The sequence below is a fragment of the Neisseria bergeri genome (assembly GCA_003044455.1).
Lineage (GTDB): Bacteria > Pseudomonadota > Gammaproteobacteria > Burkholderiales > Neisseriaceae > Neisseria > Neisseria bergeri.
Map to the genome: position 1 here is coordinate 394624 of POWY01000001.1, position 53508 is coordinate 448131.

The window sequence follows — 53508 nt, forward strand, 5'->3', positions numbered from 1 at the left end:
GGATGCGGCCGGTGTCGCCTTCCCAGCGATTTTCGGGGGTAATCAGTTCGGCGGCGGATTTATAGCCTTTTTCCGCTTGTGCGCTGACATAGCCGACGGGTTTGTTCAACAGGATGGTAATGCGTGCCGCCTGCTGTTCGTGGGCTTTCTTGTTCAGTTCGATACGGTCTGCCGGTGAAACTTTCTGACCGAGTACGGCGGTTTTGCCGTTGACCGTTACCCAGCCCTGTCCGATGTAGCCGTCGGCTTCGCGGCGCGAACAAAGCCCGAGTTGCGCCATACGTTTGGACAGGCGCACGGCATCTTCTGTATGGTCGGGGGGAGTTTTTGGATTCATAGGTGTTTTCCGGTAAGGGGCGGTTCAGACCAATTGTTCGCCCCAGTGCAGTTTTTGGCGCAGGGTTTTGAAATATTGGTAGTCGGTCGGATGTAGGATGCGTAAGGGGTTGCGGTAGCGGCGGATGGTGATGCGGTCGAGGCTTTGCACGTCGATATGGGTTTGACCGTCGAAATGGACGCGCGCGTCGCCGCCTTGGGTAACGAGGATTTCGATTTCGGACGTGTCTGGAATGGCGATGGGGCGGTTGGTCATAGATTGCGGGCAGATGGGGACGAGCGTGAAGGCGTGCAAACCTGCCTGCATGATGGGGCCGCCGGCGGCAAGCGAATAGGCGGTCGATCCGGTGGGGGTGGAGACAATCAGCCCGTCCGAACGTTGTGTATAGACGAATTCCCGATTGACGAAGACTTCAAACTCAATCATCTGTCCGGCACCGCCCCGTGAGAGGACGGCATCGTTGAGGGCGATGGCGCGTTCGGCGGTTTTGCCTTCGCGGATGAGTGCGGCTTCAATCAGGATGCGCTCTTCGGCAAGGTATTTCCCTTCTAAAACGGGCAATAGCTTGTCCGTCATATATTCGCGGGGAACTTGGGTCAGGAAGCCCAAATGACCTTGGTTGATGCCGATAATCGGAACGGCGCGCGGGGCGATTTCGCGGGCGGCGGAGAGAAAAGTGCCGTCTCCGCCCAAAACGGCGACCAGGTCGCAGTATTGTCCCAGTTCGGTTTTGTTGACGATATGGCAGCCGATGGTGTCTTGGGTATAGATGCAGCATTCCCTTACGCCGACTTCGTCGAGATAGACGGTAAAGCCGTGCTGCTTCAAAAATGTAATCAGTGTGTGTGCAGTATCTTGGATGTCGGGCGTGTTGGGGCGGGTTACGATGCCGATGTTGTGAAAAGGGCTGTTCATGTCGGATGCCGTCTGAAGGTTAGTCTATCCAAATGTCGCGTTCGAGCCGGTCAAGGCGTTCGTTGAGGCGGGCAACGTCGTCGCGCAGTTTGTCCACTTCTTCCATCCAGGCGGACAGGGTGGAGGCGTCGATATCGGGTTTGCGTGAAAATTCGCCGATTTGTTCGGCTATGCTTCTGCCGATTTGTTTGATGCCGTGTCCGATATCGGCGGCGCGGCTGCCGATGCTGTTGCCGAGCTGCGTGCCGAAAATCCGTGCCAATTCGTCCGATGCGCGGGAACGCAGGCTGCCGAGCAGGGACAGTACCGCGATGCCGAGGATGAGGTCGCCTTCGAGCCCGATGTCGCCCGCCCCGGGTTCGCCGCCTTGGAGGATTTTCTGTATCGCGCTGTTGCGGAAGATGATTTCGGTGTCTGCAAAGCCGTTTCCCGCCGAGAGCAAACCGTCTTTTGTGATGCGTCCCGCCAGTTTCAGCCCGGCAATGTTCAGGGTCAGTGTTTTGCCTGCAAAGGCGGCAAGTTCCGAGCGGCTGTCCGAGCTTTGCAGAATCAGGCGGTTGATGATGGGGAGGAGGGCGGACATATTTTCTGATTGGGGCGGAGAATGCCTGTTTGTTGCTGTTGCCGCTTATTTTACAGGCTTAAGCCGTTATCGCAAACGGTACGGATGATTTTGCCCACGCTGTCGTCGGGTGCGAAATCCGGCGCGGGCAGGCCGAGTTTGGCGGCTTCTTCCGTATAAAATTCGCGGCGTGTCGGGTGGCGCGGTTCGATAATGTTTTTCAGCCGCCTGCCGCCGGGTTTGAATGCCGTCTGAAACAGGCTTTCGACGGCGATGTCGCGGTGGACGATATTGACAGGCCAGTTGCCGCCTTGGATGTTTTGCTTTTGAACAAGGCGGCTGACGGGATGGCGTTCGGCGCAATAAAGCCCGCCCGGCCGCAGGATGTCGATGTTCGGAACGCCGCTGTCGAGCAGGTGTTGTTCGGCGGCGAGGATTTGTCGGGCGGACTCGGTTTGCGGATTGGGTGTGGCGGTTTCGTCGCATTCGCGCACTTTATCGCCGTAAACGCTTGTGCTGCTGGTGAAAATCAGGTGTTGCACGTTGCACGCCCGGGCAAGCTCTGCCCATTGTTTGACGGTGTCGGCGTAATGCGTCAGGGAAGAGGGCGGCAGCAGGAAATACCAAACGGGTTTGTCGGCGTGGTTTTGCCACAATGCCGTCTGAAAGGCATCGGTGCAGCCGAGGTCGAAGATGTCGAGGTGTATGGGCAGGTTGATGTCGTCCGAAGTCAGGTTGCGTTTTATGGCGGCGACGCGGCTGCCGTGTCGGTAAAACTTTTGTGCCAGCGGCAGGCCGAGGTAACCTAGGCCTGTGATGGAGATATGGGGCGGGGGGACTGCGCGCATTCGCTGATACCGTCGGGTAAGTGCCGTCTGAAGGCTGATTCGGACGTTATGGGTTTACGGGTTGCCGTTGCCGTTGCCGATTTTGCGGTCGTATTCCGCACGGTGTTCGGGCAAAAGATAAGGACGCAGGAGGCTTAAGGTGCGGCGGATGCCGCGTGCTTTGGAGTCTTCGGTCAGCTTGGTGCGCCCGCGCAAGGAGCTGTCGAAGTCGAACCAGTATTTCGTGACCATCCACATATTGACGGCGAGGTCGTTCATAGCGGTCTGATCGGCGTTGATGACGTTCAGACCGTTGAGCTGGGTGAGCAGGTTGACCAAGAGCGGGGAGACTTTGGCTTGGGTAAAGGTATTGTGTTCGCCCAAAAGTTCGGCACTGCGTGCAAGCAGGGTATTCACGTCGCTGAAGAGGAAACGGTATTCCCACATCACATCGTAAATCCCTGCCATATAGTTGATGGAATCTTCGACATTGGACGGCAGCACGGCTTTGTTGAGGTATTCCAGCAGGGCTTCGCTATAACGTTTGAACAGTTGGACGATGATTTCGTCTTTATTGCGGAAGTGGTAATAGAGATTGCCCGGACTGATGCCCAAATGCGCCGCAATATGGTTGGTGCTGATGTTGCGCTCGCCTTCCTCGTTGAAGAGCGCAAGGCTGGCGTCGATGATGCGGGTGTAAGTATTGGTTTTTGCAATGCGGGTCACGGGCATACTCCTTGGATTTATAGGCTGAACGAAGCAGGCAGCCAATTGGGTTCGGCGTGTAATTCTACCTGAAATCGAGTAAATACTGTATTGCAGACGTGTTGCGCCAGCTTCCAGATATCGTCTGAAGAAGCATTGTTTTTGTTCACTAAAACCAAAGCCTGCCTGTCGTGTACCGCCGCGCCGCCGATTTGGAAGCCTTTCAGACGACATTGGTCGATCAGCCAGCCTGCCGCAAGCTTGACCGAACCATCGGGCTGCGGATAGCGTGGCATATCGGGATGCTGCTGCAACAGGGAAGCAGCTTTTTCTGCACTGACGACGGGATTTTTAAAGAAACTGCCGACATTGCCCAAAACTTTCGGGTCGGGTAATTTGCTGTTGCGGATGGCGGATACCGCATCGGAAACGCCTTTTGCCGTCGCCTCCCTGCCTGCACTCAGTTCGGCAACCTTCGCCGCCAAATCGCCGTAGCCCAAGTTCGGCACAAAATGCGTTTTTAATGCAAATATGACCGAAACAATCACATAACGCCCTTTGCCTTCCTGCTTGAACAGGCTTTCGCGGTAGGCGAAGCGGCAGTCGGCATTGGAAAGGGTTACAAAGGTTTCCGTATCCAAATCAAAGCAGCGCACGCTGTGAATCACATCTTTTGCCTCCACTCCGTATGCGCCGATGTTCTGCACGGGCGACGCGCCGACCATACCCGGAATCAGGCTCAGATTTTCCAAACCGCTCAAACCCAGCGCGACGGTGTGCAACACGAAATCGTGCCAAATTTCGCCCGCCTGCGCTTCAATCAGAACCATGCCGTCTGAATGCGCAATCTCGCGTATGCCCTTGTTTTCCATATGGACGACCAGTCCGTCGTAATCCTGCATCAAAAGGATATTGCTGCCGCCGCCGAGCCATAAAACGGTATCGCGGTCGAACTCGGGCAGTCGGACGATGTCGCGCAACTCGTCGGCGTGTTCGAGTGCGATAAAGGCTTGGGCTTGGGCGCGCAGGCCGAAGGTGTTGTAGGGGGTGAGGTCGGTTTGGTATTGGATGGGTTGCATGGGTTTAAACTTTAAAATGAGTATTGTCAGTGGCGGGCTTCAGCCCATTGTTTTGATATTTTAATCGTCGGAGTTTTCAGACGGCCTTATGCGATCTGACCATCTCCCTGCTGCACAATTCCAAGCACCACACCAAGGCGACGGCTGCGATGGTGAGCGAGGCGATCAATGCCGTCCAGAAGCCGTAAATGCCCATATCGAAACGGTAGGCGAGCAGGTAGCCCGGCAACAGGCCGCAGCCCCAGAAAGCGGCGGCGTGGATGAACATCGGAACTTTTGTGACTTTATAGCCGCGCAGGGCATAGGACGCGATGCATTGGGTGAAGTCTGCCGGTTGGAACAAGCCAGCAAACAGTAAGACGGTGGCGGCGATGCTTAAAACCGCAGGATCATTGTTGTACATACTTACCAGCGGCGAACGGAATAATACCAAAGAAAGCACGGTAATCACGGCGAGCATCCAACCCAACACCAGCGACACGCCCGAAATATAACGAGCCCGCGAAAATTCGCGCCGTCCTAATGAAAAACCGATGCGCACCGTCCCTGCCGAGCCGACGCTTTGCGGAATCATATAGAGAATCCCCGACAAACTGATGCCGACTTGCTGCGCCGCCACATAATCCTCGCCGAAAGGCGCAATCAAAAACACGATAAACGAAAACGCGCTGGCTTCCAAAAAATAAGACAGTCCGATGGGCGCGCCGATTTTCCAAATCTGTTTGAACACCGCCCAATCCGGCTTGCCGAATTTTGCCGTCAGTCCGAACGGGCGGAAGAATTTTTCCTTGGCGATATAAATCCACAATGCCAGCGCGCTGAACCAAAACACCGCCATCGTCGCCAGTCCGCAGCCCGCGCCGCCCAAAGCGGGCATACCGAATTTGCCGTAAACGAAAATATAGTTCAGCGGCACGTTCAACACAAACGCCGCGAAACTGACCAGCATGATCAGGCGCGGGCGGTTCAGGCTGGAAGCGTAGGCGTGCAGGGCGCGGTGCACCATTGCCGCCGGCATCGCCAGGCTGGTGAACAGCATATACTGCGCCATCGTGCCTTCCACATAATCGCTCAAGGTCAGCCAGTTGCGGAATGGCGTAATCGCCGCCCACATCAATGCCATGCCGAAAATTCCCAAGATCAGCCCGAACCAAATCCCCTGCCGCCCCGTTTCGCCCACTTCGGCGGTTTTACCCGCGCCGTAAAGCTGGGCAATCATCGGGTTCAGTGCCGCCATAATGCCCATAAAGGTAATATAAACCGTGGCAAACGCGCTGCTGCCCAAAGCCACCGCCGCCAAATCCTCCTTACCCGCACCGCCCGCCATCACGGTATCGACGAAACCGATGCCCACCTGCGCGACCTGCGCCAACAACATGGGCAGGGCAAGGGCGGTCAGCAGGCGGACTTCTTTCAGGAAGACGGAAAAGGAAAAGCGGTCGAGGTCGAGCAGCATAAGTGTTCAATCAACAAAAATGCCGTCTGAAACAAAAAAACGGCAGCAGGGAGTGATGAGAAATAGTGGTGCACATTATATAGTAAAAAAATGCCGTGCCGTCAGACGGCGGATACAGGGTATAAAAGTATATTCAGATTGTGTGTATTTTATGGTAAAGTTTGGTTTTAACGACTTGACGGCATTGAGCCGTCGGACAGGGGCTGTTCGGATTCTGAATCGGAAGGAAGCATCGCCGTTTTGACAGCGGCGTGATGCGTTGCGGCAAAGATGCCGTCTGATTGCGGATCGGGCAGCCTTTTGTGTTTGCAAAATAAAATAGAAGGCAGATTCTCATGCAGACTTGGCAGCTTCCGGAACATATCGCCGACGTACTGCCCACGAACGCGCGGCAGCTTGAAAGCGCGAGGGAGCGGTTGTTGGCACTGTTCCGCGTACACGGTTACGAGTTGGTCCAACCCCCGTTGATGGAATACAGCCACTCCCTGCTGACGCATATTGACGCGGGCTTGTCGTTGAAAACCATTTTGGTGGTCGATCAGTTGAGCGGCAGGCAGTTGGGTATCCGCGCCGACATCACGCCGCAGGTGGCGCGTATCGATGCCCATCTTTTGTCCGCCAACCAAGGGATTAACCGATTGTGTTACGCAGGCTCCGTGTTGCACGCGCAGCCCGACGGTCTGCTGAATATGCGCGAACCCTTGCAGGCGGGTGCGGAAATGTACGGTTTCGCCGACATCCGTGGCGATATCGAACTGATTGACCTGATGCTGAAAAGCATGAAAATTGCCGATATGGGCAAAGTGCTGCTTTCGCTGGGGCATATCGGCATATTCCGCGCCTTGTCCGATGCGGCACATTTGGATGCGGGGCAGTCCGCAACGCTGCTTGCCTTGATGCAGGATAAAGATACCGGGGCGGTCGAAGCGCAGGTCAAGGCTTGGAAGCTGGACGGTATGTGGGCAAAAGCATTCTCGCTGCTGCCGCGCCTGTACGGCGGGCGTGAAGTGTTGTCCGACGCGCGCGGACGGTTGCCGGATTTGTCGGCGGTCGGCAGCGCGTTGGACGAATTACAGGCGGTGTGCGACGCATTTCCCGATTGTGAAATCCATATCGACTTGTCCGAGCTGCGTGTCGACAATTACCACACGGGCTTGCTGTATGCCGCCTATGCCGCCGATTTCCACGACGCGGTCGCGAGAGGCGGGCGTTATGACGGATTGGGCGGATATTTCGGCAGGGCGCGCCCGGCAACGGGATTCAGTTTCGACTTGCGCAGCTTTATCGGGCGTTTGCCCGCCATAGAACGGCAGCCCGCCGTGTTGGTCGATGCGGAAGATGCCGAAGTGGCGCGCGAAGCAGTCGAAGCCTTGCGTGAACAAGGGCAGTGTGTCGTGATTGACTACGGTATCGGGCACAATGTTTCGGAAGAGCTTGCAGGCCGTCTGAAAAAGACGGACGGCGTTTGGCAGGTTGTGAAACGCCAAATACCCGTTCATAGCGGATGAAAGGCAAACCGGGGCGGGGCGCAAAAGCCGCACCGGTTTGGGGATTTCCGCAATAATTTTTAATATCGATAGGTTATATGGCTATGGCTAAAAATGTTGTAGTAATCGGCGCACAGTGGGGCGACGAGGGTAAAGGTAAAATCGTTGATTGGCTGGCGGAAGAAGCCGGCGGCGTCGTGCGCTTCCAAGGCGGCCACAATGCGGGCCATACTTTGGTCGTCGGCGGCAAGAAAACCATTTTGCGCCTGATTCCGAGCGGCATCCTGCACGAAGGATTGGATTGCTTTATCGGTTCGGGCGTTGTCGTTTCCCCCGAAGCCCTGTTGGGCGAAATCGACGAGTTGAACGCGGCAGGCGTGAAAAACGTCGAAGGCCGTCTGAAAATCGCGCCGACCTGCCCGCTGATCCTGCCTTACCACATCGCGCTCGACCAAGCCCGCGAAGCATCGCGCGGCAAAGGCAAAATCGGCACGACCGGACGCGGCATCGGCCCCGCCTACGAAGACAAAGTGGCACGCCGCGCCATCCGCGCCGCCGATTTGCTGCATCCCGAAAAACTGCGTGAAAAACTGGATGCCGTCCTTGCCTATTACAATGTTCAACTGCAACATCTGCACAATGCCGATCCGGTGAAAGCGGAAGACGTGATGGCGGTTATCGAAAAAGTCGCGCCGCGCATTACGCCGATGATTACCGACGTATCCCGCGTGTTGAACGAAAAAAACAAAAACGGCGAAAAACTGCTGTTTGAAGGCGCGCAAGGTGCGTTGTTGGACATCGACTACGGCACTTACCCCTTCGTTACCTCGTCCAACTGTCTCGCCGGCGCGGCTTCGGCAGGCGCGGGCGTAGGTCCTCAAATGCTGGATTATGTTTTGGGTATTGTCAAAGCCTATACCACGCGTGTCGGTTCGGGCCCGTTCCCGACCGAATTGTTCGACGAAGTAGGCGCAGGTTTGGCGGAACGCGGACACGAATTCGGTTCGGTAACCGGCCGCGCGCGCCGTTGCGGCTGGTTCGATGCCGCCGCCCTGAAACGCTCCATCCAAGTCAACGGTATTTCCGGTATGTGCATCACCAAGCTGGACGTGATGGACGGTATTGAAACCATTAATATCTGTGTCGGTTACGAATTGCCCGACGGCAGTAAAACCGACATCCTGCCTTGCGGTTCCGATGCAGTAGAAGCCTGCAAGCCGATTTACGAAACCATGCCCGGCTGGAGCGAATCGACTTTCGGCGTGAAAAGCTACGACGCATTGCCCGAAAACGCCAAAGCATATTTGAAACGGATTGAAGAAGTCTGCGGCGCGCCGGTCGCCATCGTCTCCACTGGTCCCGACCGCGAAGAAACGATTGTGCTGCATCATCCGTTCGCATAAGGTTTTGCAGTAAAAATGCCGTCTGAAGCCCTAATCGGTTTCAGACGGCATTTTTGTTGCTGTTTTATCTGATATAGTGGAGTAACAAAAATCAGGACAAGGCGACGAAGCCGCAGACAGTACAAATAGTACGGAACCGATTCACTTGGTGCTTCAGCACCTTAGAGAATCGTTCTCTTTGAGCTAAGGCGAGGCAACGCCGTTAATCCGCTATATTTTCTGTCCGGACACGGTTTGTCGGGGGGTATATCAATGCGGCGTATCCGGTGCGGAAATGGATACGGTTGGTGCCGGTATGGAAACCTGATGTTTTCAGACGGCATATACAAAAAAACCGTACTGCTTGCGCGTACGGTTTTTTTTGTCGTTTCAAATCGGCTCAGAGCGATTTGAGGCGGGCAATGCGGTTGTCCAGCGAAGGGTGGGTGCTGAGCAGGGAGTCGCGCGTATCTCCGGCGATGCCCATTGCGTTCATTTCTTCGGGCAAATCGACCGGGTTGCCTTTAAGCCTTTGCAGGGCGGAAATCATTTTCGGAGCGCCGACCAGTTTTGCCGCACCCGCATCGGCGCGGTATTCGCGTTGGCGGCTGAACCACATGACAATCAGGCTGGCAAGGAAGCCGAACAGGATTTGGAATACCATGCTGACCAGGAAATAAGTTCCCTGCGATTGGCTGCCGTCGTTGTTTCGGGCAATCAGGTTGGCAATAATGCGCGACAAGAACACGACAAAGGTATTGACCACGCCTTGAATCAGCGTCAGTGTAACCATATCGCCGTTGCCGACGTGCGCCATTTCGTGCGCCAACACGGCTTCCACTTCGTCGCGCGTCATATGGTCGAGCAAACCGGTGCTGACGGCGATCAGGGAGCTGTTTCTCGATGCGCCCGTAGCAAAGGCATTGGGTTCGGGGGAGTGGTAGATGGCGACTTCGGGCGTTTTCAGGTTCCATTGCCGCGCTTGGGCTTCGACAGTGTTCAAAAGCCAGGCTTCTTCTTCGGTGCGCGGCGTGTCGATGACTTCCGCGCCGACCGATTGTTTGGCGATGAATTTGGACATCAGCAGCGAAATAATCGAACCAGTGAAGCCGACGACGGCGGAATACGCCAACAGGCTGCCTGCGCCGCCCCGGCTGTTGATGCCCAGAACCGCCAAAACAATGTTGATTACGACCAAAACAGCGATATTGGTAGCCAAAAACAGAAAAATGCGTTTCACGGATGTTCCTTTTTGGTAGGGTGTGATGTTTTGAAATTTTGGGGATTGTCCCAAAAAGTTGCCGGCTTGTGAATATCAGGCTCGGCAAAGGTATGCAAAACATTTGCTTGCAAATGGCAGTTTGTGCAGTTGGTTTTTGAACTATTGTGCCAAGCCGTGTAGAATCGTAAATTATCTGTTTGATTCCAATAAACACATTTAAAAGGATAACTTCATGAAAGCATTACTTTTAGGCGCGCCGGGCGCGGGCAAAGGCACTCAGGCGCAATTCATCACCGCTGCTTTTGATATTCCGCAAATTTCTACCGGCGACATGCTCCGCGCTGCGATTAAAGCAGGCACGCCGCTGGGTTTGGAAGCGAAAAAAATCATTGACGAAGGCGGCTTGGTGCGCGACGACATCATTATCGGTATGGTCAAAGAGCGCATTGCCCAAGACGACTGCAAAAACGGTTTCCTGTTCGACGGTTTCCCGCGCACATTAGCACAAGCCGAAGCGATGGTTGAAGCAGGCGTGGATTTGGACGCGGTTGTTGAAATCGACGTACCCGACAGCGTGATTGTCGACCGCATGAGCGGTCGCCGCGTCCACTTGGCCTCCGGCCGTACCTACCACGTTACCTACAATCCGCCCAAAGTCGAAGGCAAAGACGACGTAACCGGCGAAGATTTGATTCAGCGCGACGACGACAAAGAAGAAACCGTCAAAAAACGCCTTGCCGTTTACCATGAACAAACCGAAGTTTTGGTTGATTTTTACAGCAAACTGGAAGGCGAACACGCGCCTAAATACATCAAAGTCGACGGTACCCAAGCAGTAGAAGCCGTGAAAGCCGAAGTATTGGGCGCATTGGGCAAATAAATCGAAAAGGTCGTACCCACGGGCAGGCTCCGCACTCTGAAAACAGGAAATCAGGTTTTCAGACGACCTATTTTTGATAAAAAGCGTGTTGCAACCGAAAAACAATCATTCGGCGTCATTCCCGCGCAGGCGGGAATCCATTTCTGAATTTGGGCAATCGCTGTTTAAATCTGATGAACTGAGTTTTATCAATGGATTCCCGCCTGCGCGGGAATGACGGCTGATGTGCCGGTTCAAATTCATCCGAAACAGTTTGTCGGGACTTGAGTCCGCGTAGGTCGGACATCATGCCCGACCTACGGTTTGAATTTACGTTGTACTGCAAAAAAGACGATAAAGGTCGTCTGAAAACCCGAAACGAAAACACCATGAATCCTTTAATCACCGACTTCCAAACTCCGCAACAACGCACCCCCGTCATCGTTGCCCTTGATTTTGCCAACGAAAAAGACACGCTCGGATTTGTCCGCAACCTTGATCCGGCGTTGTGTCAAATCAAAATCGGCAAAGAGCTGTTTACCGCAACCGGCCGCAATTTGGCAGAAAGCTTAATCAATCAAGGTTTCAAACTTTTCCTCGATTTGAAATACCACGACATTCCCCACACCGTCGCGCAAGCCTGCAAAGTCGCTGCCGATATGGGCGTTTGGATGGTCGATATGCATGCCTCAGGCGGCCGCCGTATGATGGAAGCCGCCGCCGAAGCCGTTGCGGGATATCAAACCAAGCCGCTCTTAATCGGCGTAACCGTGTTGACCAGCATGGAACAAAGCGATTTGGCGGAAATCGGTTTGAACATCGCCCCTGAAGAACAAGTCATCCGCTTGGCGAAACTGGCGCAAAGTTCAGGCTTGGACGGCGTGGTCTGTTCCGCCCAAGAAGCCGCGCCGCTGCGCCGCGAATTAGGGCAGGATTTTGTCTTGGTAACGCCCGGTATCCGCTTGGACGTTGCCGGCAACAATGACGACCAACGCCGCATTATGACACCGGCCGAAGCCTTGGCGGCAGGTTCAACCTATTTGGTAATGGGCCGCCCTGTAACCCAAGCCGCCGATCCGGTCGCCGTATTGCGCGAAGTGAACCGCGTGGCAAACGCTTAAGCATCAACAATTTTGATGCTGTTCAAAGAAACTGCCTCACTTTGATACGGTAGATAAATAACCAGAAAATTTCAGCTTAGAAAGGAATTTATCCGATGTCTCAATGTGGTTCAGATGTGAGCAATATTTTTGATTATGATGCATTTCCGGAAGATGATTTGCTTGTAAAGGATACTCCTGTTGGGTGGTATGCGATTGTGTCGCATAAAATTGTCGAAGAGGGGCTTCCTATTAAATTTATGTATCGGGAACATCAAGGGGATTTACCATTTGATAGCGGATGGCGGGTATTTTCCGGAACAGAAGATGATGAATACTCGAATAACCCTGATAACTTCTCCTTTCATAGTTTGACGCGGCTTACTCATTATCAAGCAGATGTTGGGGAGCTGTTTTGGGCGGATATAGGTAGCGTTTTTGAGAAAAAAGAAGGAGAGGATTGCTTTTCACCTGTTACCGATTGGTCTCCTTTTGACTTTGAAGAATAATAAAAAGCCAGATTTTATTATTAATCAGTAAATTTGCCAGATAATTACTGAGAATACAGTGAAGTTTTCACACACAAAAAACAACTTATTTTGGAGTGCATAAAATGCCCGCCAAGTTTCAACAAGAAACCCTCAAATCCCGTTTCGCGCAAGCCAAAGTCCTGGTTGTCGGCGACGTGATGCTCGACCGCTATTGGTTTGGCGACGTGTCCCGAATTTCGCCCGAAGCCCCCGTGCCGGTGGCAAAAATCGGACGTATCGACCAACGCGCGGGCGGTGCGGCGAACGTTGCGCGCAATATCGCTTCGCTGGGCGGCAAAGCAGGGCTGTTGTCGGTAACCGGCGACGACGAAGCCGCCAACGCGCTCGACGCGCTGATGGTGCAGGACGGCGTCGCCTCCTATCTGATGCGCGACAAACAAATCGCCACCACCGTCAAACTGCGCGTCGTCGCCCGCAACCAGCAGCTTATCCGCCTTGATTTTGAAGAACATCCCAACCGCGAAGTATTGGAACAAATCAAGCGGAAATACCGCGAAATCTTGCCCGAATACGACGCAATTATTTTTTCGGACTACGGCAAAGGCGGTCTGTCGCACATCTCCGATATGATCGATTGGGCGAAACACGCGGGCAAAACCGTATTAATCGACCCCAAAGGCGACGATTACGAAAAATACGCCGGCGCAACCCTGATTACGCCCAACCGCGCCGAATTGAAAGAAGTGGTCGGCAGTTGGAAAAACGAAAGCGAACTGACCGAAAAAGCGCGAAACCTGCGCCGCCACCTCGACCTGACCGCCGTTTTACTGACCCGAAGCGAAGAGGGCATGACCCTGTTCAATGACGGCGAACCCATTTACCAGCCCACCCGCGCCCAAGAAGTTTACGACGTGTCCGGCGCAGGCGACACCGTCATTGCCGGAATGGGCTTGGGGCTGGCTGCTGGTTATACCATGCCTGAAGCCATGCACCTCGCCAATACCGCCGCCGGCGTCGTCGTCGCCAAACTCGGCACGGCGGTCTGTTCGTTTGCAGAGTTGGTTGAAGCACTGGACGGGCAATAAATCTTTTCAGACGGCATGACCATTCAATGCCGTCTGAAACCCTCAAAACAAAGGAAACCCAATATGACCATCATCGTAACAGGCGCGGCCGGCTTCATCGGCAGCAACATCGTCAAAGCACTTAATCAACGTGGTATTACCGACATCGTCGCCGTCGATAATTTGAGCAAAGGCGAAAAATTCAAAAACCTTGCCGAGTGCGAAATCGCCCACTACCTCGACAAACACGAATTCATCCGCCAAGTGAGGGAACACATTTTACCTTATCAAAACATCGAAGCTGTTTTCCATCAAGGCGCGTGTTCCGACACCATGAACCACGACGGTTTGTATATGATGGAAAACAACTACCAGTACACGTTGGATTTGCTGGACTGGTGTCAGGACGAACGCATCCCCTTCCTTTATGCCTCCAGTGCGGCGGTTTACGGCAAAGGCGAAATCTTCCGCGAAGAGCGCGAACTCGAAAAACCGCTCAACGTGTACGGCTACTCCAAATTTCTGTTTGACCAAGTATTGCGCCGCCGTATGAAAGAAGGCCTCACCGCCCAAGTCGTCGGCTTCCGCTACTTCAACGTTTACGGACAACACGAACAACACAAAGGCCGCATGGCATCCGTCGCCTTCCACCACTTCCACCAATACCGCGAACACGGTTACGTCAACCTGTTCGGCAGCAACGACGGCTACGGCAACGGCGAACAAACCCGCGACTTTGTCAGTGTCGAAGACGTTGCCAAAGTCAACCTCTACTTCTTCGACCATCCCGAACTCTCCGGCATCTACAACCTCGGAACAGGCCGCAGCCAACAGTTCAACGAACTCGCCGCCGCCACCGTCAACGCCTGCCGCGCAGCCGAAGGCAAACCTGAAATGAGCTTGAAAGAGCTGGTAGAAGAAGAACTTATCCGTTACATCCCCTTCCCCGACGCGCTCAAAGGCAAATACCAAAGCTTCACCCAAGCCGACATCACCAAACTGCGCGAAGCTGGATACAAGGAAGAATTTTTGGATGTCAAAGCAGGCGTCGACCGCTACGTCAAATGGATGCTGGAAAATTTGGCTTAAACACGATTGGTCATTTTGTTTGAAAGAAAATGCCGTCTGAACTTTTCAGACGGCATTTTTGATTTATGCGGAGGCGGTTTTTATTTTGACCTTGTTTTTCTTGAATTTCAACACGGCTTCTTCTTTCGCCGCATTCCAGTCTATCCGCACAAAACCACCGTCGGCGAGTTTGCCGAACAGGAGTTCGTCGGCGAGCGGTTTGCGGATTTTTTCCTGAATCAGGCGGTGCATCGGGCGCGCACCCATTTGCGGGTCGAAACCTTTTTCTGCCAAGTATTTACGCAATGTCGGTGTGAATTCGGCTTCGACTTTTTTGTCGAGGAGCTGGTGTTCGAGCTGGAGCAGGAATTTGTCCACGACTTTGGCGATGACGGGTTCGGACAAGGGCGCAAACGGGATAATCGCGTCCAAGCGGTTGCGGAACTCGGGCGTGAAGAGCTTGTTGATGGCCTGCATTTCGTCGCCGCGTTCGCGTTTGGCGGTAAAGCCGAGGCTGGGACGGCTGAGGCTTTCCGCGCCTGCGTTGGTGGTCATAATCAGAATGACGTTGCGGAAATCGGCACTCTTGCCGTTGTTGTCGGTCAGTTTGCCTGCGTCCATCACTTGCAGGAGGACGTTGAAAATATCGGGGTGGGCTTTTTCGATTTCGTCCAAGAGCAACACGCAGTGCGGCTGTTTGTTGACGGCTTCGGTCAAAAGACCGCCTTGTTCAAAGCCGACATAGCCCGGTGGCGCGCCGATGAGGCGCGATACGGCGTGGCGTTCCATGTATTCGGACATGTCGAAACGTTGCAGCGGTATGCCCAGCGAATAGGCAAGCTGTTTGGCGGCTTCGGTTTTGCCCACGCCGGTCGGGCCGGAGAAGAGGAAACTGCCTATCGGTTTGTCGGGCAGGGCAAGGCCGGAGCGCGACATTTTGACGGCGGCAACCAACGCATCGATGGCGTTTTCTTGACCGTAAACCATATTTTTCAAATCACGGCCGAGGAATTGCAGCACTTGTTTGTCTTCGTGTGACACGGTTTTTTCGGGAATCCGCGCAACTTTGGCGATGACGGTTTCGATTTGCGCTTTACCGATGACTTTTTTCTGTTTGGATTTGGGCAAAATTCGTTGTGCCGCGCCTGCTTCGTCCATCACGTCGATGGCTTTGTCGGGCAGGAAACGTTCGTTGATGTAGCGGGCGGAGAGTTCGGCGGCGGCTTCAAGTGCGCCTTGCGTGTAGCGCACTTGGTGGAAGCCTTCGAACATCGGTTTCAAGCCGCGCAGGATTTGCACGGTTTCGGCGACGGTGGGTTCGACCACGTCGATTTTTTGGAAGCGGCGGCTTAAGGCGTGGTCTTTGTCGAAAATGGTGCGATATTCGTCGTAAGTGGTCGCGCCGATGCAGCGTAGCGAGCCTTTCGCCAGCGCAGGTTTGAGTAGGTTGGACGCGTCCATCGTGCCGCCGCTGGTGCTGCCTGCGCCGATGATGGTATGGATTTCGTCGATAAACAAAATGGCGTGCGGGATTTTTTCGAGCTGTTTCAAGACGGATTTGACCCGCGCTTCAAAATCGCCGCGGTATTTTGTGCCCGCCAAAAGCGAACCCATATCCAGTGCGTATACTTCGGCATCTTTGAGTGCGTCGGGAATGTCGCCGTTGACGATTTGATGTGCCAAACCTTCCGCCAGCGCGGTTTTGCCCACGCCCGCTTCGCCGACCAAAAGCGGATTGTTTTTGCGGCGGCGGCATAGGATTTGCACCAGCCGTTCCATTTCGTGTTTGCGACCAATCAAAGGGTCGATACGGCCGGCTTTGACTTCGGCGTTGAGGTTGACGGTGTACTCCGATAAAGGGTTTTTGCTCGGTTTGGTGCGGTTCTCATTATCGTCGTCCATGCCGTCTGAAGAATAGTTGCCATCGTCTTCATCTTCATCGGGAGAGCCGTGGGCAATACAGCGCAAAACTTCAAAACGCGTAACCGATTGCAGCTTGAGGAAATAAACGGCGTGGCTGTCGGTTTCGCTCATCAGCGCGACCAAAACGTCCAAAGGCTCGACCAAGCCTTTGCCTGCCGATTGGGTATGCACCATCGCCCGTTGGATGACGCGTTGGAAGCCGAGCGTGGGCTGGGTTTCGACCGTGTCTAAAAGGTGGTCGGGAATCAGGGGGGTATTTTCGGCAACGCTGGCGGCGAGTTGTTCGGACACCACTTTCAAATCCGTGCCGCAGAGCTTGAGGACGTTGGGGACGGCGGCATCTTCTTCGATGAGTACCAAAAGCAGATGCTCGAGGCTGATAAATTCATAATGGGCGTTGCGCGCCTCGCGGTAAAGCTGCTGCAAAATCTGTTCTAATTCAGGGGCAAGCATATTAAATCTCCTCGACAATACATTGCAGCGGATGCCCTTCGGCTTTTGCCCGCTGCATGACCTGCCGTTGTTTGGTTTGGGCAATATCGCGCGTGTAAGTGCCGCACAGGCCTTTGCCTTCGTGATGAACCAAGAGCATTACCGCTACCGCCTGTTCTTGTCCGAGCATGAAGATTTCGGTCAGGATTTCGACGACAAATTCCATCGTGGTGTAATCGTCGTTCAATAGGAAAACGCCGTAACGTTTCGGTGGGGCGGTTTTTTGGTCGCTTAAAAGCGTATCGGATTGGCAGTGTGTCGTCATAAGTTGTTTTCTATCGGGAAGAAGCCGTTTTCAGACGGCATTTCTGTTGTATTTTCGGTCTTTCCGCTTATTTTCTCACTTTTTTGGAAACATAGCTTGACGTTTCGGCTTAACAAATGTAAAAAGACGGTTAAGCAGAAGCCGGCACTCGACCAAGTATATAAAGCTGGGGAGAAACGCTGAACGTTTAAGTTTGCTGTATGCCTTATTTTGCTGATTTTGTTAATTTTTAAGTATAGGAAGTTTCTAATGGCAACCGGTATCGTAAAATGGTTTAACGACGCTAAAGGTTTTGGTTTCATCACTCCTGACGAAGGTGGCGAAGATTTGTTCGCTCACTTCTCAGCGATCAATATGGAAGGTTTCAAAACCCTGAAAGAAGGCCAACGCGTCTCTTTCGACGTAACCACCGGCCCTAAAGGCAAACAGGCCGCCAACATTCAGGCAGCTTAATTCCTGATGTACGGTCAAACGTATATTTGAAAACGGCGGGACAGGAAATGTCCCGCCGTTTTTGTCTGCCGTTTTGCGGGCGGCGGGTCAGGCAGCCCGTGAGGGGGCGGCTTCAGACGGCATCGGACGGCAAACCGGGAAACTCCTGCGGATTGGGCGCGCCCATCCCGTCCGACGGCAAAATGCCGTCTGAAGCCGGCGGCGGAAAAATCCCCAATCCCCGCCCGCCTTATCCTGAACTTGTGTGTACCCTGTTGTGGAAAAGTAGCTTAGTATTTTGACGGATAAGGGAAAATCAGTGCTGATGAAAAAATGTGCAATGTTGTCGGCAAAAGGCAGTGCGGCATAAAACGGCAAACGGACAGGCACGGGGTAAAACGTGCCGCCTCGGTCTTCAGACGGCATCGGCAGGGCGTTCAGCTTCCGGCAACTGTCATCCCCGCAATCAGGATAGAACCGATTTTGTTGGACGAACGCCGCAAAGCGTCATCCGCCACGCCGACGATGTCGCGGTACATATCCTGCAAGCGTCCGGCTACGGTAATCTCGTGGACGGGGTAGGCAATCACGCCGTTTTCCACCCAAAAACCCGCCGCACCGCGCGAGTAGTCGCCGGTAATGGCGTTTACGCCTTGCCCCATGAGCTCGGTTACCAACAATCCCGTGCCCATTTCTTTCAGCAGGTCTGATTGCGTTTCGTGCGTATGGTTCAAATACAGGTTGTGCGCGCCGCCGGCGTTGCCCGTGGTCTGCATACCGAGTTTTCTCGCACTGTAACTGCTGAGGAAATAGCCTTCGACGATGCCGTCGCGGATAACGAAACGCGACCGCGTGGCGACGCCTTCGGAATCAAAATAGGTGCTGCCGAAGGCGCGGGGAATATGCGGCTCTTCGCGCAGGCTGAGGAAATCGGGCAGAACCTGCCTGCCTATGCTGTCAATCAGGAAGCTGCTTTGGCGGTAGAGCGCGCCGCCGGAGAGTGCGCCGACGAGGTGTCCGATCAGACCTCCCGAAACGGTCGCATCGAATAGGACGGGGTAGCTTCCGGTCGGAATGCTGCGGCTGTTCAAACGACGTAAGGTACGTTCGGCGGCGGTTTGACCGATTTGCGCCGGGCTGTCCATGTCTTGATGGCGGCAGGAGGAATCGTACCAGTAGTCGCGCTGCATGCCGTTTTCGTCGGCGGCAACGACGCTGCATGAAATGCTGTGGCGCGTGCCTTGCTGGTGTGCGGCAAAACCGTGGGTGTTGCCGTAAACGTATTGGTAATGTCCGGTTTGTACCGCCGCCCCTTCGGAGTTTTCGATGCGCTCATCCTCGTTCAGGGCGGCTTGTTCGCATTGTTTTGCCAACTCGACGGCGGCTTCCGTGCTTAAATCCCATTCGTGGTAACGGTCGAGGTCGCCGACGTGTTGCGCCATAAGCGAAGCGTCTGCCAAACCTGCGCAATCGTCTTCGGCAGTGTAGCGGGCGATGTCGATGGCGGCGCGGACGGTGTCGCGCAGGGCTTGTTCGGAGAAGTCGGCGGTGCCGGCGCGGCCTTTGCGTTTGCCGACGTAAACGGTAATGTCCAGCGACTTGTCCTGCTGAAACTCGATTTGTTCGATTTCGCCCAGCCGCACGCTGACGCTTTGTCCCAATGATTCGCTGAAATCGGCTTCGGCGGCGGTTGCGCCCGTCGCTTTTGCCAAGTCGAGCGTGCGGCGGCAGAGGTCGAGGAGTTCGGAAGCGGTGTGGTTGAACAGCATAAAAATCTTTCTTGATGATGCTTTGCGGCATTTTAACCGTTTCGGCCGACAGGGGCAAAAGTACCGGTTAACAGGCATATGGGGAAAAATGCCGTCTGAACGCGGAATCATTCTGTTAAAATGCGCTATTGGAAAAAATTCGAGAATCAAGATGTTTGAACAAGAAGACGAGTGGATCAGCAAAACCCAAATGAAAAAGCAGATGAACGGTTTGCAGGATTTGGGTATGGAACTGACCAAGCTCTCAAACGACACACTGAAAAAAATCGGCTTGGACGAAGATTTGTACGAAGCCGTCGTTACCTATAAAAAAATTACGTCCAACGGCGCGCTCAAGCGGCAGGCGCAATTTATCGGCAGGCTGATGCGCGACACCGATCCCGCGCCCATCGAGGCGTTTCTTGCCAAGCTGCGTGGCGACGATGCGGCGCACAATGCCTTTTTGCAACGCGTGGAACAGGCGCGCGTACGGTTGTTGGCGGACGACGGCGCGCTGACGCAGTTTATGTCGGATTTTCCGCATGCGGACGCGGGCAAGCTGAGGACACTCATCCGCAATACCAAAAAAGAGCAGGAGCAAAACAAACCGCCGAAAAACTTCCGCGCCCTGTTTCAAGAATTGAAAACCGTGATGGAAAACGGGGACGAGGAAATTTAGGCATATTTTCAGACGGCATCCGCCGTCATTCTGATTGGAGGATAAAATGTTGTTCCGTAAAACGACCGCCGCCGTTTTGGCGGCAACCTTGATGCTTAACGGCTGTACGGTAATGATGTGGGGCGTGAACTACCCGTTCAGCGAAACGACCGCCCACAAACACGTTGACAAAGACCAAATCCGCGCCTTCGGTGTGGTTGCCAAAGACAATGCCCAATTGGAAAAGGGCAGCCTGGTGATGATGGGCGGGAAATACTGGTTCGTCGTCAATCCTGAAGATTCGGCGAAACTGACGGGCATTTTGAAGGCAGGGTTGGACAAGCAGTTTCAAATGGTTGAGCCCAATCCGCGCTTTGCCTACCAAGCCCTGCCGGTCAAACTCGAATCGCCCGGCAGCCAGAATTTCAGTACCGACGGCCTTTGCCTGCGTTACGATACCGACAGGCCTTCCGACATTGCCAAGCTGAAACAGCTTGAGTTTGAAGCGGTTGAACTCGACAATCGAACCATTTACACGCGCTGCGTCTCCGCCAAAGGCAAATACTACGCCACACCGCAAAAACTGAACGCCGATTATCATTTTGAGCAAAGTGTGCCTGCCGATATTTATTACACGGTTACGGAAAAACATACCGACAAATCCAAGTTGTTTGAAAATATTGCATATACGCCCACCACGTTGATACTGGATGCGGTGGGCGCGGTGCTGGTTTTGCCTGCGGCGGCTTTGGGCGCGCTCATGGATGCCGCCGGAAAATGAGCAGCAATGCCGTCTGAAAAGCCTTCAGACGGCATTTCAAACACATCCGCACTGTAAAGTTACACGCTATGTCAGCCAAAATCCAAACCCGATCCGTCAATACCGACGTTTTTAATCATTTGCTCGCCGCCGGTGCCGATCCTTTGATTGCGCGGCTGTGTGCTGCGCGTGATGTGCAAAGTCCTGCCGAGTTGGACGACAAGCTTGCTGCGCTTTTGCCGTATCAAACGCTGACAAACTGCGAAGCCGCCGCCCGCCGTTTGGCGGATGCGGTTGAGCGTCAGGAAAAAATCTTGATTGTCGCCGACTACGATGCAGACGGTGCGACGGCGTGTTCCGTCGGTATGAGCGGTTTGGCGGCGATGGGGGCGAAAGTGAATTTCCTTGTGCCCAACCGCTTTGAACACGGCTACGGCTTAACGCCCGAACTTGCCGAAATCGCCGCCGAGCAGGGCGTGGATTTGCTGATTACGGTGGACAACGGCATCGCCAGCATTGCAGGCGTGGCGCGTGCGCAGGCTCTGGGTTTGGACGTGATCGTAACCGACCACCATCTGCCTGCCGAGACCGTGCCTGACTGCATCATCGTCAATCCGAACCAAAAAGGCTGCGGTTTTCAAAGCAAAAGCCTGGCGGGCGTGGGCGTGATTTTTTATGTATTGACGGCGTTGCGTGCCGAACTGCGCCGCCGCAATTATTTTTCAGACGGCATCAAAGAGCCGAATCTGGGCGACCTTTTGGATTTGGTCGCACTCGGTACCGTTGCCGATGTCGTTACTCTAGACCACAACAACCGTATCCTCGTGTCGCAAGGTTTGAAACGGATGCGTTCGGGCAAAATGCGCCCCGGCATCCGCGCCTTGTTTGAAGTGGCGCGACGGGATTGGCGCAAGGCTCAGCCGTTTGATATGGGCTTTGCGTTGGGCCCGCGCATCAACGCCGCCGGACGGCTGGATGATATGTCGGTCGGCATCGCCTGTCTGTTGGCGCAAGATGATGCCGAGGCGCAGGAACTGGCGGCCCAGTTAAACAACCTCAATATCGAACGCCGCGAAATCGAGCAATCCATGCTACAAGACGCGCTGAGTGATTTTCCTGAAACCCTGCCTTCAGGTCAGACGACTTTGGTGGCATATCGCGACGACTTCCATCAAGGCGTGGTCGGCATCGTTGCCAGCCGCCTCAAAGACCGTTTTTATCGTCCGACCATCGTGTTCGCTCCGGCGGATAACGGCGAAGTGCGCGGTTCGGGGCGTTCCATTCCCAATCTGCACCTGCGCGACGCTTTGGACTTGGTGTCCAAACGCCATCCCGATTTGATTTTGAAATTTGGCGGACACGCGATGGCGGCGGGTTTGAGCATACTCGAACACAATATCCCCGCGTTTCAGACGGCATTTGAAGAAGCCGTGCGCGAGATGGTGTGCGAAGACGATTTGTCGCAAACATTCATCACCGACGGCAGCCTGCCTGCCCGCGACATTACGCTGGAACAGGCGCAAAACCTTGCCCGCCACGTTTGGGGACAAGGCTTCGCTCCGCCAAGTTTTACCGACGAATTTCACGTTGTCCGCCAGCAGCCTTTGGGCGCGGAGGGCAAACACAAAAAAGCGTGGCTGCAAAAAGACGGCTGCGAATTTGAAGCCATGTTTTGGCGTTGCAGCGAAGACATCCCCGAATACATCCGCACGGTGTACCGCCCCGTTGCCAACGAATGGCGGAATAATCTCGAATTACAGCTTTATATCGACTACTGGGAAGCGGCGTAGAGGCGGCGGAACGCCGTTTGAATGTGATTTCTGTTCCTTCATCGTATTTCCTTTTCGGTTGAAACCCCACCCTTTAGGGCGGTAGAATCAGACCTTATTTGGGAGGGGCGTAACCCCTTCCAAATCAGGGCAACACATAGGGCGGTGCTTTATGTGTCGTCCTGTGTGTTGAAACATTTGCCTGTTTGTACGACGGGAATGTTCCCAATCGGAGAAGGCGCATCAAATTTCAGACTCTGCCACAAAAGCAGGGTCTGATTTTTTTGGAGGGCAATCTGTTATAATGACGCGTTGCCGCCGCGAGGGCGGCGTGATTCGGACGGCGTAGTTTCTACGCCTTTTGTTTATGGTTACGGCATCTTGCAAACCTGCGCCCGATGCCGTCTGAACACGGTTGCCCGTGGAGATGCCGCTCTTCGGGTCAGAATATTTATGCTGAAAAAATGGTTGAATAAGATGCTGCCTTCCGGTCGGAGCAGTAAAAAAGCGGAAAGTAAAACGGTCATTCCTGCCGAAAGACACAACATCCGTGCCGAAATGTTGAGCTTTGCCGCCGAAAACGTCATACGCCGCCTGAAAGGGGCAGGGTTTCAGGCTTATGTGGTCGGCGGCGCGGTCAGGGACCTGCTGCTCGGCATCGAACCCAAGGATTTCGATGTCGCAACCGATGCCACGCCCGAACAGGTGCACAAACTCTTCCGCCGCAGCCGCATCATCGGCAGGCGTTTTCAAATCGTCCACGTTATGAACGGCGCGGAAACCATAGAGGTAACGACTTTCCGGGGCGGTGCGAAGGTTCATCAGAACGCGCGCGGCAGAATCATGAAGGACAACACCTACGGCAGCATCGAAGAAGATGCGATGCGGCGCGATTTTACCTGCAATGCCTTGTATTACAATCCTGAAAAAGAAGAAATTTTGGATTTCCACAACGGAATTGCCGATGTTGCCGCCCGCAGGCTGGTGATGATTGGCGATGCCGCCGAACGCTATCGGGAAGACCCTGTCAGGATTTTGCGCGCCATCCGCCTGTCGGGCAAATTGGGCTTTGAGCTGTCGGAGGAAACCGCCGCACCGATTGCCGAATCGATATGCCGTCTGAAGCACGAACCTGTGGCAAGGCTGTTCGACGAAATCATGAAACTGCTGTTTTCAGGGCACGCGCGCGAGTGTCTGAAACGTTTGAACGGATTTGACATACCGGACGACATCCATCCGCTGCTCAATGCCTTGCGCGTTTCAGACGGCATCGCCGGAAAAATGACGGTGCTTGCCTTGAAAAATACCGATGAGCGGCTGCGTGCCGACAAATCGGTTTCGGTCGGTTTCGTACTGGCGGCCCTGATGTGGCCCGAGTTGGAACGCCATTGGAAAAGCAATCTGCAACAGGGTTTGAAACCCGTGCCCGCCCTGTCCGATGCAATCAATACGATGCGCGAAACCGTCGAACGCGGTTGGGGCGTGCCGCAACGCTTTTCCGCCACGATGCGCGAAATTTGGATGTTCCAGCCGCAGTTTGAAAACCGCAAAGGCGCAAGGCCGCACAAACTGTTTGCCCAAACGCGTTTCCGTGCCGCCTATGATTTCCTGCTTTTGCGCGCCGAAACCGGCAATGCGGACCGCGCCCTTGCCGAGTGGTGGACGGCGTTTCAGACGGCATCGCAGGAACAGCGGGCCGATATGACCAAAAACGAGGCTGCCGCCCGGCACGAAAAAAACGAAGGACAGGCGAAAAAACGCCGCCGTCGCAGGCGCAAACTCAAGCCGAAGGTTGTGGGAACGGATTGGGAATAACGGTCAACAGACAAGGAGCAATGAAGTTTTAACACATGGGGTGAAGCATAAAGTGCCGTTCTATGTATTATCCTGATTTGTAAGGGGCCTCATCTCCGTAAATAAAGTCTGACCCTGCCTCTCGGAAAAAGGATGTCCGGGTGGGCAGGGTTCAAGCAACAAGGAAAAATTGATGAAAAAATGTATTTTGGGCATTTTGACCGCGTGTGCCGCCATGCCCGCATTTGCCGACAGAATCAGCGATTTGGAAGCACGTCTGGCGCAGTTGGAACACCGTGTCGCCGTATTGGAAAGCGGCGGCAATACCGTCGAAATCGACCTTTTCGGTTCAAATTCCACCATGTATGTATGCAGCGTTACGCCTTTTCAGAAGACGTTTGAGGCAAGCGGCTGGAATGAAGGCGTGGCGCGGCAGAAAGTGCGTCAGGCGTGCAACCGCGAAACTTCGGCAATGTTTTGCGAAGATGAGGCAATCCGATGCAGAAAATTCGATTGATGTATCGGTTGGAGGGATAAAGAAACGGATACGGAGCTTGGCTTCCGTATCCGTTTTTTCTGCCTGATTTTCTGTGCATCGGGTTTCAGACGGCATTGGAATGTCAGTCGTGTTCTGCCGATTCGTAGGCTTCGACGATTTTTTGCACTAAAGGATGCCGGACGACGTCTTCACTGGTAAAGGTGTGGAAATACAGGCCTTCTACATCGTGCAGTTTCTCACGTGCGTCTTTCAATCCTGATTTGATGTTTTTGGGCAGGTCAATCTGGCTGATGTCGCCGGTGATGACGGCTTTCGCACCAAATCCGATGCGGGTCAGGAACATTTTCATTTGTTCGGGTGTGGTATTTTGTGCCTCGTCGAGGATGATGTATGCGCCGTTGAGCGTCCTGCCGCGCATATAGGCGAGCGGGGCAATCTCAATCAGACCTTTTTCAATCAGCTTGGTTACACGGTCGAAGCCCATCAGGTCATAGAGGGCATCATAAAGCGGACGAAGGTAGGGATCGACTTTCTGGGTCAGGTCACCGGGTAGAAAACCCAGTTTCTCACCGGCTTCGACAGCAGGCCGGACTAAAACGATGCGTTCGATTTGGTGTTTTTCCATTGCGTCAACGGCGGCGGCGACGGCAAGATAGGTTTTGCCCGTGCCTGCAGGCCCCAGCCCGAATACGATATCGTGGTTGAGCAGGGCGCGGATATAGCCGTTTTGTCTGGGTGTCCTGCCGCCGATGCTGCCGCGTTTGGTGCGGAAATAATAGGCGTGGTCATGGTTTTTTTCTTGATGACCGGCATCTTCGGTTTGGGCTTCGACGGCGGCAAGCCTGATGTCGCCGTCGTTTAGGTCGCGCGTCTGCGCCGTTTCCAAGAGTTTGAGCAGTGCGCGTTTGCCGGCGTGTGCAAATGCGCCGTTGAAAGTGAAATGTTCAAAACGGCGGCTGATGTGGATATCGAGTGCTTTAGCAAGTAAATCAAGGTTGTTGTCAAAAGAACCGCACAGACGCTGCAACGCCAAGTTGTCGGTTTCTTCTAAATGCAGGTGGACGGTATGTGTCATATGAAGGTCCGAATAGTTGGATATTGTGTGATTTTAATCTATTTCACCGGTATTTTCTTACCGTATTCTGCGATTGCCTGTCGGAAAATGCCGATCAACCTGCCTATAACGGCATTTTCGCCAAATTCGTTCAGACAGTTTTCCCTAAGTCGGGTAGGTTCAAAATCAGAGTGGTGTTCATACATTTTGATGAGTGCGTCGGCAAGGGCATCGTCGTCGTCAACAGGAACCAAATATCCGTTGCCGTCTGAAACAATAGATTCCGCACCGCCGCAGCGTGTTGCAATGACGGGCAATCCTTGGGACAGTGCTTCGATATAGACCACGCCGAAGGTTTCTGTGCGGCTGGCAAGGACGAATGCGTTGCTGTTCCTCATCAAATCCAATACTGCTTCGGGCTGTAATGCGCCTAAAAATGTAACGGCATGGGCAATTCCCAACTGACGTGCCTGCCGTTTCAGGTTTGTTTCTTCTTGTCCGCTGCCGCCGATATTCAAACGGAGGTTGGGGTGTTTTGCCAAAGCACGGGCAAAGGCAGTGAGCAGGACATCGTGTCCTTTGAGGCGGCGAAGGTGCGAGACGGTGCAGAAGGTAAAATATTTGTCCGGACGATTGATTTGCGGGGGATTGAAGGCTCGGGTAAAGATGTTACCCAGAATGTTAGGCAGATATTGCCATATAGTGCCGTATTTATGTTGCAGGACTTGGGCGAAACGGCGGCTGACAGCGAGCAGTGCGGAGGCGTGTGCCGCCGCATTTTTCATAGGCTGCCATTGGTGCGGGCGCACCAAACCGCGCGTAATGGTGCTGCTGTGTTCCGTGACGACATAGGGGATGCCGTATTTTTGGGAAATCTTGAAGGCAAGTATGCCGGCATAGTTCATACAGTGGGTATGGATGATGTCGGGAATGCCGTTTTCCCCGATATAGCACTCAAAGGCCTTTAATCCTGCCCGCACCCAGCGGATGCGGTCGATGTCGATGAACGGAAAACGGGGGAAGAAATACATGCTGCGCCATGTATAGATGTCCAAACCTTTTTGCCGGTATTGGGCAAAACCGTAAGGGCCGGTCAGGATGCTTGCCGGTTCTTTGCGCAAGTAGCGGAACATCGGTGCAAGCACGGCGGTTTTGATGCCTTTGCGTTGGAGGGCCTGTGCTTGATTTTGGAAAAAAATCCCGTCCACATCCTGTTCGGATTGCGGATACCATGAGGGGATGACGAGGACGTGCAAGGGTTCGTGAAACCTAATGAGATAAATATATAGGGGTTGATGAGAAAAATGGGACGAAAGAGGATGACGGGGGATTTTGTGGGATGGAAAAAATGCAAGGGAGTTGCAAATATTGCAATAAAAACGGACGGTATTTTTATCGTCCGTTTTTTGTTGTCAAAGTCCTTTTTTGAGGGCGGCGATGGCGATGTCGAGGATTCTGCGTTCGGCACCGGGTTGGAGTTGGTTGTTGCCGTTGATGGGGAGATAGGGGCGTGCTGGAAGGTTGGTTTTGTGACCTCGCCCTGCTCGTCCGCCGAGGTGGTGGATGGCGGCGTATTTTTTATTGCTGCCGATTCGGGCATAGTTGCTGCCAACCTGTGTAGTCAGGCTGGCGGCAAGTTGCCCGCTTTTTTGCAGGGTCTTGCCTCCCTCATCTGCGGCACGCCGACTTCGTTTCCACCGCTGCTCGCCCCAGCTTTCGGATTCGAAGTTTTCTTCGGTCATAAATAGCAACTCAGTTGCAATACCGCGCATCATGGGGCGGGTGTTTGCGGCGTTTTTAAGGAGCGTACTCAGACCGTGTTCGAGTTTGGCAGCATCGAGTTTGATTTCCAGCATAATCAGCCTTTTAACAGTTTAAGCACCCAAGTCAGCGAAGCGGTGGACAGGGCGTTTTTGAATCTGTCGTTGCCCATCATCGTTTTCAGGGCAATGCGGGCGATGTCCGGATGGGTTACCTGCGCCTTATCCACTGCGATTTTCGCCATACGGGACAGCATAGACTTGCCTTGGTTGGCGTTGAAGCCCGCATTGGGGGCAATAAATTTGTTGTTGATGCGAATGCCGGTGCGCTGTGCGTAACGCTCCTCTCCGGTATAGGGATTCGCGCCTATATTGACGGTGATGGACTCAAGAGTCGGTCGGGGCAGGACACGGTTTTCTCCCATACTGCGGGACAGCGGTTTGACACGGCAGCGACAGCGGTAGTCCAAAGGAGGGTACAAAGTATTCCACACGGGGTCGTCTGCGGCATAGACGCGACCGTGCATCATACGGTGGGTATCACGAGTGCGGCTGTCGTTGATGGCGACGTACTGCCAATAAGGGTACGTGTCGATGGAGTCCATCATTTCGGCGTAGCGGCCCGCCATGTAGGCCGACTGCATATTGGTCAGATAGATGGTTTTCAGGCGGTGGGGGCTACCGAGCTGTACGCTTTGGGTTTCTCCTTCGGGATTTTGAACTTCCTGCCTGCCCCACCAGCCTTTGCGCTGTAGAACGGGGGCGAGTTCTCGGCTGAACTCTTCCAGCGTCCGGCCTTGTTCGGCGGCATCGACGACGGCGGAATAGATATCGGAGAGCACATCCATTTTGGCGGTTTTGGCCACCGTAAAGGCAGTGGCGTGCGCGTCGTCCAACATATCCTGCCAGTCCCAAGATACGGCAATGCCTTTTTGCTTGAGATAGGCGACGGCGGCTTCGGGTTTCATGCCGAAGACGGCTTTAATATCTTCGGGGTTCATGATTTAAGCTCCTGTGCTACTTCAATCCTGCCGACCAAGTCGGAAAGGAAAATCAGGCGCGCCAACTCGTTTTGCAAGGCGGTATCGTCCATATTCGGATAGGCGGCGGACAGACGATCGAGCAGGTTTTCGGCGGTTTCTCCACGACTTAATTCGGCCACTAGGACGGCAGTCAGCAGGTCGCCTTGTGTATTCAGACGGTCTGAGTTAGGGGCGAGTCCGTCGATGACCAAACCTGCATCCGTCAAATCGCCCTCGGTAAAGTCGGCAGCTTTTGCCTCCGGGCTTGCTTGAACGCCCTCGAGCAAATCCCCATCTTCCAAACCGTATGTGCGCTGCCAGTATTGCTTGGTGAACTTGGCACCGGCATCCACCATCATCTTATCCCGTTCGGCACGCTCTCTGGTGCCGCTTTCCTCATTTTCGAACAGCACGAATTTCGGACGGGCAACGTCTCCGAAATTTATCTCTATTACCCACTCTATCAACTGATTGAACGTTGTCTCCACGATTCGTTTGTCGCTGTCGCGGATGTCGTCCGTTACTTCCAAGCCTGCGGTCGCGCTGGCGTGCGTGCTGTCTTTTTCGGTGGTTTGGTCTTGTCCGAGCAGCGCAATGCTGATTTCGGAGCGGCAATAACGAATGAGCTTGTCGTAGGCATCAATAGATGAGGCCTTACCGCTTGCCTCGTGGATTTCGACGCTGGAATCATTGGGAATGGTGCCGACGCTGTTGCCGATCAGGGCTTCGAGCGCATCCAGCAGCTTGTCGGTATCCTGCGGGGTATTGGAACGAGGTTCTTTACCAATCAGCCAAGGCGCACCGTATTTTTCGGTGAACTGCATCCAGAATTTAAGGCCGCCGCGTTTGAAGGTGACCAGCCAAAAAACCAAGCCCAAATCGCCCAAACCGTAGGGGTTTAGATAATCTGCCTCATGTGTCGGGCAAAGAAACTTATAAGGCGGAGGAACGGTATCGGTCAGCCCATTTTGGATGTAACGCAGCTCGCCTTCGTCGTTGAAGGCGAACCACTCTTGCGGCTTGGCGATGATTTTGTCAGGCAGCCATGCAGAATCGGTACGCCAAATCAGTTCGATGGGCTGGTAGCCGTAAAAAACGGCGTTTAAAACGTCTTTAATCAGGCGGTAAACATCGGTTTCAGCCAGCCAGCTATCGACAAAATCCCGGACATTTTTAGGGGTGTCGTCGCCCTCAAGCCGCCATTCGAGGCGGGCGACAGCTGCTTTTCGGCGGCGCACCAGCGAGCCGACCAACGGGTCGCGCATCAGCTCGCGGTAAATGGAGATTTGCCTGCCCATTTTGCGCAAAACAGGGTCGGGATTAGGTAGCCAGCCGTTGAAACCGCTGAAAAACGGGCGGGAAACGGCGAGATGTGCAGATAAATCCTGCGGCTTGAAGGTCATGATGCCTTGGCTGGTTTTGAGTTTGAGGTGGGGTTTGGGCATGATATGTACTCTTTAAATACTTTAATAACCTTCGGTTAACGCGCTTTTTCGGCGGATTCGGCGGCTGGCTACGCGTATCGGTCCGGTATTCAGCTCGCGGCTGGCGTAATGGGCAAGGACAAAGGCAATCGCCGCATCGCCGTGGCGTTTTTTGCCGTCTTGACTTTTGGTGCGTACATCGGGGATGCGCGGCACGCCTCTGACCAGCTCGAAGGCGCGCAGGTCGGTCAGGATGTCTTCGTCTTTGGGAATGCCGTCCAGTGTGCCGTCTTCGAGGGCGGCTTTGAACGGCGCGGTATGGGTGCGGTACCAGTTTTCCGAGAGCATGACCGACTCGCATACCTCCGCGCCAAATTCGTCGCGCATGGCTTCGGCTATTGACTGACCGTTGCCGCGCGCGTCCAATGCTGCGCCGCGCAGATTGGGTAAGCCGTGCAACAGGTGTTTCATAATTTGCTCTTGTTGGGCAAACGGCATATTGCCCAACTCCAACACGAACGGCGGCTTAAGGCTTAAATTAGGCTGCTGCAATAAAGGGACGATGACGGTACGGTCTCCGCTGCGGGCAAAGTCTTCGCCGACAAAGCTGGTACGGGTTTTATCCAAACCGTCGAGCAGCGGTTGCAGGGTGTCGGCTATCCAGTCCGCTACTTCGGCAGCACGGCGCGGCTCGGGCAAGAGGCCGAACTCATCGGTCTGGTCGTATCTGATAACCGGCGTGTATGGGGTCATACGGCTTTCGATTAAGGCACGGTTCAGCCATTTGCCGCCGCCGTTTTTGGGGATACAGTCCAACTCTTCGGATGCGTCGTCGCCGTAGAAATCACGGATTTCCTTGCACCACGCGGCTTCGCCGTCTGCCGTCCACTCTTTGCCCAAACGCAGGCAGATGCGGCGGTAGAGGCCGTCTGAAACAGCCTCGTCGAAAGTAATACGGTGGATGGAATAAGGTTTTTTGCCCGCACGAATGTCGGTAATCAGCTCGTTGAAGGGGTTATCCACGCCGTCATGGGTAGAGATGATGTGTACCTGCCCGCCCCACATCAGCAATGCCATTGCCGCTTTGAGCAGCTCGCCGAGCTGTTCGTGGAACGCCGCCTCGTCAATGATGACGCGCCCCTGCTTACCGCGAAGGTTTGAGGGGCGGCTGGATAAGGCGGTAACGCGCCAGCCGGACGCGAAACGGATAACGAAGGCTAACACGGCCTGGCGGTCGTCGCCTTCGACAAACACTTCCTCGGTTTCTTCGATTTCGCCTGCCGCCAGCTGATAATGCTTCGCCCAGCCTGCACAGTCTCGGATAAACTCCAAGGCCATGTCTTTGTTATAGCCGATGTACCATGCGTCCATGCCTTTAGCGGATGCGGCCAGCAAGGCGGTATCGGCAGCTTCTCCCCAGCTCAAACCGATGCGTCGGGATTTTTCGCAGAGTTTGACGGGAGCGTTGTCGGCGCACCAACGCTGCTGATAAGGCAGCAGCGCCATCGGGGTGCGGTCTTCGATTTTATTTTCAGGCGACATCATCGATACCTAGAATTTGCTTTCTAATCATTCGGCATGTTGATTGGGAAATTTTGATATTCCTACTCAAAGGATGGCGTCTGCCACGACTGGGAGGAAGTTTGTTTTTAAGTCTGATACAGGTAATCATGACGCAATCCCCAAGATCTGTTTGCGGATGGCTTCGGCAGCACTGTCGGACAGCCCGCCTTTTTTCGCCTGCTTGGCCACGTTTTCGGCGGCGGCTTCGACTTTGGCTTTAACTTTTGCCTGATATTCTTTCAGGCGCGTTCCGGCGGTAATCAGACCGCTGATTTTGCGCGCTCCTTCGCTCATGATGCCGAAGCGGTCGAGCGCGTTCAGTTCTTCAGACGGCATTTCGCCGATTTGCACCAATGCCTCGAACAATTCGGTCTGCAACATCGCCATCAGGGCTTCGGAGCGTGTATCGCCTTCATCGGCTGCGCCTTCGGCAATCAGGCGTGCCGCTTCAGTGCTGTTTTTGATGGCGGCAAACCGACGCTGGACTTTCTGCCCGTAGCGGTGGGCGGCGGAACGGCTGATTTCGTAGCCCTGCTGCTGCAACCATTCCGCCAGTGCCTGATAGTCGGCGAAACCGTTTTCGACGAGTTTGCGCTCAAATTCGTGTCGGACGGCTTCGGGTAATTGGTCTATCGTGCTGCGCTTGGCCATATCAGCTCCACACTTTTTCGGGACGGGCGATACCGGCGCGGCACTCGACCGTGTATTCGGCAATATCGACACCCAAACTGGTCAGGTCGGCAAACCACAAGCCGTGCGGTGCTTTATTCAGCTCGACCATTTTGCGGTCGGCAAGGTAGTCGAGCTGCTGGCGCAGTTCGGTGGCGGTGGTCCGCGGGTAAATCGCGTTCATGATGTCCAGCAGAAAGGTCTCGCTGGTAGTGTGCGGGCGGGCTTTATTAAGGGTGTTGATAATGTTCCAACGCATCCCCTCGCGGCGTTGTTTGGCGATCAGTTCCTGGCTAATCATTTCTTTACGCTTTCCATTTTGTAGATTTCAGTGAGTTTTTCTGCGACGTTGTCGAGTTTGGCTTCGAGGACGACTTGATTGCGGATGTAGTCTTCGCGCAGGACGTATGTCAGCGGCAGACCGGCATTGAATTCCGCCAGTTTGTTTTCCATGATTTCGACTTTGCCTTGTAGGCGTTCCTGCTGTTTTTGGCGTTCGTCCTGCTGCTCGCGGAATTGCGCCAGCAGCATTTTGCCGAAGGTAAAACAAATGCCGAGGAAGGAGAGTAAAAAGCCGACAAGCTGCCAAAATTCGATGTGGATAAAGGTTTTTTCCATTGTTCACCTCTGAAATCCGTGTTCAAAATATTCTTGGCAGACAACACAGCGCGTACAGCCTTGGACGGCTTTTTGCCTGGCTTCGGGTATCGGGCTACCGCAATCTTCACAGTGGCTTAGGCTGGCGGTGGTTTCAGAGTGCGAAGCCTGCCCGTGGTACGGCGGTTGATGCTTTGCCAGGGATTCTGCGAGAAAGATGGCTTCGCGTTCGGATGCGCGGTCGGCAAAATCAGTCATTTTTCAGACGGCCTTTCGTGTACCAGTTCTGCCAGCCCTCAATTTGGATTTCGAGCTTTTGACAGTATTCACCGTAGCGCACGGCATGGTTCAAGAGTTGTTCGGGAGAGCCGCCACTCAGACGCTCGGGGCGTTCGTATTTGACCAGCAGCCCGGTAGATACAGGCGGCAAATCCACTGTCGGTACGGTTTTAATCGGGGTATCCGAAGGCACGGTTGTAGAGGTGCAGGCTGTTAGAGCCGATACCGTTAAAACCATTGCCGTCTTTTTTAATCGTGTCATGCGTTTGCTCCTGTAAAGTGTTTTTGGTTTTATCCAGTTCGCTCAGGGCGGATGCCAGCTCAATGCTTTGACGCTGCGCGAAGTCATGCCAACGCTTCGTTTCCGCCTGCGCTTTTTTAAGCTCGTCGGCGTATTGTTTGGCTGCCGCCTTTGATGAGTTTTGGTAGGCGGTAATCAGGGCGGTTTGCTTGGCATCGGCTTTGTCGGCGGCATAGTGATAGCCGTTTAGCCAAATGCCCAAAACAATCAATGCACGCCATGCCAATGCCGATTTGTTTTTGTACAAAAAGTCAATCATTGCCGCTCCATTCTTCCGCATTCGCGGATTTTTTGATTTCTGCCAACTGCGGTACGGCGGCGATGCCGCGTTTGATTAATGCATACCCGCCGACCAATGCGCCATAAGCCCACCAGAGCCATTCCGGCGCATCTGCTGTTTGAGAGAACTTATAGGTCATAGAAGCGGCTGCCACGTTTGCCCATAGTTTGGTATGGCTGATTTTCCCTGTGGCCGGATTAGAGACCAAGCCGCCCAGCCATCGGAAAAAGGCGGTTATTTGCGACGCTTTTTTTTGGCTGCGCGTTTCGAGGCGGCTACCCCGCTCTTGCGGTGGGCTTGCGTCCAACATCCCTGAGTCGGCATGGCGTAGCGAATGCCTAGGTCGCCGTGGCTGAAATCGGGCAGCATGGCTGCGGTCATTAGGGCGATGAGTGACTTTTTTGACATGGTTTGTCTCCCTTTAATCAGTGTTATCTGCAGACGCGTGAATCAGGTTTTGCGCCACACGGCGTACCCAGCCCTTGCCGAAAGAGGTGAACGTACCCAGCTTGGTATAAAAGACCAGACGCTCGGCGTTGAACCGCAATAAAAGGTCGTTTTCGGGGAGTGAATTGATGGCTTTGAGACTGATTTCGCCGATGATGCCGTCGTCCGGCACTCCTGCGGCGCGTTGGAGCATACGGGCGGCATTGCCGTAACCGTGGTTGACGCAGGCATCGAAGAATTGGAACGCGACCGCTTCCGGCATTTGGTCGGCGTGGTAACGCTGCCAAAACGCCTTTCGGTAAATGCCGATAGCCTGTTCACGCGTCATGGCACGCATGGAACCGTTAAAGCCGTTTGCCATTGCGGTACGCTTAGTGATGCCCCAATTGGTTTCGCCGCCGGGGTCTTTGGGATGGTTGACGTAACCGCCCTCGTGGGAGAGGACGCGGTTGATGAATTGATTGAATTTGTCTGACATGGAAAATCCCCGTATTGAGGTTGAAATCAATACGGGGATTGTAGGGAAGGCCGTCTGAAGGGGCTTTTAATGGAGGTTAAAACCTAACGGAGGCTAAGGTGTAATACACAGCTCAACTTCGGGATTGCATTTATCGCTTTTCATATATGCTTCATTTGAATCGTCCATTGCCTCAATCTGCATAGGCATATCCGATTTTGCCAACATGGAAACACTTTTTTGCTTACGATTGACCGTAATGAAATAATCCACTCCATTTTGATTATAAGTAGCTTGCATTTTTTTGACGGCAGTCTGAATAGCATCCATAAATGCCAAACGGTCTATCTCGGAGTCCAACGCAATAGCTGTGTAATACATACTCACTAAGCAATTGTTGATTCTTTGGGTTTTAGCCAATGTATTACAATTTATCCGGACGTTCTCAAAAATATCTCCTTCCTTGACCAGTTTTGCAGACAACGTAATGCCATTACCAAGGTCTTTTATTTGACGGGTCTTGCCTGCAACAATTAAAATTCTTGGGAACAAATCCATCATTCCATTGTTCAATTCATTGAACCGTTCCGAAAATGTTTCAGGATGAGGACCAATCATCCCTCCTGTTTTCATCACTCCTCCCGCATTGACCAGATGTGCAGCAGCCAATAAGAAAATTCCAAGATATATTTTTGTTTTCATTCTATTTCTTTCAGAAATTATCTTTTCTTTTTCGGACAATTCTTGCCGTTTCCACCTGGGTTGCAGTCGCAAGCCTGACCGTCGCCATCCCTGTCCAAACTCTTCCAGCCGCTTAATCCTGCTTTTTTGCGGGCTTCATAAAATTTCTGCGCCGCCTGCTGCGTCGGAAAGTCTTTGCAGCTTTTCGCCAAGGCGGGCGTGGGTGAAGCAAACATCATAACAGACACCAGTAATGTCAAATAACCCTTTTTCATTTTGTCTCCTTAATACAGGTTTTTCGAGACTTGAACCACCTGCCCGATGACCTGTATGTCGGGGTGGTCTGCCAGCATCAGCGGCATAGGCGGATAGGTCGTGTTGTCGGAAATCAAGAGCAGGTTGCCGTCAACTTGGCGTTGGATGCGTTTGACCCATAATACATCGCCACTGCGGATGACGTAGATATTGCCGTCGCGCGGGTTGGTTTTTGAGGTATCGACCAAGAGCGTGTCTTTGCTGCTGATGGTCGGCTCCATGCTGTCGCCTTTGGCAGTAACGATATTGAGGTCTTGCTCGTGCAGACCGCGTTGGCGTAGCCAGTCTTTACGGAACGCCAAATGGTTTGCCGGTTCGGTAACTCCATAGGCAGTTGTTCCATGACCTGCCGAAACTTCCACGTCGTACATCGGGATGTAGGCGTAATCATCTCGGTCATACTTCTCTACTCCGAGAAAATTTCCACTTTTTCCAATCAGCCAATTCGCATCAACCTGGAAAATTTCCACTATTGACTGAATCATTTTCAGAGGAGGACGTTGTTTTCCACGCAGAACATCTTTCAACCTGGTTGGTTTTTCTCCTATTCTTTCGGCAAATTCATCAATTGTAATCTTATTAAATTCAATAATTTGCCTAATTTTTTCCAAAACCATGCCAAAAAATCCTCAAATAAGTGGAAATAAAACTTGAAATAGTGGGATATTTCCACTATTATTTATCCAACATTTAACCAAGATTGTTTAAATCTTTAAGCAATCACGATTCTAGCACGAGAACGAAATAGGAGATATTCCGTGAAAGCAGAAAAAATTAAAGAAGGTTTCCGAGAGCGCGGCGAAACGATGAAAGATTGGTGCATTGCGCGTGGCTATGATCCGACGTACGTGTCCCGCATTCTGAACGGAACCGTCAAGGCAAACCGTGGGAAGGCACACCGTATCGCACAGGAACTCGGTCTAAAAGCGAAACAGGAAGTGGCGTAGGAGTAAATATGGCAGAAAGTAAAAGGGTACAACGGCTATTGAGGGTCTTTATCGCGCTTGACGAGCATCCGATTATCGGTCTGAGCAATAAGGATTTATCGGTCGGACTGGGGCTGACGCCATCACAAGTCAGCAGGGATATTGATGATTTGGTTGCATCGGGATTGGTCATCAAACTTGAAAACGGCAACTACGCCTACGGCATCAAAACCCTGCAAATCGCCGAGCGGTTCAGGCAGCAGCATGAACGGCTGCAAAGCAAGATTGCCGAAATAGGCAAGCGGGTAAATGTAGATTAACGGATTTTGAAATGTGCCGACGTCGGCACATTTGGAGAAACAAAATGAGCAATGAAGTTGAAGTAATGGATGCGGTTGCAGTGCAAAACTACCAAGCCGCGCACAGCGTGATGGTAATGGAGCAATGGGGTAACGGCGAAACCTATGACGAACCCACTTGGATTGAGCGCGGACGCCAAGCTGTACGGCAGACGATGGAAGGTATGTTTGAGTTGGGACGAGCTTTAATCATCTTAAAAGAACATACTGACCACGGACGGTTTGAACAAATTGCAAAAAATCAATTCGGATTAGGCAGGAGTGAGACAGCACGATTAATGCGGGCAACACAACGCTTCGCCACACCGCAAATGCAGAAAGCACAATCCAAGCTGATGGATTTGGGCAAATCCAAGCTACTGGAATTATTGGTAGAAGATGACGTTACTTTGGTGGAACTGACCGAAGGCGGCGACATTAACGGACATACGTTGGATGACGTAGACCGCATGACTGTGAAAGAGCTGCGCGTCGCCCTGCGCGAAAGCCGTGAAAACCTCGCCGCCAAAGACGAAGTGATGAAAATCAAAACAGCCAAAATTGATGAGCTGGCCGAGAAGCTGGCTAAGAAGCAAACCGTTGTAAGAGAGCCGAAGGCGGAAGACGTAGGCAGCGAGTTGGCGATGCAGTTAACAAGCCTTGAGGTCGGTATCCGCAGTCAAGTGAGCCGTCTGAAAGATTTGTTCGACCAACTTAATGCGCACAGTGAGGCACACGGGATCAGCCATCAGGCAAAGATGGTCGGCACGCTCAATCAAATTATTTTGGACTGCGAGCAACTGCGCGAAAGCTATGCCCTGCCGACCGAAGCACCGACAGACAATGTGCCGGAATGGTTGGGCGGTGAAACGGGAGAAGGCGATGAATCCGGCAATGATTGAGCGTCTTAAGGCAGTCGAGAATCAGGCGGAAGCAATGGGACGCGGCGCACGCTCTGCATATCTTAAGCAGCAGGCGCAGGAATTGGGCATCAGCCTTGCCACGCTATACCGCAAGCTGGAGGCGGTCAGCGTCAAGCCGACGCGCAAACGGCGCAGCGATGCGGGCAAGACGGAGCTTAAACCGGAAGAAGCCAAATTGATTTCGGCAGTTTTGGTGGAGGCGATGAGGCGCAACGGCAAGCGGTTGATGTCGGTGCGGCAGGCGGTGGAAATGCTGCGCGCCAACGGGAAAATCGAGGCGGCGCGGATTGATGGGGAAACCGGGGAAGTCATCCCCCTTTCTGAAAACACCATTACCCGGGCTTTACGGGAATACAAGCTGCATCCCGACCAGCTTTTGCAGCCCGAACCCGTCAGCCGCATGAAATCGGAACACCCGAACCATTGTTGGCAAATCGACCCGAGTTTGTGCGTTTTGTATTACCTGCCGCGTCAGGGCAAGGATACGGGGCTGCGGGTGATGAAGGAAGAGGAGTTTTATAAAAACAAGCCGAAAAACGTCGTCAAAATCGAAAACGACCGCGTTTGGCGGTACACGGGGACAGACCATGCCTCCGGTACGATTTCGGTGCGTTATTACTTCGGCGGCGAAACCAGCGCGAACCTCTGTGATTTTTTCATCTACATGATGCAGGCGAAAAAAGATATTGGAAAAGACCCGTTTCGCGGCGTACCGCGCATGGTCATGCTTGACCCAGGCAGTGCGAATACTTCGGCGGCGTTTAAAAATTTGTGCAAGTCCTTGGATGTGCATGTGCAAATCAACAAGCCGGGCAATCCGCGTGCCAAAGGGCAAGTGGAAAAAGCCAACGATATTGTGGAAACGGCATTTGAGAGCGGATTGCGCTTTACCGAGGTACACGACATCGACCGGCTCAATGCTTTATCGGAACGCTGGATGCGTTACTACAACGGTACGCAAAAACACAGCCGCCACGGCATGACCCGCTATCAGGCGTGGAACAAAATCAAACCCGGGCAGCTCATCCTGCCGCCGCCTGCGGAATATTGCCGAGAGCTTGCCGTCAGCGCGCCGAAAGAGGCGAAAGTCTCGGCGGATTTGGAAATCCGCTTCGGCGGACGGGTATATAGCGTGAAAGGCATTCAGGGGATTTTGGTCGGTCAGAAGGTTTTGGTCGGTAAGAATCCTTGGGAGGTAAACGGGGCGCGGGTCGCCACTTATGACGAAGATGGTAATGAGGTTTGGGTATCCGTACCCGAAGTGGTGTTTGACGAGATGGGCTTCCGCTCCGATGCGGCAGTCATCGGGGCGGAATACAAAGCTCCTGCCGATACGGACGCGCAGCAGCATCGCAAAGAGTTGGACAAGCTGGCGATGGGTGCGGAAACGCTGGAGGCGGCAGCCGCCAAACGCAAAGGCAAGGCAGTCCCATTCGGCGGCGAAATCGACCCGTACAAGCATCAGGAAGATACGCTTGCCGCGCGAAATACGCTCTTTATGCCCAAACAGGGACAGCAGATGGCGTACAACCGGATGGAGGTTTCGGAGCAGGTATTGAGCAAGGTCGAAATCGCCAAACGCTTAAAACCCCGCGTCGAGGCAGACGGCGGCGACTGGAAACAGGCAGTGTCGGTCATCCTCAAATACTACCCGGAAGGTGTGACCGAGGGCAGGCTGGAAGAGGCGTTTGAACGTATCCGGACAAGATGCCGTCTGAAACTTTTGAAAACCGGTTAGGTTTCAACCGAAAAGGAAAACACGATGAAACAGAGTTTTCAGAAAATCGGCAAATCCTATGCGGCGGCGGCAGCCGAAATCGGATGCAGCAAACCGATGCTGGTGGCGGTGGTCAATCACGGGCAATGGCCGAAAAAAAACGCAGCCGAGCTGCGAAGGAAATTGAAACAATTTTTTGAAACGAATGGTGCGGAAATCCCGGCGTGCCTGAGAAACGAACCGGAAGCCGCACCTGCCCAAGCAACTTACGAAGACAAGGACAACGAGATGTTACTACGAAAAGCAACTTTAAACCAAGCGGCAAAACAACATTTTAGCTTATTCCGCGACCCGTTTAACGACGAAATCCAGTCTGCGGATGATGTGTATATGACGCCGGATGTGCGTTATGTGCGTGAGGCAATGTTTCAGACGGCCTGCCACGGCGGTTTTGTGGCGGTGGTCGGCGAAAGCGGTGCGGGTAAATCAACATTGCGAGAAGACCTGCAAGACCGTATCAACCGCGAAGGTCGACAAATCATCCTGATCGAGCCTTATGTCTTGGCGATGGAAGACAACGACCAAAAAGGCAAAACGCTTAAGGCGGTACATATTGCCGAGGCCATTTTGGAGGCAGTGTCGCCCGGGAGCGGCCCGAAACGCAGCCCGGAAGCACGTTTCCGCCAAATCCACCGCGCTTTGTCGGAAAGCGCGAAAGCCGGCAACAAACACCTGCTTCTGATTGAGGAAGCGCACGGCCTGCCGCTGCCGACCCTGAAACACCTGAAACGCTTTTTTGAGCTGAAGAACGGTTTTGAACGACTGCTCGGCATCGTCTTAATCGGACAGACGGAGTTGGCGCAAAAGCTCAGCGAAAACAATCCTGCGGTGCGCGAGGTGGTGCAACGCTGCGAAGTGGTTACGCTTTTGCCGCTGACCGACGGCAAGCTCGAAGGCTATCTCAAGCACAAATTTGCCCGCGTCAATGCGGATATGGCGAAGATTTTAGATCAGAGCGCGATTGATGCGGTTGCCGAGCGTCTGACAGTCAAAAGCCGCACGAGCAAGGGATTGGAAACCAACAGCCTGCTCTATCCACTGGCGGTCAACAACTTGGTGGCGGCAGCGATGAATCAAGCGGCGGAGCTTGGTTTTGAGATCGTTGACGGCGATGTGGTACGGGGGGTGTGAGATGCAAAGAAACAAAATCGGACCGGCTGTCGTCATCGTATTGCTCTCCATCGTCATTACGGTACAGGCGGTGATGGCGGAACCCTGCCGACAGCATCCGCCCGTGCAGATAAACGAATACGACAAGGGACAGTACCGATGAAAACCGTTTGTCCGATTTGGGTTTGAAAAATACAAGTCCTTGATACGGCTATATATTTTTTACCCTTTGATTTTAATAATTGTTTGATTTATAAGGAAATGCGAAATGCAAGTTTTAAAAAGGCACGCGCTGCCGGACTGGTGCGGTGCGGCGTTTTGGCGGTGGGTTCCGGTGGGGCTGCTGACAGGCATCTGGTGGGTAGTCGCGGTGTTGGCACTGCATACCTGCGCGCCCGAGCCTGCGCTCAAAGCGGCGGAGCCGTCCAAGATGGAGGCAATGCGGCGCGCGGCGGACGAGGAGTCGGCACGGCTTGAAGGCATATATGAACGCATGAGTGACGAGGAGCAGATGCGGGGGGTGGTGTATGAACCGTAAACGACCCCCGAAACGGATACGCAAACTGGCGTTAAAACGCGCTATTGCCGAAATCCGCGCCAAATACGGCGCAAAAGCCATCACGAAAGGAGACGGAAAGTGAACCAAAAAACTCTCACCAAGCTGAAAAAATGCAGAGTCTGCGGACAGAGCAAATCAGAAATGGCGTTTGCCTGGCGTTTTGATGCGACAAAATGTGTACGCGTGCGTTCTGAGGTGTGCGCCAAATGTTGGCAAAGTCAGGGCGGCAGGCACACCCCGCCCAAATCCAAAAAACCGGACGAACCGTTTGCCGGATACGAATCACAAACCAAACGCCGCAGCGAGTATCCCAAAGCACCTGAAATTTTAGATAACAAATACTGGACGGCGACGGATACGCGTCAAAAAGATGCGGCACGGGCGCAACAGTTTTGGACGGAGCGAAGTCAATGAAAGTACGCTGCCCCACCTGCGGCGCGGTGATGAGCTTGGATGTATTAATCGCCCATGACGATGCCCGCGAAGCACTGATTGCCCTGACCGGCATTTCAGACGACCTTTTTAAGGCGGTATTGCGGTATCTGACGCTGTTTCGCCCCGCTGAAAAGGATTTAAGTTTTAACCGAGTTTCAAAGCTTGTCGGCGAGATTGCGCCGATGATACGGGAGGGCGAAATCGTGCGTAACCGAAAAACGTACCCGGCCCCGCGCGAGGCTTGGATTTGGGCGGCAACGCGATGCCTTGAGGCACGGGACGCGGGAAAACTGACACCGCCACTGACCAGCCACGGTTATTTGTTGGAAAACATTACGTTTTGGTCGCCTGAAAAGACGGCGGGAACGGCGGTTTTGCCCTCTCCCCAACCATCTCACACGAGAGAGGTGGCAAGCACCAAATTGAGGAGCGGGTTGGGCGACTTGATGGAGTGGTCAAATGGAGGAAAACAATAGCTGGCTGAAAAAAGCAATCGCGCAGGGTTTCATGATGCTCGCCGCCCTAAATCTCAAAGGTCGCCCCGCTTCGGCGGATTTGACGGCAGTCGCCGAACTTTGGTTGGGCATACTAAGCAGCCGGTCGTGGCAGCCGGAGCATGACGGGATCAGGATACAGGCAGCCTTTAGGGATATCGCGGCATCCTCGTCAGAGTGGCCAAATCCTGCCGACCTTATCAAACACCTGCCTCCGCCCGAAATCAGGATGGTGCCGAGGCTGGAAAAGAAGCATCGTCCGACCGAATACGGCAAGGCGCAGGCCGCCGAACTGAAAAAGATTGTCAGCAGATTGGAAAACGCGCCCTGTATGGACAGGGACTGGATACACGGGCCACGCTATCGGTCAGTGGATGAGTGTAAAAGGATTAATGCCGAAAGGCAGAAAGGCAAAACAAAATGAGTAAGTTAGATGTAAGCCAATACAAAAAGGATGCCAAAGGCAATCTCGTGCCGCTGGCCAATATTAAAGAAATCGACCTACTGCGTGACGAGCTGGTGCTGGAAATTGCTACCAAAGCGCGCGAGGTGCAGGATGACTTAATCACTTTCAAACGCGAGGCGATGGACGATATTGCCGCGTTTGTGCAGTTGAGTGCCGACCGCTACGACGTGAATGTCGGCGGTAAGAAAGGCAATATCAGCCTGCACAGCTTCGACGGCGCGTACCGCGTCAACCTTGCCATGCAGGATACGTTGGTATTTGACGAAGGTTTGATTGCCGCCAAAGCCTTGATTGATGAATGTATCAACGAATGGACGGAAGGCAGCCGCACGGAATTGAAAACACTGATTAACGCGGCCTTCCAGGTGGACAAAGAAGGCAACATCAGCACCGCCCGCGTACTCGGCCTGCGCCGCCTGCAAATCACCGACGAAAAATGGCAACGGGCGATGGATGCGCTCTCCGACAGTTTGCAAGTGCATATCAGCAAGCCGTTTGTGCGGGTGTATCAGCGCGGCGAGGATGGGGAGTATCAGTTGATGAATTTGGATGTGGCGAAGGTGTGAACATGGCAAAAATCATTATTGAAATCGAAGATATGCCTGAAGGTACCTACATTAAGTTTAAAGGTGACCTCCCGGCGGCGGATGCAAAGGATAAAACAGGCGCGCAGCAAACGGCTGTGTTAATCAGCAAAACGATACAGGCGGCGCAGATGATGACGCCGCCCATCCGTAGACATTAGGCCGTCTGAAACTATAAATTCATAAACCGCGCGGCACGGTCTGCCGCATTTAAACCTAAATAGGAGCCAAAAAGTGAATAAATCCGAATTAATCCAAGCCATCGCCGATGAGGCGGAATTGAGCAAACGCGATGCGGCGGAATTTGTCGATGCGTTTGTCAGCGTAGTAACGCAGACGCTGAAGGACGGCAAAGACGTTACCTTGGTCGGCTTTGGTTCGTTCCACACCGCCCAATCTGCCGAGCGCAAAGGCCGCAATCCGAAAACGGGCGAACCGCTGATCATCGCAGCACGAAAAACGCCTAAATTCCGTGCAGGTAAGGCTTTGAAAGACGCGGTGAACCGTTAAAGCCGCTGATGTTTAAAAGGTCGTCTGAAGAGATTCAGGCGACCTTTTTTGCGTCCTTCCGTTTTAGTTGCACTGCGCAAAAATCCCGAATAGAATATCATTATTTATTGATTTTTTTGAAAAAAGTGAAACGATGTTTCACTTTTTTGAGGTTCTTAGGAGGCTGGAAATGGAAACCCGTGCTCAGAAAAAACAGCGGTTGATACGGCTCATCCATGTGGCTAAAACCCAGTTGATGATGGACGACGGCGAATACCGCGCGCTGCTCGCCAATCTGTCATGCGGCAAGACGAGCAGTACCAAGTTATCGGTCGAGGAGCTGGAGCTTGCCGTGCGGGCTATGAAGATGCGGGGCTTTGTGGTTGCCACTAAGGCGCAGGCGGCATCAGGCAAACCTGATTTGCCGGTGCATATGCCCAACCGCATGATAGAGGCGCAGGTCAAAAAGATACGCGCGCTTTGGTTGGAGCTGCACCGTTTGGGCGCGGTGCGAAGCCCGTCTGAATTGAGCCTGGCTCGATTTGTCAAACGCATGACGGGCATAGATTATCATGGATGGTTGGGGACTGATGACGCAATACGGGTCATCGAACATCTGAAGAAGTGGAAAGTGAGGGTGGAAAATGGCGGACAACAGAGTACCTGAGCTGGTGGCGGACTTGGAAGACCAGACGGCCGCCTGCTTGATGTCGGTATTGCCGATGGAGCGGCAGCAGGCGGTCGAAGTATCTAAAAAGCTGTCCCATCATCTGACCAGCAACTGGGGCGGGCAGTTGATTTATTTCCCGAAAAACCTTTTGGGCAGGGTATCGGAGCGGGATATGCAAATTTACAAGGAGTTTGACGGTAAGAATCATGCAGGCCTCGCCCGAAAATACGGTCTGACCGTACAGCACATTTACCGCATCGTCAAGGAGGTTGGAATGGCAGAGCGGGCGAAAAAACAGGCAGATTTGTTTTCGTAAGTACACCGCATAATTAAAACATCGGTCAGGTTTAGCCCTGACCGATTTTATATTGCGTTTCTCTTTGCGGTCGGGGGTTTGCCCACCCTGAAACCGAAACGCGCTAAAAACGCAAATTTGGCGCATTTGTTTTTATTAGCCCCGATTAAAAGATTGTGGATGGATAAAGATTCATGATGATCCTGCTGCCGATATGGCAGTATGACCTCGAAAGGAATTTATATGTCTTTATCAACAGAAGAAAAACAACTGTATGCTGTTTTTATCCATAATGTGTACAATGGTGCCGTCCGTGCCGATGCGGACGATATTACGCCTGAAGTTGCCGGTATTTGTGATGAGATGCTGGCGGCGATTACACGCTGTTCGATCGGTATGACCGTACCCGATGCAATATTCCAAACTTTTTACGCCAAGAGACCCGAATCGTTGGGTAACGTATTGGAACGGATTGGGGAGGCTGCCCACGCCGCCGTTACGCAATTGGTGGAAGTTGTACTGGCTAATCAACGTTACCGCAGTTGCATCGTTACAACGGCTTTGAACTGGAGAAGCCGCCTCGAAATGGCTTTGATGGGCATTTAAACTCAATATGCCGGAGAGAATCATGGAATTTATCCAACTGATCCAACTGCTTGCGAACAGATTGTCAGTGAACGGCAAATGGTATGCCTACCTGTCCTGCCTGCCGTTTACCGCCTATTGGGTATCGGTGGACAAAGAGATTGTCCGGACGCTCATTATGGGAGACAGGTTTTTTGTTTGGATATTTTGTACGGCATTATTCGTTATGTGGTTCTTCTGCCGTCGGCGGCGGTGGTTGTGGGTTCTCCCCTATCTCTGCATATTCAAGATTTTATTTTCCCTTATCTAGCCTGTACCGCCCCGCCTCGGGGCGGTTTTTTACTGCCTCCGACAAACATCTGCCGAAATAAGTTTTAAACCCGATTAAAAGCCGTTTCAGACGGCATTTGCCACAATAACCTCATCCATCTGATGAGGCTTTTTTATGTCTTACGAAATTTTTCGCGCAGGGACGCGCACCGATGCAAACGGCAATACGGTAACGATTACCGAGGCCGACCTTGCCGCCGCTGCCCAAGCATATGACCCGAAGGTGCATGAGGCCCCTATTGTGGTCGGGCATCCCAAGGCAGATGCGCCCGCCTACGGCTGGGTCAAGTCGCTTGGTGTGCAAAACGGCGTGTTGACAGCGGACTTTGCCCAAGTCGATGAGGGCTTTGCGGATTTGGTTAAAGCCGGACGATATAAAAAAGTGTCGGCGAGTTTTTACCCGCCAACCAGTCCGAACAATCCGAAGCCGGGCGTGTGGACGCTGCGCCATGTCGGTTTTTTGGGTGCGCAACCGCCCGCAGTCAAGGGTTTGACCCCCGTCAGTTTTGCCGAAGGCGAAGTTTATGTCGAGTTTGCCGAAGAAGCACATCTTCAGACAGCCTCGTTATTAAGCCGTTTCAGAGACTGGTTTATCGGCCATTTCGGCCTGGAAGAAGCCGATAAAGTACTGCCTGACTGGCAAATTGAGGCAATTAAAGAATTGGCTGCCGTGCCTCAAACCCATGCGCCTGCCGAATTTACCGAATCACCCCCACCCCAAGAACCCCATGAAAACAAGGAGACCTCTATGTCGCTGGAACAAGAACTTGCAGCCGAAAAGGCCGCCCGCGAAGCTGCCGAGAAGAAGGCTGCCGAATCGCAGGCGGAATTGAAAAAGCTGAAAGACGAGCAGCATACCGCCCTGCGCGATGGTGCGCATGAGCAGAATGCCGAATTTGCCGAAGGCTTGGTTAAAGAAGGCCGTCTGAAACCTGCCGACAAGGATTTGGTCGTCAAGGTTTTGGATTTTGCCGAATACCCTGACGACGTAACCGCCGACTTCGGCGAAGGCAGTAAGAAGCAGCCTTTGTCTGCCGCGCTGCGTGCGTTTTTTACCGCTGTCCTGCCTAAGCAGATTCAGGGCGGCGAGATGGCTAAAGGTGAAACGCCGTCGGGATTGGCGGCAGACTTTGCCGAAGCGGCGGACCCGGAAGCCTTGAACCATCACCAACGTGCATTGGCATTGGCGGCGAAGGAAGGTATCCCTTACGAAGAGGCTGCCCGCCGTACTATTGCTTAAATCATCAACCCGTCAAATGCGACGACGTCGTCGCATTTGACCTAAAAAAGGATAAAACATGAGTGCATCTCATTTGCGCGGCCTGCGCGGCCAGCTTGATCCGGTTTTAACCAATCTCGCACTGGGCTACAAGCAGGCGGATTTTATTGCCGAGAAAATCTTCCCAGTGGTGTTTACTGAAAAAGAAGGCGTGCGTGTGCCGGTGTTCGGCAAGGGTTCGTTTGTCGAGTATCAGACCGAACGTGCGGTCGGTGCGGCATCGAATGTGATTACGCTGGACTCCCCAAACTTTATGCCGGTTGTGTTGGAAGAACATGATTTGGCCGCCGGTGTGGATTACCGCGAACAAGCGGAATCGATGTACGACGAGCGCGCCAAGGCAACACGCCGCGCGGTCAAGGGCGTGCAGCTGCGTCAAGAAATCGAAACTGCCGCCCTCCTGCAAAACAAATCGGCTTATCAGTCAGGTTTCAGCAAAGATTTGGCCTCCACCCAAAAATGGAGCGATAAAAACTCTGATCCGTTGGCAGACATCGAGACCGCCCGCGAAACGGTTCGCGCAGGCTGCGGTGTACGCCCATCGGTACTAGTGGTGGGCGCGAGCGTGCTGTCGGCATTGAAACGCCACGAAAAGCTCATCAGCGCACTGGGTGCAAATGAACGCAAGTCCCTGCTCACGGTCGAGCAGCTGAAAAATCTGCTGGAGCTGGACGACATCATCGTCGGAGAGGCGGTATCTACACCTGCCGACAATAAGGCCACCCAAGATATTTGGGGCAAATTTGCCAGCCTGATTGTGCGTCCGCATACAGCTTCCGGTGGCAATGACGAGGGTGAGCCGAGCTTCGGTTATACCTTCCGCCGTCGTGGTATGCCGGTAGTCGACCGCTACGAAGAGGTTGGCGGCAAGGTGGAATACGCGCGCTATACCGACATCCGCAAAGCGGCAGTGGTCGGCGGTGCATGCGGTTTCTTGTTTGAAAACGCGGTTGCGTAGATGTTGAAAGGCCGTCTGAAAGGCTTCAGGCTGCCTGCGGAGGGAAAAATGACGTTATCTGTGAAGTATGAAGATTTGAATGCCCGCATTACCGAGGTACGGTACCACCGCGTCGAAGGAACGACTTCAACCGTATGTACGGTGATCTTGCATTCTGGGTTTGTCGTCGTCGGCCATTCTGCCGCTCTCAATTCCGAGGCGTTCGTGGCGGAGACTGGGCGCGAGCTGGCCTATCAGGACGCGTTGCAAAATCTGTTGGCCTTGGAAGCCTACCGTATCAAAGAAAATGCGCATGACGCGCAGCAAAAGGAGTCTTAAATGGCACAAGCGAAGCAAGTGGTTTTGGTAACCACGGTCAAAACATCAGGCAAGGTGGTCAAAAACCGCTTTGTGGATTTTGTCGGTAAACAGGCAGCCGCCGGTGTGAAAGTGCTGGGTACTGCTACTTTGGATGCAGATGCGGGCGAAATGTTGGCCGTTGATGTATTGGGTATCGCCTTAGTTGAGGCAGGCGGCACGATTGCCGTCGGCGATGAAGTAGCAGCCGATGCGCAAGGCGCGGCAGTCAAGGCGGCAGGTAATGCCAAAGTTGCCGGTACGGCGCGCTCTGCGGCGACAGCGGCGGGCGAAGTCATCCAAGTATTTTTGAAAGGCTGATCATGGCTAAAGTTTATATCGCAAACACTCCGTTGATTTTGGAAAACGAACAAGGCGACCAATTTCGTGTCGAGGTCGGCGAAGCGGTCGAATTGACGGCGGAGCAGTACGAATCAGTCGCGGCACACGTTACCCCGACACTGACAACCGGCGAAGAGCTGGATGCGCAACAAAATGACACCCCGCCGTCCGAAGATACGCCGTCAGATGATGCAGGCACTGCGGGCGAAGTTGAAAAGCCGAAACGCGGTAAAAAACCGGCAGCAGCCGAAGAGGCGGAGTAAGCCATGTATATCGGCGCGGATGATTTGACGGCTGCGATGGGCAAAATGGAGTTGGTGCAATTGACCAACGACAATGCGCGCGGGACGGAACCCGACGCTCAGGTCATTGATGCGGCAGTGCGTTATGCCTGCGATTTGGTGGACGGATACCTGCGCGGCAGATATGTGCTGCCTTTGGCGGAAACGCCGACGGTGTTGCAGCCTTTATGCATCAACATCGCCCGCCATTTTTTGCACAGCCGCCGCATCAACCGCGCCGACTTTCCGAAACCGCTGGAAACTGCCTACAACGCAACCATTAAGACGCTGGAAGCCATCCGCGACGGCAAAATCCACATCGGCATCGCCGCATCGGACAAGCCGTCGCAACCCGAGCCGGGCGCGTATCACGTCCGAGCGCGCGACAAAATGGATTTAGGAGGCTACTGATGAGCGCGACACGTCCGATTATTGATGCGGTAGTAGAACATTTGCAGGCCGCTATCCCGTGGGTCAGCGTTGAGGCTTTCCCCGAGCGTCCGTCCGAATACCAATTTATCCATCCGGTCGGAGCAATCTTGGTCGGATACGGCGGCAGCAAATTTGGCGAAATCGAGCAGCTCGGCCGTATTGCACAGCAGCGCGATGTCAGGTTGGTGTTGACCGTTTTCGGCAGCAGCCTTAATGCGGATGACGGCACGCTGGCGATTTTAGATGAGACACGTCTTGCTATGGTTGGTTTTGCGCCGCCGAACTGCCGGCCCTGCCACCTTATCAGCGAGGAGTTTTTGGCCGAGGATGCGGGTGCATGGCAGTATCAGCTTGTCTTGCAGACTGAGACTCAGCAGGTTGAAGTTTGCCGTGAAGAAAAACGCTCCCTCTTCGTCGCTGCCAGCTATCGCCGAACCGACCAAGACCTCAATCCCGATTTAAAACCTAAAAAATAGGAGTATCCATTATGGCAGCAGCCTACCATCACGGCACGGAGACCATCCGCATCGACGGCGGCTCCAATCCCGTCTATACCGTTGACGGCGCAATTACCGCCATCGTCGGCACTGCGCCAGTCGGCGCGGTCAATGAGCTGACGGTATGTCAAATTAAAAAAGATTTTGCCCGATTCGGCGGCGAGCTGACCGGCAAGGGCTTTACCCTGCCGGATGCCGCACACATCTGGACGCGCTACGGCAGCGGTGTCGCTTATGTTGTCAATGTTTGCGACCCTGCCAAACATAAGACAACCGTCAGCAACGAAGTATTGGCGGTTGATCCTGACACCTTGACAGCCAAAACCGCCAAGCCTGCCCTGCAAAGCGGCTACGCAGTTTCAGACGGCAACAGCCCCCTGACCGAAAACACGCACTACACCATCAACACGCTGACGGGCGAAATTGTGTTCAAAACCAAACCGTCCGCCCCGGAAATCAGCTACACCTATACCGACCCGACGAAAGTGACCGAAGCCGACATTATCGGCGCATATGTGGCGGCAACGGGAAAACGCACCGGTTTGGAACTCTTGACCGAAGGTTTCAACCGACAAGGCGCGGACGCGAAAATTATCATCGCCCCCGAGTATGACGGCAATGCCGGAGTCCGCACGGCAATGGAAATCATTGCGGGCAAATTGAAAGCCATCGCCTATGCCGCCGCGCCGAAAGGCACAGGCTTGGGCAAGGCCTTGGAAGGACGCGGTCCGTTGGGCAGCATCAATTTCCAAACTTCGTCCGACCGCTGTCAGCTCTTTTACCCCTACGTCGTCGGTTTGTCGGGCTTGGAAAGCCTCGCTGTCCACGCCGCCGGCCTGCGTATGAAAACCGATGTGGAACAGGGCTACTGGTACAGCATCTCCAACCGCGAACTCTTGGGCGTGACCGGCGTGGAAATCGGACTGACCGCCCGTGCGGACGACCCGCAGTCCGAAACCAACCGTCTGAATGAAAAAGGCATTACGACTGTATTCAACAGCTATGGTACGGGCTATCGTATGTGGGGCAACCGCCTCGCCTGCTTCCCAACGGTTTCGCATATTAAAAACTTTGAAGTGGCACAACGCACCGGCGACATCATCGACGAATCCATCCGTCGCGCAGAGCTGCAATATGTCGACCGTCCGATTGACGATGCCTTAATCGACAGTTTGATTGAGACGGTACGCACCTATTTGGGTACGCTGCCTTCCATCGTAGGTTTCTCGGTCGGTTTGGACTATGACTACGACCTGCCGGATGCGTTCAGTAAAGGCCAAGTGCCGATTGTGTACGACTACACGCCCAAGCTGCCTGCCGAGCGTCTGACCAATACCAGCGTGATGACCCGCAAATACCTGGCCAATCTGGTTTCTGCGTCCTAATGCCGTCTGAAAAAAGAAAGGAAACAAGATGAGTGCAATCAATGCAATCTACAATGCCAACGTCTATATCGACGGCAACAGCCTGTTGGGTAACGCATCCGAGTTCAAACTGCCCGAGTTTGAGTTTGGGCAGGACGACCATACCGGTTTGGGTATGGTCGGTACCATCAAACTGCCCAACGGCGTAGAAGCCCTGGAAGGCGAAGTTACTTGGAACAGCTTTTATCCCGAGGTGGCCAAGAAGGCATCCAACCCCTTTAAAGCTGTGCAACTGATGGTGCGCGGCAACCTGCAGACCTTCAATGCGTCAGGTTTGGCGGAAGAAGTCCCCATCGTAACCACGGTAACGGCAGTGTTTTCTAAAAACGCCTTGGGCGGCTACAAGCCGAAGGAAAAGGCGGAATTTAGCTCAACCTACCAGGCAACAGAAGTCCGCCAAGTCGTCGGCGGGCGCGAAGTGCTGTACTACAACGCGTTCAAAAATATCTACCGCGTGGACGGTCAGGACGTTTTAAACCAAATGCGTAAAAACATTGGTGCTTAATCTTTAAATCGGATTAAAAGCCGTTTCAGACGACCTTTGACACAATCACCGTATCTTTACCGATACGGTGATTTTTTTATTTTTGGAGATGGAAAATGAATGAAGCCAAGAAATTGCAAGAAGATTTGGGTGTAAATACCGTTGTGAAACTGAAATATCCGGTACGGCTGGCGACGGGTCAGATGTTGGAACAGGTAACGCTCCGTCGTTTGCGCGTGGGCGATTTGCGCGCCGTGTCGCACCTGACGAATGAGGCGGAGCAAGAACTGGCTCTGTTTGCCCGTATGGCAGGCATGATTCCCGAAGACTTGGATTGTTTGGATTTGGCGGATTGGAAACAGTTGCAGGAAACGTTTCGCCGCTTCACGGAATCTGACCAAGACAAATAGTCCTCCTCTTTCAAAGGCTGAAACGCAGCGGCAGCTGCTGTCTGCCGCCGCCGATTTGGCTTGGTGGTTCGGTTGGAGCGTAGATGAGGTTTATACGCTGCCGCTGGACGAATTTGAAGACTGGCAGAAAGAAGCAACCCGCCAAATGAAGGCGGGTTATCGGAGGGGGATGTGATTCAGATTTGGTGTCGGCGTTCTTCTTCGATTTCGCGCTGCAAATCGCGACACCAACCATTGTCAGGCTCAGCTTTTTCAAAAAACGCCTGCCATAACTCGACTGCTACCAGCCAAACAGCGGAAGCAGCAAGGACGACGCAATAAAAAATACCAGCTAAAACTGCGAGCATACCGACAACAAACATACAAACAACCCATCACTTTAATAGGTGCATATTAGCATATGGCAAGCGATTTAGGTATATCAATCAGCGTTTCCGCCGTTGTCGGCGGAGCTTTGTCTGGATTGACCCATATCGGCAAGGCGATGAATACGCTGAAAACGACGACCAATACCCTGTCCGAACGTCAGAAGGAACTGGGCAGGGTATTGGAGCGGAACAAAGACCGTTTGGGCGTATCGTCTGCCAAACAGCTATGGCAGGAATACGACAAAATCGGCAATTCCGTCGCCAAACTGACCCGCCAATATGAAAAGCTCAATGCCGTCCGCGCCCAAAGGGCAGCCGTCAGCAGCCAATGGACAGACATCAAAGGGCAATGGCAGGGTGCGCTTGCCGCCGCAGGTACATTAATTTTGCCTGTCAAAGCCTCGATTGAATTTGAATCGGCAATGGCTGATGTCAAAAAGGTGGTTAATTTCGATACGCCGCAGCAATTTAAGGAAATGGAACGGGACATTTTGAAAATGACCCGCAAGATTCCGATGGCGGGCAAGGACATTGCCGCCATCGTTGCCGCAGGCGGACAGTCAGGAGTCGCCCGCGAAAACCTGACGGGTTTTGCCGAAAATGCCGCCAAGATGGGCGTGGCATTCGATATGGCGGCAGGACAGGCGGGCGAATCTATGGCGACGCTGTCCAACGTCTTGCAGATACCCATTCCCAAAATCGGCATATTGGGCGATGCCGTCAACCATCTTTCGGACAATGCGAACTCGAAGGCGGCGGATATTGTCAACGTCCTGACCCGCGTCGGCAGCGACATCAAGCAGTTGGGCATGACGGAAAACCAAGGTGCTGCATGGGGCAGCACCTTTTTGAGTATGGGCAAAGCCCCCGAACTGGCGGCGCAGGCAATGAAGGGCATGATTACTTCGATGTCGGTCATGAAGGCGGGCGGTGCGAAAAAAGAGCTGGCAGAGCTAGGATTGACAACCAAGGA

The 53508-nt window shown here is 53.5% G+C and carries 73 protein-coding genes (2 of these 73 cut by a window edge); 42 read left to right on the top strand and 31 right to left on the bottom strand.

What is annotated here, in order from left to right:
* The 7 genes from DBY86_RS02270 to norM form a co-directional block, all read right to left on the bottom strand.
* Positions 1-337, bottom strand: the beginning of a protein-coding gene (locus tag DBY86_RS02270) for a pseudouridine synthase (protein WP_107818740.1). 422 nt of this gene lie to the left of the window's left edge; the window shows 337 of its 759 coding nt (coding positions 1-337); it begins with the start codon at positions 335-337; the stop codon falls past the left edge of the window.
* Positions 338-361: 24 nt separating this feature from the next.
* Positions 362-1252, bottom strand: coding sequence for an NAD(+) kinase (locus DBY86_RS02275; protein WP_107818741.1), 891 nt, complete (start codon positions 1250-1252; stop codon positions 362-364).
* A gap of 19 nt (positions 1253-1271) precedes the next feature.
* Complete coding sequence (locus tag DBY86_RS02280; RefSeq protein WP_107818742.1) at positions 1272-1835, bottom strand: ubiquinone biosynthesis accessory factor UbiJ; 564 nt, start codon at positions 1833-1835, stop codon at positions 1272-1274.
* A 50-nt stretch (positions 1836-1885) separates the two neighbouring features.
* Positions 1886-2662, bottom strand: coding sequence for an SDR family oxidoreductase (locus tag DBY86_RS02285; RefSeq protein WP_107818743.1), 777 nt, complete (start codon positions 2660-2662; stop codon positions 1886-1888).
* Positions 2663-2716: 54 nt separating this feature from the next.
* A complete protein-coding gene (locus DBY86_RS02290) occupies positions 2717-3373 on the bottom strand; it encodes a TetR/AcrR family transcriptional regulator (RefSeq protein WP_107818744.1) in 657 nt (218 codons plus the stop codon).
* A gap of 11 nt (positions 3374-3384) precedes the next feature.
* On the bottom strand, positions 3385-4425 hold the full coding sequence (gene murB, locus DBY86_RS02295) for a UDP-N-acetylmuramate dehydrogenase (protein ID WP_107818745.1): 1041 nt from the start codon (positions 4423-4425) through the stop codon (positions 3385-3387).
* A gap of 76 nt (positions 4426-4501) precedes the next feature.
* Entirely contained in the window at positions 4502-5881 is a 1380-nt protein-coding gene (gene norM / locus DBY86_RS02300; protein WP_107818746.1) for a multidrug efflux MATE transporter NorM, read from the bottom strand.
* A 335-nt stretch (positions 5882-6216) separates the two neighbouring features.
* Here norM and DBY86_RS02315 point away from each other — a divergent pair, with 335 nt between their 5' ends.
* Both DBY86_RS02315 and DBY86_RS02320 read left to right on the top strand, forming a co-directional pair.
* Positions 6217-7389 carry an ATP phosphoribosyltransferase regulatory subunit gene (locus DBY86_RS02315; protein WP_107818748.1) on the top strand — a complete coding sequence of 391 codons (1173 nt, stop codon included), beginning with the start codon at positions 6217-6219 and terminating at the stop codon, positions 7387-7389.
* A gap of 83 nt (positions 7390-7472) precedes the next feature.
* Entirely contained in the window at positions 7473-8771 is a 1299-nt protein-coding gene (locus DBY86_RS02320; protein WP_199901016.1) for an adenylosuccinate synthase, read from the top strand.
* A 379-nt stretch (positions 8772-9150) separates the two neighbouring features.
* Here the strand turns inward: DBY86_RS02320 and htpX are convergent, their stop codons facing one another.
* Entirely contained in the window at positions 9151-9990 is an 840-nt protein-coding gene (htpX, locus tag DBY86_RS02330) for a protease HtpX (protein ID WP_010357358.1), read from the bottom strand.
* A gap of 214 nt (positions 9991-10204) precedes the next feature.
* On the opposite strand from htpX, the gene adk reads away from it, so the two are divergent.
* The 5 genes from adk (at position 10205) to rfaD (ending at position 14575) form a co-directional block, all read left to right on the top strand.
* Positions 10205-10852: an adenylate kinase gene (gene adk, locus DBY86_RS02340; RefSeq protein WP_107818751.1), complete on the top strand. Its 648-nt coding sequence runs from the start codon at positions 10205-10207 to the stop codon at positions 10850-10852.
* Between the two features lie 368 nt (positions 10853-11220).
* Complete coding sequence (gene pyrF / locus DBY86_RS02345; protein ID WP_107818862.1) at positions 11221-11952, top strand: orotidine-5'-phosphate decarboxylase; 732 nt, start codon at positions 11221-11223, stop codon at positions 11950-11952.
* Between the two features lie 95 nt (positions 11953-12047).
* Positions 12048-12440, top strand: coding sequence for a DUF2185 domain-containing protein (locus DBY86_RS02350; protein WP_107818752.1), 393 nt, complete (start codon positions 12048-12050; stop codon positions 12438-12440).
* A gap of 104 nt (positions 12441-12544) precedes the next feature.
* A complete protein-coding gene (gene hldA, locus DBY86_RS02355; protein WP_107818753.1) occupies positions 12545-13507 on the top strand; it encodes an ADP-heptose synthase in 963 nt (320 codons plus the stop codon).
* A 63-nt stretch (positions 13508-13570) separates the two neighbouring features.
* Positions 13571-14575, top strand: a complete 1005-nt coding sequence (gene rfaD, locus DBY86_RS02360) for an ADP-glyceromanno-heptose 6-epimerase (RefSeq protein ID WP_107818754.1) — start codon at positions 13571-13573, stop codon at positions 14573-14575.
* A 63-nt stretch (positions 14576-14638) separates the two neighbouring features.
* Here the strand turns inward: rfaD and clpA are convergent, their stop codons facing one another.
* Together clpA and clpS are read right to left on the bottom strand one after the other, a co-directional pair.
* On the bottom strand, positions 14639-16930 hold the full coding sequence (clpA, locus tag DBY86_RS02365) for an ATP-dependent Clp protease ATP-binding subunit ClpA (protein ID WP_107818755.1): 2292 nt from the start codon (positions 16928-16930) through the stop codon (positions 14639-14641).
* Between the two features lies 1 nt (position 16931).
* The gene (clpS, locus tag DBY86_RS02370) at positions 16932-17234 is read right to left on the bottom strand and encodes an ATP-dependent Clp protease adapter ClpS (RefSeq protein WP_107818756.1); all 303 of its coding nucleotides are present in this window, start codon (positions 17232-17234) and stop codon (positions 16932-16934) included.
* Positions 17235-17483: 249 nt separating this feature from the next.
* Between clpS and DBY86_RS02380 the strand changes: the two genes are divergently transcribed.
* The gene (locus tag DBY86_RS02380; protein WP_002217533.1) at positions 17484-17687 is read left to right on the top strand and encodes a cold-shock protein; all 204 of its coding nucleotides are present in this window, start codon (positions 17484-17486) and stop codon (positions 17685-17687) included.
* Positions 17688-17774: 87 nt separating this feature from the next.
* Here the strand turns inward: DBY86_RS02380 and DBY86_RS02385 are convergent, their stop codons facing one another.
* The gene (locus tag DBY86_RS02385; protein WP_107818757.1) at positions 17775-18092 is read right to left on the bottom strand and encodes a hypothetical protein; all 318 of its coding nucleotides are present in this window, start codon (positions 18090-18092) and stop codon (positions 17775-17777) included.
* Between the two features lie 11 nt (positions 18093-18103).
* Positions 18104-19435 (bottom strand): metalloprotease PmbA, encoded by a 1332-nt coding sequence (pmbA, locus tag DBY86_RS02390; RefSeq protein WP_107818758.1) that lies wholly within the window; start codon positions 19433-19435, stop codon positions 18104-18106.
* Between the two features lie 151 nt (positions 19436-19586).
* Here pmbA and yjgA point away from each other — a divergent pair, with 151 nt between their 5' ends.
* From yjgA to DBY86_RS02420, 5 genes are all read left to right on the top strand, one after another.
* A complete protein-coding gene (yjgA, locus tag DBY86_RS02395) occupies positions 19587-20093 on the top strand; it encodes a ribosome biogenesis factor YjgA (RefSeq protein ID WP_107818759.1) in 507 nt (168 codons plus the stop codon).
* 46 nt (positions 20094-20139) lie between these two features.
* Positions 20140-20853, top strand: coding sequence for a hypothetical protein (locus DBY86_RS02400; protein WP_107818760.1), 714 nt, complete (start codon positions 20140-20142; stop codon positions 20851-20853).
* 68 nt (positions 20854-20921) lie between these two features.
* Positions 20922-22622, top strand: a complete 1701-nt coding sequence (recJ, locus tag DBY86_RS02405; RefSeq protein ID WP_107818761.1) for a single-stranded-DNA-specific exonuclease RecJ — start codon at positions 20922-20924, stop codon at positions 22620-22622.
* Between the two features lie 432 nt (positions 22623-23054).
* Positions 23055-24416 carry a polynucleotide adenylyltransferase PcnB gene (locus tag DBY86_RS02415; RefSeq protein WP_107818762.1) on the top strand — a complete coding sequence of 454 codons (1362 nt, stop codon included), beginning with the start codon at positions 23055-23057 and terminating at the stop codon, positions 24414-24416.
* A 172-nt stretch (positions 24417-24588) separates the two neighbouring features.
* Positions 24589-24912 carry a hypothetical protein gene (locus DBY86_RS02420; protein WP_107818763.1) on the top strand — a complete coding sequence of 108 codons (324 nt, stop codon included), beginning with the start codon at positions 24589-24591 and terminating at the stop codon, positions 24910-24912.
* 103 nt (positions 24913-25015) lie between these two features.
* Here the strand turns inward: DBY86_RS02420 and DBY86_RS02425 are convergent, their stop codons facing one another.
* The 18 genes from DBY86_RS02425 to DBY86_RS02505 all read right to left on the bottom strand — a co-directional run bounded on the left by DBY86_RS02425 (position 25016) and on the right by DBY86_RS02505 (position 36360).
* Positions 25016-25969, bottom strand: a complete 954-nt coding sequence (locus DBY86_RS02425) for a PhoH family protein (protein WP_107818764.1) — start codon at positions 25967-25969, stop codon at positions 25016-25018.
* 38 nt (positions 25970-26007) lie between these two features.
* A complete protein-coding gene (locus tag DBY86_RS02430; protein WP_107818765.1) occupies positions 26008-27204 on the bottom strand; it encodes a glycosyltransferase in 1197 nt (398 codons plus the stop codon).
* Between the two features lie 156 nt (positions 27205-27360).
* The gene (locus DBY86_RS02435; protein ID WP_107818766.1) at positions 27361-27804 is read right to left on the bottom strand and encodes a phage virion morphogenesis protein; all 444 of its coding nucleotides are present in this window, start codon (positions 27802-27804) and stop codon (positions 27361-27363) included.
* A gap of 2 nt (positions 27805-27806) precedes the next feature.
* Positions 27807-28709, bottom strand: coding sequence for a phage minor head protein (locus DBY86_RS02440; protein ID WP_107818767.1), 903 nt, complete (start codon positions 28707-28709; stop codon positions 27807-27809).
* Positions 28706-30175 carry a phage portal protein family protein gene (locus DBY86_RS02445; RefSeq protein ID WP_107818768.1) on the bottom strand — a complete coding sequence of 490 codons (1470 nt, stop codon included), beginning with the start codon at positions 30173-30175 and terminating at the stop codon, positions 28706-28708. The genes DBY86_RS02440 and DBY86_RS02445 overlap by 4 nt, the downstream gene beginning before the upstream one ends.
* 21 nt (positions 30176-30196) lie before the next feature.
* A complete protein-coding gene (locus tag DBY86_RS02450) occupies positions 30197-31696 on the bottom strand; it encodes a terminase large subunit domain-containing protein (protein ID WP_234403353.1) in 1500 nt (499 codons plus the stop codon).
* Between the two features lie 126 nt (positions 31697-31822).
* Complete coding sequence (locus DBY86_RS02455) at positions 31823-32368, bottom strand: DUF3486 family protein (RefSeq protein WP_029609187.1); 546 nt, start codon at positions 32366-32368, stop codon at positions 31823-31825.
* A 1-nt stretch (position 32369) separates the two neighbouring features.
* The gene (locus tag DBY86_RS02460) at positions 32370-32687 is read right to left on the bottom strand and encodes a hypothetical protein (RefSeq protein WP_107818770.1); all 318 of its coding nucleotides are present in this window, start codon (positions 32685-32687) and stop codon (positions 32370-32372) included.
* Positions 32684-33004 carry a hypothetical protein gene (locus tag DBY86_RS02465; protein ID WP_013448349.1) on the bottom strand — a complete coding sequence of 107 codons (321 nt, stop codon included), beginning with the start codon at positions 33002-33004 and terminating at the stop codon, positions 32684-32686. The genes DBY86_RS02460 and DBY86_RS02465 overlap by 4 nt, the downstream gene beginning before the upstream one ends.
* A 3-nt stretch (positions 33005-33007) precedes the next feature.
* On the bottom strand, positions 33008-33241 hold the full coding sequence (locus DBY86_RS02470) for a TraR/DksA family transcriptional regulator (RefSeq protein WP_019272453.1): 234 nt from the start codon (positions 33239-33241) through the stop codon (positions 33008-33010).
* Complete coding sequence (locus tag DBY86_RS02475) at positions 33234-33455, bottom strand: hypothetical protein (RefSeq protein WP_107818771.1); 222 nt, start codon at positions 33453-33455, stop codon at positions 33234-33236. The genes DBY86_RS02470 and DBY86_RS02475 overlap by 8 nt, the downstream gene beginning before the upstream one ends.
* A complete protein-coding gene (locus DBY86_RS02480; RefSeq protein ID WP_061704865.1) occupies positions 33433-33822 on the bottom strand; it encodes a hypothetical protein in 390 nt (129 codons plus the stop codon). The genes DBY86_RS02475 and DBY86_RS02480 overlap by 23 nt, the downstream gene beginning before the upstream one ends.
* Complete coding sequence (locus DBY86_RS14055; protein ID WP_107818772.1) at positions 33815-34153, bottom strand: hypothetical protein; 339 nt, start codon at positions 34151-34153, stop codon at positions 33815-33817. Before DBY86_RS14055 ends, DBY86_RS02480 begins: the two co-directional genes overlap by 8 nt.
* Positions 34078-34251: a hypothetical protein gene (locus DBY86_RS13260; RefSeq protein ID WP_199901018.1), complete on the bottom strand. Its 174-nt coding sequence runs from the start codon at positions 34249-34251 to the stop codon at positions 34078-34080. Before DBY86_RS13260 ends, DBY86_RS14055 begins: the two co-directional genes overlap by 76 nt.
* Before the next feature lie 13 nt (positions 34252-34264).
* Positions 34265-34768, bottom strand: a complete 504-nt coding sequence (locus DBY86_RS02490; protein ID WP_107818773.1) for a glycoside hydrolase family 108 protein — start codon at positions 34766-34768, stop codon at positions 34265-34267.
* Between the two features lie 93 nt (positions 34769-34861).
* A complete protein-coding gene (locus tag DBY86_RS02495) occupies positions 34862-35488 on the bottom strand; it encodes a hypothetical protein (protein WP_234403354.1) in 627 nt (208 codons plus the stop codon).
* Entirely contained in the window at positions 35467-35703 is a 237-nt protein-coding gene (locus tag DBY86_RS02500) for an excalibur calcium-binding domain-containing protein (protein ID WP_234403355.1), read from the bottom strand. Before DBY86_RS02500 ends, DBY86_RS02495 begins: the two co-directional genes overlap by 22 nt.
* A gap of 9 nt (positions 35704-35712) precedes the next feature.
* The gene (locus DBY86_RS02505) at positions 35713-36360 is read right to left on the bottom strand and encodes a LexA family transcriptional regulator (RefSeq protein ID WP_061704860.1); all 648 of its coding nucleotides are present in this window, start codon (positions 36358-36360) and stop codon (positions 35713-35715) included.
* A gap of 141 nt (positions 36361-36501) precedes the next feature.
* On the opposite strand from DBY86_RS02505, the gene DBY86_RS02510 reads away from it, so the two are divergent.
* The 28 genes from DBY86_RS02510 to DBY86_RS02640 all read left to right on the top strand — a co-directional run bounded on the left by DBY86_RS02510 (position 36502) and on the right by DBY86_RS02640 (position 52342).
* Positions 36502-36690 carry a DNA-binding protein gene (locus DBY86_RS02510; protein ID WP_079877741.1) on the top strand — a complete coding sequence of 63 codons (189 nt, stop codon included), beginning with the start codon at positions 36502-36504 and terminating at the stop codon, positions 36688-36690.
* Between the two features lie 8 nt (positions 36691-36698).
* On the top strand, positions 36699-36989 hold the full coding sequence (locus DBY86_RS02515; RefSeq protein WP_061704859.1) for an IclR family transcriptional regulator: 291 nt from the start codon (positions 36699-36701) through the stop codon (positions 36987-36989).
* Positions 36990-37033: 44 nt separating this feature from the next.
* The gene (locus DBY86_RS02520; RefSeq protein WP_061704858.1) at positions 37034-37909 is read left to right on the top strand and encodes a DUF3102 domain-containing protein; all 876 of its coding nucleotides are present in this window, start codon (positions 37034-37036) and stop codon (positions 37907-37909) included.
* On the top strand, positions 37902-39668 hold the full coding sequence (locus DBY86_RS02525) for a DDE-type integrase/transposase/recombinase (RefSeq protein WP_199901025.1): 1767 nt from the start codon (positions 37902-37904) through the stop codon (positions 39666-39668). Before DBY86_RS02520 ends, DBY86_RS02525 begins: the two co-directional genes overlap by 8 nt.
* Positions 39669-39692: 24 nt before the next feature.
* Complete coding sequence (locus DBY86_RS02530; protein WP_107818776.1) at positions 39693-40838, top strand: AAA family ATPase; 1146 nt, start codon at positions 39693-39695, stop codon at positions 40836-40838.
* 1 nt (position 40839) lies between these two features.
* Positions 40840-40980 (top strand): hypothetical protein, encoded by a 141-nt coding sequence (locus DBY86_RS12855; protein ID WP_013448362.1) that lies wholly within the window; start codon positions 40840-40842, stop codon positions 40978-40980.
* Positions 40981-41085: 105 nt separating this feature from the next.
* Positions 41086-41355: a hypothetical protein gene (locus DBY86_RS02535; protein WP_107818777.1), complete on the top strand. Its 270-nt coding sequence runs from the start codon at positions 41086-41088 to the stop codon at positions 41353-41355.
* A gap of 99 nt (positions 41356-41454) precedes the next feature.
* Positions 41455-41790 (top strand): hypothetical protein, encoded by a 336-nt coding sequence (locus DBY86_RS02540; RefSeq protein ID WP_107818778.1) that lies wholly within the window; start codon positions 41455-41457, stop codon positions 41788-41790.
* Complete coding sequence (locus DBY86_RS02545; RefSeq protein ID WP_107818779.1) at positions 41787-42287, top strand: hypothetical protein; 501 nt, start codon at positions 41787-41789, stop codon at positions 42285-42287. Before DBY86_RS02540 ends, DBY86_RS02545 begins: the two co-directional genes overlap by 4 nt.
* Positions 42271-42729, top strand: coding sequence for a hypothetical protein (locus tag DBY86_RS02550; RefSeq protein ID WP_107818780.1), 459 nt, complete (start codon positions 42271-42273; stop codon positions 42727-42729). The genes DBY86_RS02545 and DBY86_RS02550 overlap by 17 nt, the downstream gene beginning before the upstream one ends.
* Positions 42726-43337, top strand: coding sequence for a DUF3164 family protein (locus DBY86_RS02555; RefSeq protein ID WP_107818781.1), 612 nt, complete (start codon positions 42726-42728; stop codon positions 43335-43337). Before DBY86_RS02550 ends, DBY86_RS02555 begins: the two co-directional genes overlap by 4 nt.
* Before the next feature lie 2 nt (positions 43338-43339).
* A complete protein-coding gene (locus DBY86_RS02560; protein WP_234403356.1) occupies positions 43340-43516 on the top strand; it encodes a hypothetical protein in 177 nt (58 codons plus the stop codon).
* 40 nt (positions 43517-43556) lie between these two features.
* On the top strand, positions 43557-43865 hold the full coding sequence (locus tag DBY86_RS02565) for an HU family DNA-binding protein (protein WP_159068535.1): 309 nt from the start codon (positions 43557-43559) through the stop codon (positions 43863-43865).
* 169 nt (positions 43866-44034) lie between these two features.
* The gene (locus tag DBY86_RS02570; protein WP_107818783.1) at positions 44035-44511 is read left to right on the top strand and encodes a regulatory protein GemA; all 477 of its coding nucleotides are present in this window, start codon (positions 44035-44037) and stop codon (positions 44509-44511) included.
* Entirely contained in the window at positions 44489-44830 is a 342-nt protein-coding gene (locus tag DBY86_RS02575; RefSeq protein WP_107818784.1) for a Mor transcription activator family protein, read from the top strand. The genes DBY86_RS02570 and DBY86_RS02575 overlap by 23 nt, the downstream gene beginning before the upstream one ends.
* A gap of 222 nt (positions 44831-45052) precedes the next feature.
* Positions 45053-45415 (top strand): hypothetical protein, encoded by a 363-nt coding sequence (locus tag DBY86_RS02580; protein WP_107818785.1) that lies wholly within the window; start codon positions 45053-45055, stop codon positions 45413-45415.
* Between the two features lie 22 nt (positions 45416-45437).
* A complete protein-coding gene (locus tag DBY86_RS02585) occupies positions 45438-45704 on the top strand; it encodes a hypothetical protein (RefSeq protein WP_228777355.1) in 267 nt (88 codons plus the stop codon).
* A 135-nt stretch (positions 45705-45839) separates the two neighbouring features.
* Complete coding sequence (locus DBY86_RS02590) at positions 45840-46964, top strand: 2-oxoacid:acceptor oxidoreductase (protein WP_107818786.1); 1125 nt, start codon at positions 45840-45842, stop codon at positions 46962-46964.
* Between the two features lie 58 nt (positions 46965-47022).
* The gene (locus DBY86_RS02595) at positions 47023-47961 is read left to right on the top strand and encodes a major capsid protein (protein WP_107818787.1); all 939 of its coding nucleotides are present in this window, start codon (positions 47023-47025) and stop codon (positions 47959-47961) included.
* On the top strand, positions 47962-48279 hold the full coding sequence (locus DBY86_RS02600; RefSeq protein ID WP_234403357.1) for a Gp49 family protein: 318 nt from the start codon (positions 47962-47964) through the stop codon (positions 48277-48279).
* Positions 48280-48618, top strand: coding sequence for a capsid cement protein (locus DBY86_RS02605; protein ID WP_107818788.1), 339 nt, complete (start codon positions 48280-48282; stop codon positions 48616-48618).
* 2 nt (positions 48619-48620) lie between these two features.
* A complete protein-coding gene (locus DBY86_RS02610; protein WP_107818789.1) occupies positions 48621-48902 on the top strand; it encodes a hypothetical protein in 282 nt (93 codons plus the stop codon).
* A gap of 3 nt (positions 48903-48905) precedes the next feature.
* On the top strand, positions 48906-49331 hold the full coding sequence (locus DBY86_RS02615) for a gp436 family protein (RefSeq protein WP_107818790.1): 426 nt from the start codon (positions 48906-48908) through the stop codon (positions 49329-49331).
* Positions 49331-49828 carry a Gp37 family protein gene (locus DBY86_RS02620; protein WP_107818791.1) on the top strand — a complete coding sequence of 166 codons (498 nt, stop codon included), beginning with the start codon at positions 49331-49333 and terminating at the stop codon, positions 49826-49828. The genes DBY86_RS02615 and DBY86_RS02620 overlap by 1 nt, the downstream gene beginning before the upstream one ends.
* An 11-nt stretch (positions 49829-49839) precedes the next feature.
* A complete protein-coding gene (locus DBY86_RS02625) occupies positions 49840-51234 on the top strand; it encodes a phage tail sheath family protein (protein WP_107818792.1) in 1395 nt (464 codons plus the stop codon).
* Positions 51235-51262: 28 nt separating this feature from the next.
* A complete protein-coding gene (locus DBY86_RS02630; RefSeq protein ID WP_107818793.1) occupies positions 51263-51778 on the top strand; it encodes a phage major tail tube protein in 516 nt (171 codons plus the stop codon).
* A gap of 95 nt (positions 51779-51873) precedes the next feature.
* Complete coding sequence (locus DBY86_RS02635) at positions 51874-52167, top strand: phage tail assembly protein (RefSeq protein WP_107818794.1); 294 nt, start codon at positions 51874-51876, stop codon at positions 52165-52167.
* Positions 52168-52222: 55 nt separating this feature from the next.
* Positions 52223-52342 (top strand): GpE family phage tail protein, encoded by a 120-nt coding sequence (locus DBY86_RS02640; protein WP_234403358.1) that lies wholly within the window; start codon positions 52223-52225, stop codon positions 52340-52342.
* A 1-nt stretch (position 52343) separates the two neighbouring features.
* Here DBY86_RS02640 and DBY86_RS02645 read toward each other — a convergent pair whose 3' ends face one another.
* Complete coding sequence (locus DBY86_RS02645; protein WP_107818796.1) at positions 52344-52529, bottom strand: hypothetical protein; 186 nt, start codon at positions 52527-52529, stop codon at positions 52344-52346.
* Between the two features lie 38 nt (positions 52530-52567).
* Between DBY86_RS02645 and DBY86_RS02650 the strand changes: the two genes are divergently transcribed.
* Positions 52568-53508, top strand: the start of a protein-coding gene (locus tag DBY86_RS02650) for a phage tail tape measure protein (RefSeq protein ID WP_107818797.1). It continues 1711 nt past the right edge of the window; 941 of the gene's 2652 nt are visible here — the first part of the coding sequence; it begins with the start codon at positions 52568-52570; the stop codon falls past the right edge of the window.

Excerpts from the sequence above, each read along its gene's own strand:
- DBY86_RS02555 (WP_107818781.1), top strand. The coding sequence starts at position 42,726 with ATGAGTAAGTTAGATGTAAGCCAATACAAAAAGGATGCCAAAGGCAAT.
- DBY86_RS13260 (WP_199901018.1), bottom strand. The coding sequence starts at position 34,251 with ATGTCAAAAAAGTCACTCATCGCCCTAATGACCGCAGCCATGCTGCCC.
- DBY86_RS02425 (WP_107818764.1), bottom strand. The coding sequence starts at position 25,969 with ATGACACATACCGTCCACCTGCATTTAGAAGAAACCGACAACTTGGCG.
- DBY86_RS02505 (WP_061704860.1), bottom strand. The coding sequence starts at position 36,360 with ATGGTTTTGGAAAAAATTAGGCAAATTATTGAATTTAATAAGATTACA.
- DBY86_RS02575 (WP_107818784.1), top strand. The coding sequence starts at position 44,489 with ATGGCGGACAACAGAGTACCTGAGCTGGTGGCGGACTTGGAAGACCAG.
- rfaD (WP_107818754.1), top strand. The coding sequence starts at position 13,571 with ATGACCATCATCGTAACAGGCGCGGCCGGCTTCATCGGCAGCAACATC.
- recJ (WP_107818761.1), top strand. The coding sequence starts at position 20,922 with ATGTCAGCCAAAATCCAAACCCGATCCGTCAATACCGACGTTTTTAAT.
- pyrF (WP_107818862.1), top strand. The coding sequence starts at position 11,221 with ATGAATCCTTTAATCACCGACTTCCAAACTCCGCAACAACGCACCCCC.
- DBY86_RS02415 (WP_107818762.1), top strand. The coding sequence starts at position 23,055 with ATGCTGAAAAAATGGTTGAATAAGATGCTGCCTTCCGGTCGGAGCAGT.
- norM (WP_107818746.1), bottom strand. The coding sequence starts at position 5,881 with ATGCTGCTCGACCTCGACCGCTTTTCCTTTTCCGTCTTCCTGAAAGAA.
- DBY86_RS02385 (WP_107818757.1), bottom strand. The coding sequence starts at position 18,092 with ATGCCGTCTGAAGACCGAGGCGGCACGTTTTACCCCGTGCCTGTCCGT.
- clpA (WP_107818755.1), bottom strand. The coding sequence starts at position 16,930 with ATGCTTGCCCCTGAATTAGAACAGATTTTGCAGCAGCTTTACCGCGAG.
- DBY86_RS12855 (WP_013448362.1), top strand. The coding sequence starts at position 40,840 with ATGCAAAGAAACAAAATCGGACCGGCTGTCGTCATCGTATTGCTCTCC.
- DBY86_RS02315 (WP_107818748.1), top strand. The coding sequence starts at position 6,217 with ATGCAGACTTGGCAGCTTCCGGAACATATCGCCGACGTACTGCCCACG.
- DBY86_RS02470 (WP_019272453.1), bottom strand. The coding sequence starts at position 33,241 with ATGACTGATTTTGCCGACCGCGCATCCGAACGCGAAGCCATCTTTCTC.
- DBY86_RS02480 (WP_061704865.1), bottom strand. The coding sequence starts at position 33,822 with ATGATTGACTTTTTGTACAAAAACAAATCGGCATTGGCATGGCGTGCA.
- DBY86_RS02440 (WP_107818767.1), bottom strand. The coding sequence starts at position 28,709 with ATGAACCCCGAAGATATTAAAGCCGTCTTCGGCATGAAACCCGAAGCC.
- DBY86_RS02620 (WP_107818791.1), top strand. The coding sequence starts at position 49,331 with ATGAGCGCGACACGTCCGATTATTGATGCGGTAGTAGAACATTTGCAG.
- DBY86_RS14055 (WP_107818772.1), bottom strand. The coding sequence starts at position 34,153 with ATGTTGGACGCAAGCCCACCGCAAGAGCGGGGTAGCCGCCTCGAAACG.
- DBY86_RS02635 (WP_107818794.1), top strand. The coding sequence starts at position 51,874 with ATGAATGAAGCCAAGAAATTGCAAGAAGATTTGGGTGTAAATACCGTT.
- DBY86_RS02515 (WP_061704859.1), top strand. The coding sequence starts at position 36,699 with ATGGCAGAAAGTAAAAGGGTACAACGGCTATTGAGGGTCTTTATCGCG.
- DBY86_RS02350 (WP_107818752.1), top strand. The coding sequence starts at position 12,048 with ATGTCTCAATGTGGTTCAGATGTGAGCAATATTTTTGATTATGATGCA.
- DBY86_RS02445 (WP_107818768.1), bottom strand. The coding sequence starts at position 30,175 with ATGCCCAAACCCCACCTCAAACTCAAAACCAGCCAAGGCATCATGACC.
- clpS (WP_107818756.1), bottom strand. The coding sequence starts at position 17,234 with ATGACGACACACTGCCAATCCGATACGCTTTTAAGCGACCAAAAAACC.
- DBY86_RS02400 (WP_107818760.1), top strand. The coding sequence starts at position 20,140 with ATGTTGTTCCGTAAAACGACCGCCGCCGTTTTGGCGGCAACCTTGATG.
- DBY86_RS02290 (WP_107818744.1), bottom strand. The coding sequence starts at position 3,373 with ATGCCCGTGACCCGCATTGCAAAAACCAATACTTACACCCGCATCATC.
- murB (WP_107818745.1), bottom strand. The coding sequence starts at position 4,425 with ATGCAACCCATCCAATACCAAACCGACCTCACCCCCTACAACACCTTC.
- yjgA (WP_107818759.1), top strand. The coding sequence starts at position 19,587 with ATGTTTGAACAAGAAGACGAGTGGATCAGCAAAACCCAAATGAAAAAG.
- hldA (WP_107818753.1), top strand. The coding sequence starts at position 12,545 with ATGCCCGCCAAGTTTCAACAAGAAACCCTCAAATCCCGTTTCGCGCAA.
- DBY86_RS02455 (WP_029609187.1), bottom strand. The coding sequence starts at position 32,368 with ATGGCCAAGCGCAGCACGATAGACCAATTACCCGAAGCCGTCCGACAC.
- DBY86_RS02285 (WP_107818743.1), bottom strand. The coding sequence starts at position 2,662 with ATGCGCGCAGTCCCCCCGCCCCATATCTCCATCACAGGCCTAGGTTAC.
- DBY86_RS02560 (WP_234403356.1), top strand. The coding sequence starts at position 43,340 with ATGGCAAAAATCATTATTGAAATCGAAGATATGCCTGAAGGTACCTAC.
- DBY86_RS02615 (WP_107818790.1), top strand. The coding sequence starts at position 48,906 with ATGTATATCGGCGCGGATGATTTGACGGCTGCGATGGGCAAAATGGAG.
- DBY86_RS02460 (WP_107818770.1), bottom strand. The coding sequence starts at position 32,687 with ATGATTAGCCAGGAACTGATCGCCAAACAACGCCGCGAGGGGATGCGT.
- pmbA (WP_107818758.1), bottom strand. The coding sequence starts at position 19,435 with ATGCTGTTCAACCACACCGCTTCCGAACTCCTCGACCTCTGCCGCCGC.
- DBY86_RS02530 (WP_107818776.1), top strand. The coding sequence starts at position 39,693 with ATGAAACAGAGTTTTCAGAAAATCGGCAAATCCTATGCGGCGGCGGCA.
- DBY86_RS02435 (WP_107818766.1), bottom strand. The coding sequence starts at position 27,804 with ATGCTGGAAATCAAACTCGATGCTGCCAAACTCGAACACGGTCTGAGT.
- DBY86_RS02490 (WP_107818773.1), bottom strand. The coding sequence starts at position 34,768 with ATGTCAGACAAATTCAATCAATTCATCAACCGCGTCCTCTCCCACGAG.
- adk (WP_107818751.1), top strand. The coding sequence starts at position 10,205 with ATGAAAGCATTACTTTTAGGCGCGCCGGGCGCGGGCAAAGGCACTCAG.
- DBY86_RS02420 (WP_107818763.1), top strand. The coding sequence starts at position 24,589 with ATGAAAAAATGTATTTTGGGCATTTTGACCGCGTGTGCCGCCATGCCC.
- DBY86_RS02625 (WP_107818792.1), top strand. The coding sequence starts at position 49,840 with ATGGCAGCAGCCTACCATCACGGCACGGAGACCATCCGCATCGACGGC.
- DBY86_RS02275 (WP_107818741.1), bottom strand. The coding sequence starts at position 1,252 with ATGAACAGCCCTTTTCACAACATCGGCATCGTAACCCGCCCCAACACG.
- DBY86_RS02550 (WP_107818780.1), top strand. The coding sequence starts at position 42,271 with ATGGAGGAAAACAATAGCTGGCTGAAAAAAGCAATCGCGCAGGGTTTC.
- DBY86_RS02630 (WP_107818793.1), top strand. The coding sequence starts at position 51,263 with ATGAGTGCAATCAATGCAATCTACAATGCCAACGTCTATATCGACGGC.
- DBY86_RS02380 (WP_002217533.1), top strand. The coding sequence starts at position 17,484 with ATGGCAACCGGTATCGTAAAATGGTTTAACGACGCTAAAGGTTTTGGT.
- DBY86_RS02525 (WP_199901025.1), top strand. The coding sequence starts at position 37,902 with ATGATTGAGCGTCTTAAGGCAGTCGAGAATCAGGCGGAAGCAATGGGA.
- DBY86_RS02500 (WP_234403355.1), bottom strand. The coding sequence starts at position 35,703 with ATGAAAAAGGGTTATTTGACATTACTGGTGTCTGTTATGATGTTTGCT.
- DBY86_RS02465 (WP_013448349.1), bottom strand. The coding sequence starts at position 33,004 with ATGGAAAAAACCTTTATCCACATCGAATTTTGGCAGCTTGTCGGCTTT.
- DBY86_RS02580 (WP_107818785.1), top strand. The coding sequence starts at position 45,053 with ATGTCTTTATCAACAGAAGAAAAACAACTGTATGCTGTTTTTATCCAT.
- DBY86_RS02610 (WP_107818789.1), top strand. The coding sequence starts at position 48,621 with ATGGCTAAAGTTTATATCGCAAACACTCCGTTGATTTTGGAAAACGAA.
- DBY86_RS02645 (WP_107818796.1), bottom strand. The coding sequence starts at position 52,529 with ATGTTTGTTGTCGGTATGCTCGCAGTTTTAGCTGGTATTTTTTATTGC.
- DBY86_RS02545 (WP_107818779.1), top strand. The coding sequence starts at position 41,787 with ATGAAAGTACGCTGCCCCACCTGCGGCGCGGTGATGAGCTTGGATGTA.
- DBY86_RS02450 (WP_234403353.1), bottom strand. The coding sequence starts at position 31,696 with ATGTCGCCTGAAAATAAAATCGAAGACCGCACCCCGATGGCGCTGCTG.
- DBY86_RS02595 (WP_107818787.1), top strand. The coding sequence starts at position 47,023 with ATGAGTGCATCTCATTTGCGCGGCCTGCGCGGCCAGCTTGATCCGGTT.
- DBY86_RS02520 (WP_061704858.1), top strand. The coding sequence starts at position 37,034 with ATGAGCAATGAAGTTGAAGTAATGGATGCGGTTGCAGTGCAAAACTAC.
- DBY86_RS02280 (WP_107818742.1), bottom strand. The coding sequence starts at position 1,835 with ATGTCCGCCCTCCTCCCCATCATCAACCGCCTGATTCTGCAAAGCTCG.
- DBY86_RS02590 (WP_107818786.1), top strand. The coding sequence starts at position 45,840 with ATGTCTTACGAAATTTTTCGCGCAGGGACGCGCACCGATGCAAACGGC.
- DBY86_RS02585 (WP_228777355.1), top strand. The coding sequence starts at position 45,438 with ATGGAATTTATCCAACTGATCCAACTGCTTGCGAACAGATTGTCAGTG.
- DBY86_RS02320 (WP_199901016.1), top strand. The coding sequence starts at position 7,473 with ATGGCTAAAAATGTTGTAGTAATCGGCGCACAGTGGGGCGACGAGGGT.
- DBY86_RS02535 (WP_107818777.1), top strand. The coding sequence starts at position 41,086 with ATGCAAGTTTTAAAAAGGCACGCGCTGCCGGACTGGTGCGGTGCGGCG.
- DBY86_RS02570 (WP_107818783.1), top strand. The coding sequence starts at position 44,035 with ATGGAAACCCGTGCTCAGAAAAAACAGCGGTTGATACGGCTCATCCAT.
- DBY86_RS02605 (WP_107818788.1), top strand. The coding sequence starts at position 48,280 with ATGGCACAAGCGAAGCAAGTGGTTTTGGTAACCACGGTCAAAACATCA.
- DBY86_RS02600 (WP_234403357.1), top strand. The coding sequence starts at position 47,962 with ATGTTGAAAGGCCGTCTGAAAGGCTTCAGGCTGCCTGCGGAGGGAAAA.